Source organism: Massilia alkalitolerans DSM 17462 (genome assembly GCF_000427785.1).
Lineage (GTDB): Bacteria > Pseudomonadota > Gammaproteobacteria > Burkholderiales > Burkholderiaceae_D > Telluria > Telluria alkalitolerans.
Map to the genome: position 1 here is coordinate 341,444 of NZ_ATYR01000001.1, position 57,671 is coordinate 399,114.

General features: G+C 65.9%; 46 protein-coding genes and 1 riboswitch (2 of these 47 running past the window's edge). Of the genes, 15 read left to right on the forward strand and 31 right to left on the reverse strand.

Annotated features, from left to right (window positions below):
* Both YWC_RS0101580 and YWC_RS27840 read right to left on the reverse strand, forming a co-directional pair.
* Positions 1-371, reverse strand: partial view of a flagellar assembly protein A gene (locus tag YWC_RS0101580; protein WP_027863808.1) — the start only. The gene continues 1,480 nt to the left of window position 1, outside the view; the window shows 371 of its 1,851 coding nt (coding positions 1-371); its start codon is at positions 369-371; its stop codon lies off the left edge, out of view.
* Between the two features lie 166 nt (positions 372-537).
* Positions 538-921 (reverse strand): hypothetical protein, encoded by a 384-nt coding sequence (locus tag YWC_RS27840; RefSeq protein WP_051306123.1) that lies wholly within the window; start codon positions 919-921, stop codon positions 538-540.
* A gap of 283 nt (positions 922-1,204) precedes the next feature.
* Here YWC_RS27840 and ompR point away from each other — a divergent pair, with 283 nt between their 5' ends.
* Genes ompR through YWC_RS0101600 form a run of 3 tightly spaced genes read left to right on the forward strand, consistent with a single transcriptional unit; the run spans position 1,205 to position 4,993 of the window.
* Entirely contained in the window at positions 1,205-1,906 is a 702-nt protein-coding gene (gene ompR / locus YWC_RS0101590) for an osmolarity response regulator transcription factor OmpR (protein WP_051306146.1), read from the forward strand.
* Positions 1,906-3,279, forward strand: coding sequence for a sensor histidine kinase family protein (locus tag YWC_RS0101595; RefSeq protein WP_027863810.1), 1,374 nt, complete (start codon positions 1,906-1,908; stop codon positions 3,277-3,279). Before ompR ends, YWC_RS0101595 begins: the two co-directional genes overlap by 1 nt.
* A gap of 7 nt (positions 3,280-3,286) precedes the next feature.
* On the forward strand, positions 3,287-4,993 hold the full coding sequence (locus tag YWC_RS0101600) for a hypothetical protein (protein WP_027863811.1): 1,707 nt from the start codon (positions 3,287-3,289) through the stop codon (positions 4,991-4,993).
* A gap of 166 nt (positions 4,994-5,159) precedes the next feature.
* Here YWC_RS0101600 and YWC_RS27845 read toward each other — a convergent pair whose 3' ends face one another.
* On the reverse strand, positions 5,160-6,188 hold the full coding sequence (locus YWC_RS27845; protein ID WP_084416246.1) for a TIGR01777 family oxidoreductase: 1,029 nt from the start codon (positions 6,186-6,188) through the stop codon (positions 5,160-5,162).
* A complete protein-coding gene (locus YWC_RS0101610; RefSeq protein ID WP_027863812.1) occupies positions 6,185-6,727 on the reverse strand; it encodes a GbsR/MarR family transcriptional regulator in 543 nt (180 codons plus the stop codon). The genes YWC_RS27845 and YWC_RS0101610 overlap by 4 nt, the downstream gene beginning before the upstream one ends.
* Before the next feature lie 148 nt (positions 6,728-6,875).
* Here YWC_RS0101610 and YWC_RS0101615 point away from each other — a divergent pair, with 148 nt between their 5' ends.
* The 3 genes from YWC_RS0101615 (at position 6,876) to YWC_RS0101625 (ending at position 8,712) form a co-directional block, all read left to right on the forward strand.
* Positions 6,876-7,862, forward strand: a complete 987-nt coding sequence (locus YWC_RS0101615; protein ID WP_027863813.1) for a threo-3-hydroxy-L-aspartate ammonia-lyase — start codon at positions 6,876-6,878, stop codon at positions 7,860-7,862.
* Entirely contained in the window at positions 7,862-8,236 is a 375-nt protein-coding gene (locus YWC_RS0101620; RefSeq protein WP_027863814.1) for a RidA family protein, read from the forward strand. The genes YWC_RS0101615 and YWC_RS0101620 overlap by 1 nt, the downstream gene beginning before the upstream one ends.
* A gap of 95 nt (positions 8,237-8,331) precedes the next feature.
* On the forward strand, positions 8,332-8,712 hold the full coding sequence (locus tag YWC_RS0101625; protein ID WP_027863815.1) for a DUF4124 domain-containing protein: 381 nt from the start codon (positions 8,332-8,334) through the stop codon (positions 8,710-8,712).
* A 167-nt stretch (positions 8,713-8,879) separates the two neighbouring features.
* Here YWC_RS0101625 and YWC_RS0101630 read toward each other — a convergent pair whose 3' ends face one another.
* The 4 genes from YWC_RS0101630 to YWC_RS0101645 all read right to left on the reverse strand — a co-directional run bounded on the left by YWC_RS0101630 (position 8,880) and on the right by YWC_RS0101645 (position 14,311).
* Entirely contained in the window at positions 8,880-11,828 is a 2,949-nt protein-coding gene (locus YWC_RS0101630; RefSeq protein WP_036212522.1) for a putative bifunctional diguanylate cyclase/phosphodiesterase, read from the reverse strand.
* 96 nt (positions 11,829-11,924) lie between these two features.
* Positions 11,925-12,698 (reverse strand): N-acyl amino acid synthase FeeM domain-containing protein, encoded by a 774-nt coding sequence (locus tag YWC_RS27850; RefSeq protein ID WP_051306124.1) that lies wholly within the window; start codon positions 12,696-12,698, stop codon positions 11,925-11,927.
* Between the two features lie 247 nt (positions 12,699-12,945).
* Positions 12,946-13,794 (reverse strand): PhzF family phenazine biosynthesis protein, encoded by an 849-nt coding sequence (locus tag YWC_RS0101640; RefSeq protein ID WP_027863817.1) that lies wholly within the window; start codon positions 13,792-13,794, stop codon positions 12,946-12,948.
* 43 nt (positions 13,795-13,837) lie between these two features.
* Positions 13,838-14,311, reverse strand: coding sequence for a VOC family protein (locus YWC_RS0101645; RefSeq protein ID WP_027863818.1), 474 nt, complete (start codon positions 14,309-14,311; stop codon positions 13,838-13,840).
* A gap of 135 nt (positions 14,312-14,446) precedes the next feature.
* Between YWC_RS0101645 and YWC_RS0101650 the strand changes: the two genes are divergently transcribed.
* Together YWC_RS0101650 and YWC_RS0101655 are read left to right on the forward strand one after the other, a co-directional pair.
* Positions 14,447-14,731 carry an autorepressor SdpR family transcription factor gene (locus YWC_RS0101650; RefSeq protein WP_229412980.1) on the forward strand — a complete coding sequence of 95 codons (285 nt, stop codon included), beginning with the start codon at positions 14,447-14,449 and terminating at the stop codon, positions 14,729-14,731.
* The gene (locus tag YWC_RS0101655; protein WP_027863820.1) at positions 14,731-15,381 is read left to right on the forward strand and encodes an SdpI family protein; all 651 of its coding nucleotides are present in this window, start codon (positions 14,731-14,733) and stop codon (positions 15,379-15,381) included. The genes YWC_RS0101650 and YWC_RS0101655 overlap by 1 nt, the downstream gene beginning before the upstream one ends.
* Before the next feature lie 4 nt (positions 15,382-15,385).
* Here the strand turns inward: YWC_RS0101655 and YWC_RS0101660 are convergent, their stop codons facing one another.
* A complete protein-coding gene (locus tag YWC_RS0101660; protein WP_027863821.1) occupies positions 15,386-16,282 on the reverse strand; it encodes a LysR family transcriptional regulator in 897 nt (298 codons plus the stop codon).
* 105 nt (positions 16,283-16,387) lie between these two features.
* On the opposite strand from YWC_RS0101660, the gene YWC_RS0101665 reads away from it, so the two are divergent.
* A complete protein-coding gene (locus tag YWC_RS0101665; RefSeq protein ID WP_027863822.1) occupies positions 16,388-17,593 on the forward strand; it encodes an MFS transporter in 1,206 nt (401 codons plus the stop codon).
* A 20-nt stretch (positions 17,594-17,613) separates the two neighbouring features.
* Positions 17,614-18,414: a 2,5-didehydrogluconate reductase DkgB gene (gene dkgB, locus YWC_RS0101670; RefSeq protein ID WP_027863823.1), complete on the forward strand. Its 801-nt coding sequence runs from the start codon at positions 17,614-17,616 to the stop codon at positions 18,412-18,414.
* On the opposite strand, the gene YWC_RS0101675 is transcribed toward dkgB, so the two are convergent.
* Positions 18,415-19,122 carry a glutathione S-transferase gene (locus tag YWC_RS0101675; RefSeq protein ID WP_027863824.1) on the reverse strand — a complete coding sequence of 236 codons (708 nt, stop codon included), beginning with the start codon at positions 19,120-19,122 and terminating at the stop codon, positions 18,415-18,417. It lies immediately after the preceding gene.
* A 417-nt stretch (positions 19,123-19,539) separates the two neighbouring features.
* On the opposite strand from YWC_RS0101675, the gene YWC_RS0101680 reads away from it, so the two are divergent.
* Complete coding sequence (locus tag YWC_RS0101680; RefSeq protein ID WP_027863825.1) at positions 19,540-20,499, forward strand: DUF535 family protein; 960 nt, start codon at positions 19,540-19,542, stop codon at positions 20,497-20,499.
* 15 nt (positions 20,500-20,514) lie between these two features.
* Here YWC_RS0101680 and YWC_RS31360 read toward each other — a convergent pair whose 3' ends face one another.
* Entirely contained in the window at positions 20,515-21,327 is an 813-nt protein-coding gene (locus YWC_RS31360) for a lysozyme inhibitor LprI family protein (protein WP_051306126.1), read from the reverse strand.
* 152 nt (positions 21,328-21,479) lie between these two features.
* A riboswitch (TPP riboswitch) is annotated at positions 21,480-21,588 on the forward strand.
* A gap of 91 nt (positions 21,589-21,679) precedes the next feature.
* On the opposite strand from YWC_RS31360, the gene YWC_RS0101690 reads away from it, so the two are divergent.
* Positions 21,680-23,809 carry a TonB-dependent siderophore receptor gene (locus YWC_RS0101690; RefSeq protein ID WP_027863826.1) on the forward strand — a complete coding sequence of 710 codons (2,130 nt, stop codon included), beginning with the start codon at positions 21,680-21,682 and terminating at the stop codon, positions 23,807-23,809.
* Between the two features lie 50 nt (positions 23,810-23,859).
* Here the strand turns inward: YWC_RS0101690 and YWC_RS0101695 are convergent, their stop codons facing one another.
* The 18 genes from YWC_RS0101695 to YWC_RS0101790 form a co-directional block, all read right to left on the reverse strand.
* Positions 23,860-24,825 (reverse strand): HDOD domain-containing protein, encoded by a 966-nt coding sequence (locus YWC_RS0101695; protein WP_027863827.1) that lies wholly within the window; start codon positions 24,823-24,825, stop codon positions 23,860-23,862.
* A gap of 113 nt (positions 24,826-24,938) precedes the next feature.
* A complete protein-coding gene (locus YWC_RS0101700; protein ID WP_036212651.1) occupies positions 24,939-25,448 on the reverse strand; it encodes an AAA family ATPase in 510 nt (169 codons plus the stop codon).
* 11 nt (positions 25,449-25,459) lie between these two features.
* Positions 25,460-26,053 carry a nicotinamide riboside transporter PnuC gene (gene pnuC / locus YWC_RS0101705; RefSeq protein WP_027863829.1) on the reverse strand — a complete coding sequence of 198 codons (594 nt, stop codon included), beginning with the start codon at positions 26,051-26,053 and terminating at the stop codon, positions 25,460-25,462.
* Positions 26,054-26,259: 206 nt separating this feature from the next.
* A complete protein-coding gene (locus YWC_RS0101715; RefSeq protein WP_169728073.1) occupies positions 26,260-26,832 on the reverse strand; it encodes a proprotein convertase P-domain-containing protein in 573 nt (190 codons plus the stop codon).
* A gap of 23 nt (positions 26,833-26,855) precedes the next feature.
* Positions 26,856-28,808 carry a rhamnogalacturonan lyase B N-terminal domain-containing protein gene (locus YWC_RS0101720; RefSeq protein ID WP_027863831.1) on the reverse strand — a complete coding sequence of 651 codons (1,953 nt, stop codon included), beginning with the start codon at positions 28,806-28,808 and terminating at the stop codon, positions 26,856-26,858.
* 163 nt (positions 28,809-28,971) lie between these two features.
* Positions 28,972-31,110 (reverse strand): S46 family peptidase, encoded by a 2,139-nt coding sequence (locus YWC_RS0101725; protein ID WP_027863832.1) that lies wholly within the window; start codon positions 31,108-31,110, stop codon positions 28,972-28,974.
* Between the two features lie 87 nt (positions 31,111-31,197).
* Entirely contained in the window at positions 31,198-32,604 is a 1,407-nt protein-coding gene (locus YWC_RS0101730) for an efflux transporter outer membrane subunit (protein WP_027863833.1), read from the reverse strand.
* Positions 32,605-32,614: 10 nt separating this feature from the next.
* On the reverse strand, positions 32,615-35,872 hold the full coding sequence (locus YWC_RS0101735; protein ID WP_027863834.1) for an efflux RND transporter permease subunit: 3,258 nt from the start codon (positions 35,870-35,872) through the stop codon (positions 32,615-32,617).
* A complete protein-coding gene (locus YWC_RS0101740) occupies positions 35,869-38,967 on the reverse strand; it encodes an efflux RND transporter permease subunit (RefSeq protein ID WP_027863835.1) in 3,099 nt (1,032 codons plus the stop codon). The genes YWC_RS0101735 and YWC_RS0101740 overlap by 4 nt, the downstream gene beginning before the upstream one ends.
* A gap of 64 nt (positions 38,968-39,031) precedes the next feature.
* On the reverse strand, positions 39,032-40,384 hold the full coding sequence (locus tag YWC_RS0101745) for an efflux RND transporter periplasmic adaptor subunit (protein WP_027863836.1): 1,353 nt from the start codon (positions 40,382-40,384) through the stop codon (positions 39,032-39,034).
* Between the two features lie 257 nt (positions 40,385-40,641).
* Positions 40,642-42,498, reverse strand: a complete 1,857-nt coding sequence (sppA, locus tag YWC_RS0101750; RefSeq protein WP_027863837.1) for a signal peptide peptidase SppA — start codon at positions 42,496-42,498, stop codon at positions 40,642-40,644.
* A 44-nt stretch (positions 42,499-42,542) separates the two neighbouring features.
* Positions 42,543-44,012 carry a sodium:solute symporter gene (locus YWC_RS0101755; protein ID WP_036212525.1) on the reverse strand — a complete coding sequence of 490 codons (1,470 nt, stop codon included), beginning with the start codon at positions 44,010-44,012 and terminating at the stop codon, positions 42,543-42,545.
* 123 nt (positions 44,013-44,135) lie between these two features.
* Positions 44,136-44,402, reverse strand: coding sequence for a PAAR domain-containing protein (locus YWC_RS0101760; RefSeq protein ID WP_027863839.1), 267 nt, complete (start codon positions 44,400-44,402; stop codon positions 44,136-44,138).
* Between the two features lie 3 nt (positions 44,403-44,405).
* Positions 44,406-45,887 (reverse strand): T6SS immunity protein Tli4 family protein, encoded by a 1,482-nt coding sequence (locus tag YWC_RS32580; protein WP_156923427.1) that lies wholly within the window; start codon positions 45,885-45,887, stop codon positions 44,406-44,408.
* The gene (locus tag YWC_RS0101775; RefSeq protein ID WP_051306148.1) at positions 45,878-47,647 is read right to left on the reverse strand and encodes an esterase/lipase family protein; all 1,770 of its coding nucleotides are present in this window, start codon (positions 47,645-47,647) and stop codon (positions 45,878-45,880) included. The genes YWC_RS32580 and YWC_RS0101775 overlap by 10 nt, the downstream gene beginning before the upstream one ends.
* A gap of 22 nt (positions 47,648-47,669) precedes the next feature.
* Complete coding sequence (locus tag YWC_RS0101780; RefSeq protein WP_027863843.1) at positions 47,670-50,420, reverse strand: type VI secretion system Vgr family protein; 2,751 nt, start codon at positions 50,418-50,420, stop codon at positions 47,670-47,672.
* A gap of 163 nt (positions 50,421-50,583) precedes the next feature.
* Entirely contained in the window at positions 50,584-51,024 is a 441-nt protein-coding gene (locus YWC_RS0101785) for a hypothetical protein (RefSeq protein ID WP_051306149.1), read from the reverse strand.
* Positions 51,025-51,141: 117 nt separating this feature from the next.
* Complete coding sequence (locus YWC_RS0101790) at positions 51,142-52,635, reverse strand: NYN domain-containing protein (protein ID WP_027863845.1); 1,494 nt, start codon at positions 52,633-52,635, stop codon at positions 51,142-51,144.
* A 155-nt stretch (positions 52,636-52,790) separates the two neighbouring features.
* Here YWC_RS0101790 and YWC_RS31375 point away from each other — a divergent pair, with 155 nt between their 5' ends.
* The gene (locus YWC_RS31375; protein ID WP_051306128.1) at positions 52,791-54,710 is read left to right on the forward strand and encodes a PAS domain-containing hybrid sensor histidine kinase/response regulator; all 1,920 of its coding nucleotides are present in this window, start codon (positions 52,791-52,793) and stop codon (positions 54,708-54,710) included.
* Positions 54,711-54,737: 27 nt separating this feature from the next.
* Here the strand turns inward: YWC_RS31375 and YWC_RS0101800 are convergent, their stop codons facing one another.
* On the reverse strand, positions 54,738-56,399 hold the full coding sequence (locus YWC_RS0101800) for a PKD domain-containing protein (protein WP_156923428.1): 1,662 nt from the start codon (positions 56,397-56,399) through the stop codon (positions 54,738-54,740).
* A gap of 125 nt (positions 56,400-56,524) precedes the next feature.
* On the reverse strand, positions 56,525-56,944 hold the full coding sequence (locus YWC_RS0101805) for a DUF1810 domain-containing protein (RefSeq protein WP_027863847.1): 420 nt from the start codon (positions 56,942-56,944) through the stop codon (positions 56,525-56,527).
* A gap of 73 nt (positions 56,945-57,017) precedes the next feature.
* On the opposite strand from YWC_RS0101805, the gene YWC_RS0101810 reads away from it, so the two are divergent.
* Complete coding sequence (locus YWC_RS0101810; RefSeq protein ID WP_027863848.1) at positions 57,018-57,230, forward strand: DUF3820 family protein; 213 nt, start codon at positions 57,018-57,020, stop codon at positions 57,228-57,230.
* 70 nt (positions 57,231-57,300) lie between these two features.
* Positions 57,301-57,671: the 5' portion of a response regulator transcription factor gene (locus tag YWC_RS0101815; protein ID WP_027863849.1), read on the forward strand. Its footprint extends 28 nt past the window's final position; only the first 371 of its 399 coding nucleotides appear in the window; its start codon is at positions 57,301-57,303; its stop codon lies off the right edge, out of view.

The following is a 57,671-nucleotide window of genomic DNA, read 5'->3' on the forward strand; positions in this document are numbered from 1 at the left end:
TCGTCGATGTCGAGCCGGGCCGGCTGCTCGACGCCCTCAGGGTCCGGCAGGAACACGGGTTCGAAGTAGTATTCGGCCTGGCCGTCGGCGATCCGGACGGCGCGGTAGAGCTGGCGGCGCGCCGGGTCGAAGGGCAGGATGTCGTCCGCCAGGCGCACCACGGTCTCGCCGCGGGCATTGCGCGGCAGCTCGGGACCGTGACCGAACAAGGCCTTGATCAGGACCGGATAGTCGAGGCCCGAAAAGTACTCGTCCCCTCGCAGGAAGCCGTCGACCGCCGCCAGCAGGCCCGGGCCCAGGGCGGCCACGTCGCAATAGATGCCGTCGGCCTGGCGGGCGATGCAGGCTTCTGCGGCTGCTGGGTTGGACACGGCGCGTTCTCCCGATCTGCTAAGGTCTCTTCAAGATAGCACGTTGCAATACGAAAATAAACATATAGCAACTAGATTTCCATGAAGAAACCCCACCGACAGGGGAAGCGCGCCGTCAACGAGAACGGCGCCCGCAGGCGCCGTCAGGGATAGAGTGCAAGCCGGCTCAGCGGCGCCGCGCGTTCGGATACAGGTCGCGGTTGGCTTCGTTGATCTGGCGCTTCAGTTCGCTGCGCTCGTCCGGCGTCATGCGGCCGCGGCGGCCGCCCTCTTCACGCATGGAGTCGCGCATCGCCTGCTCCTGGCGCATGCGGGCCTCGTCGCGCATTTCCTGGGCGCGCGGGTCGTAGCGCGGATCCTGGGTGCGCATCTCGTAACGGTCGCGCATGGCCTGCTGCTGCATCTCTTCGCGGCGCGGGCCACGGTCCTGGCCTTGCGCCATGGCGCCGGCGGCGGTGCAAGCCAGGGCGACAGCGATCACACCGTGCCTGACGAAACGCGCCAGCGGCCCTTCGTTTGCTGCCTGGATTTTGGTGTGCACGTTGTTCATGGTGTTCCTCTTCCGCGATGCCATATAAACAGATAAGCTGTGATTTCCACTTGCAGCCAGTGTATGTGCATAGCGTCCGAGGTGTAAGACCGATTGGGTAAAGTTTGTAACACAATGTAATGGCTGAGCCATCCGAACAAGATGTTCAAGCGATAACACGTTACCATAGCGACATGCTTCTGACAATTCTGGATTCCATATGAACGCATCGACGAACAATACGGGCAGCAACCCGACCAGCAACAACGCCACGGGCAACCAGGGCGGCCACTCCGCCAAGATCATGGTGGTGGACGACGACGTGCGCCTGCGCGACCTGCTGCGCCGCTACCTCACCGAGCAGGGCTTCCAGGTGGTGACCGCGGAGAGCGCGCCGGCCATGAACAAGCTGTGGCTGCGCGAGCGCTACGACCTCCTGGTGCTGGACCTCATGCTGCCGGGCGAAGACGGCCTGTCGATCTGCCGCCGCCTGCGCGGCGCCGGCGACCAGACCCCGATCATCATGCTGACCGCCAAGGGCGAGGACGTCGACCGCATCGTCGGCCTCGAGATGGGCGCCGACGACTACCTGCCCAAGCCCTTCAACCCGCGCGAGCTGGTGGCCCGCATCGGCGCGGTCCTGCGCCGCAAGGGCCCGGACGAAATCCCGGGCGCGCCGAGCGAAACCCCGCAGACCTTCGAGTTCGGCGACTTCGTGCTCGACCTGGGCACGCGCACGCTCAAGAAGAACGGCGAGACCGTGCCCCTGACCACCGGCGAATTCTCGGTGCTCAAGGTGTTCGCACGCCATGCGCGCCAGCCGCTCTCGCGCGAGAAGCTGATGGAACTGGCCAGGGGCCGCGAATACGAAGTCTTCGACCGCTCGCTGGACGTGCAGATCTCGCGCCTGCGCAAGCTGATCGAGCCGGATCCTTCCAGCCCGCTGTACATCCAGACCGTCTGGGGCCTGGGCTACGTGTTCATCCCTGAAGGACAGCCGCGCTAGTGTTCGCCCCACTCTCGGCGGCGCGCCGCGCCGCCCGCTTTGCCTGGTACCGGAGCGGCCTGTTCTGGCGGACCTTCCTCTTGATGTCGGCGCTCACCGCCGCCTCGATGGGCTCGTGGATCGGCATGATCAGCGTATTCCAGCGCGGCCCGCAGATCCAGCAGACCGCCGAGCTGGTGGTGTCGGCGGTGACCATCACCAGGGCTGCCCTCATCCACTCGGCGCCCGCGCAGCGGCTCGAGCTGCTGCTCGAACTGGTGTCGAACGAAGGCATCCGCGTCCTGACGCTCAACGAAGACGACATCGTCGAACCGCCGCCCAACAATCCCCTGATGCCCGAGATCGCCGCCATCGTGCGCGAGCGGCTGGGCAAGCAGACGCGCTTTTCCGCCGGCGTGAACGGGGTACCGGGCTTCTACATCAGTTTCAACATCGACGGCGACGAATACTGGCTGATGCTCGAGCGCGAGCGCCTGGCCGGGCTGACCCGCGTGCAGTGGCTCGGCTGGGCCACGCTGGTGGGCCTGCTGTCGCTGATCGGTGCCGCCTTCATCTCCTCGCTGGTGAACCGGCCACTGGCGCGCCTGACGGCGGCCGCGCGCGCCATTGCCAAGGGCGAAAAGCCGGCGCCGCTGCCCGAGAAAGGCTCGCAGGAGATCATCGAGGCCAACCGCAGCTTCAACCAGATGGTCGACGACCTGGCGCAAGTGGAGAAGGACCGCGCCGTGATCCTGGCCGGCATCTCGCACGACCTGCGCACGCCGCTGGCGCGCATGCAGCTCGAGGTCGAGATGGCCAACCTGCCGCAGGAGGCGCGCGAAGGCATGCAGTCGGACATCGACCAGATGGATGCGATCATCGGCCAGTTCCTCGACTACGCCAAGCCGACCGATGCCGCCACCTTCATCGCGGTGAACCTGTCCGAGATGCTGGCCGAGGTCGGCCGCGAGGCGGGCCGCATCCGCGACTTGCGGGTGCAGGTCGACCTGATGCCGGGCGTGCACGTGATGGGCAATGCGACCGACCTGCGGCGCGTGGTCAACAACATCATCGAGAACGCGCGCAAGTACGGCAAGACTCCGGGCCAGGATTACACCGAGATTGCGATCGTCCTGCGGGTCAAGGCCACCGGCCACGGTCGCCGCGCAGTCATCGAGATCTGCGACCACGGAGTGGGCGTGCCGGAAGACCAGATCAACCAGCTGCTCAAGCCCTTCACGCGCCTGGACAGTGCACGCGGCCAGGCCAACGGCGCCGGCCTGGGCCTGGCCATCGTGGAACGCGTCCTGAGCCGCCACAATGCCGAGCTCACGGTGAGCAACCGCGAAGGCGGCGGGCTGCTGCTGCAGCTGGCCTTGCCCCTGGCCGGGTAAGCGGCGCGTGGGTCAGCTGCTGGCCGCCCTCCTCCGTGGCCTCGGCCGCAACCTGCTGGTGTTCGCGGCCATCGTGCTGGTCCTCGCCTCCGGCCACTGGCTGCGGGGCGAATGGGCGAACATCCAGCACATCGTCGCCGAGCTGCCGGCGCTGCGCCAGGCGCAGGCCGGCTTCGACGCGCGCCGCGCCGCGCTGGCGCGCGATACCGAAGAAGAACTGCGGCAGCTTGCCGGCGCCGGCATCGCCCAGCTCGACGGCCGCATCGCCGCCATCGACGCCGAGATCGCGCGGCTGCGCAGCGAGGGCGAAGCGGCGCCGGTGCTGGGCGCCGCCCTCGCCGGCCGCGAGGCCCTGGCGCAGCAGCTCGCCCGTTCGGCCATGCGCGACATGGAAATCGAACTGCGGCGCCAGGAAAAGACCCACCTGCAGGCGCTGCGCGCGCGCGCCGACGCGCTCGCCAACCGGCAGGCCGCGCTGGCCACCCTGGAGCGGCTGCGGCGCGAACACGTGGCGGTCTACACGGCGCTGCAGGACACATCGAGGCGACGCGCCCAGGCGGAGAAGGCCGCGGGAACCTGGGGCAAACTGTTCTTCACCGACGACTACCGGCAGCTGCGGGCACTGGACGCACAGCTGGCCCAGCTGCGCGTCAGGAACAGCGCCGCGCATCGCGCCTTCGTGGCGCAGCGGGCGCTGGTGAACACGCTGCCGGCGGTCGGCGCACCGGCCGTGTTCCGGCTCAATGAAGAAGCCCTGGCGGCAGCGTCCGCTCCGCTGCGCGAACGGCTGCGCGAGGTCGAGGAGCTGGCCGGCACCAGCGGCGCCTGGCGCGCCTACGGGCTGGTGCAGCCGCTGTTGCTGCCGGCGTTGCTGGTGCTGGCCGCGTGGTGGCTGGTGCCGGCCGCCATCCGCGCCCTGTTCTATTTCGTGCTGGCGCCGCTGGCGGCGAGGAGGCCGGCGATCGTCGTCAAGGACGCGCCGGCGTCCTCCAGCACGCCCACGCGCACTTCCGCACGCATCTCCGCCGTCTCGCACCGACTGGCGCTGGCGCCGGGCGAAGAACTGCTGATCCGCCCCGACTACTGCCAGAGCCAGCCCGCGGGCGTGCTTGTTGCGACCCGGCTGCTGTTCGACTGGCGGCGCCCGCTGAGCAGCCTGGCCGCGCGCCTGTGGATGCTCAAGCGCCTGCGCGCCAGCGCGGCGGCCGAGGTGGTCGTGTCGGCCACCAGCGACCCGCTCGACGAAGTCGCGCTCCTGGTGCTCGGGCCCGGGGAATCCTTCGTGCTGCAGCCGCGCGGCCTGGCCGGAATGGTCTACCGGACCGGCCAGCGGCCCACCGTCCGCAGCCACTGGCGCGTGGGAACCCTGCACGCCTGGCTCACCCTGCAACTGCGCTACCTGGCCTTCGAGGGACCGGCGACCCTGGTACTGAAAGGCTGCCGCGGCGTGCGCCTGGAATGCGCCGGGGGCGGCCGCACGATCAGCCAGGATGCGACCCTGGGCTTCAGCGCGCATGCGCGCTACAGCACCGTGCGCGCCGAACCCTTCCTGCCCTACCTGGCGGGCAGGCAGCCCCTGTTCCACGACAGCTTCGCCGGGCAGGATGCCTGCTTCCTGTACGAGGAAGTGCCGCGCTCGGCCCAGGCGGGCGGGCGCCGCAGCAACCCTTTCGAGGTGCTGATCGACGCCGGCTTGAAGGCCTTCGGAATCTAGCCCTTTTCCGCGAAGGCCAGGCCGATCCTGAACTCCTGTAGGGTGTACGGCTCTGCCGTACGCGCGTTCAAGCACAGGATGAACAGCCCACGTCAGTGCGGACGGATGCTGAACGCGCGGTCGGCGGAGCTGACCACCCTACTGTGGCAGCATGAAACGCGCTCTGTCAGGCGCTTTTCAGGCTCGCCAAGGCCTGCGCAATGCCGGGATAGCGGAACGCGAAACCCTCCCGTTGCAGCCGGCGCGGCGCGACGCGTTGCCCCTCCAGCAACAGGTCGGACTGCTCGCCGAGCACCAGGCGCAGCGGCCAGCCCGGCGTCGGCATGAAGCACGGGCGGCGCCAGATGCGCGCCGCCGCCTCGCTGAATTGCGCCTGCGTGACGCATTCGGGAGCCGTGAAGTTGCTGGCCCCGATCGCACCTGGTCCTGGGTGCGCGAGCGCATGGCGCCAGCGGTGCGCCATGCCGCCCACGACATCGTCCACATGGATCCACGACAGCCACTGCCGACCGCTTCCCAGCCTGCCGCCGAGGCCGAGCAGGATCGGCAGCAGCATCATGGGCAGCGCCCCGCCCACGCCCACGACCAGGCCGAAGCGCATGCACTCCACCTGCACGCCGTACTGCGCGGCCCTGCCGGCCGCCTCTTCCCATTCACGGCACAGGTCCGACATGAAGACCGGCTGCGGCGGCGACGATTCGTCCAGCTCGGATTCGTCGCCGATGCGCTGGATGCCGTAGTAGCCGATGGCCGACGCATTCAGCAGCAGGAAAGGCTTGTGGTCGGCCCGCGCGATCCAGTCCACCACCTGCCGCGTCAGGCCGACACGGCTGCGGCGTAGCGCTTCCTTGCGCGCTTCCGACCAGCGCGGACCCAGGATGCGCGCGCCGGCCAGGTTGACCACGACGTCGATCCGGGTTTGCGGCGGCAGCGCCTCCATCGATCCGACGCAATCTACCGTGCCCTCGAACAGGCGCGCCGCCGCTTCCGGCTGCCGGCTCAGGGCGACCACCGTGTGGCCGTCCTGCAGCAAGGCCCGCACCAGGTGCTGGCCGACGAAGCCGGTGGCGCCGGTGACGAGGACGCTGCGTTTATGGGCGTCGAAGGATATGGCGGGCGTAGCACCGCCGCCCTGTCCGCGCGCCGCCGCGATCACCTCGCGCAGTCCTGCCAGGTTCCGTACGGTGGATGTCATGGCTGCTCCTTGCTGTTGGGTCCGAGGAAGCGGGCGACCTTGCCGCCCATCTTGAGGAAGCGCTGCAGCGTCTGCGGCGGCAGGTGCCGGTAATCCTCGAAGCTGGCGCTGAGCATCTCGAGGAACTCGAGCACGACCTGCATGCGCGCCAGCGTGGCCGCGTCCAGGCCGGCGTCTTCTTCGCCTTCGATGGCGCATTCGCGCAGCACGGTCAGGGTCGGGTCGATCTCGCGGCGCTTGCGCTCTTCCAGGATGACCCGGAAGATTTCCCACACGTCCTGCAAGGCCTGGAAGTGATCGCGCCGGTCGCCCAGCACGTGCGACACGCGCACCAGCTTCCAGCTCTGCAGCTCCTTGAGGCTGTTGCTGACGTTGGAGCGGGCCACGCCCAGGGTCTCGACGATGTCGTCGGCGGTCAGCGGGCGCCCGGACAGGTAGAGCAGCGCGTGGATCTGGGCAACGGTCCGGTTGACGCCCCAGCGGGTGCCCATCTCTCCCCAGTGCAGGACAAATTTCTGTGCGGTCGGGCTGAGGCTCATGATTTTCCCTTATTTCTGTCGTTACAGAAATTAAAGAACAAATTGAAGGAAAGCGCAAGCGTTTTGTACAAGTAGCATGGCTAGTTCCTTTCAGCCGGAGCGTGGCGCCTTCGCTATACTGTCCGCTTTCGACTTTCGCGAGCCCGCCATGACCGCTACCTCCGCCGCTGCCACTCTTACCTACCGTGACGTCGAACTGGCCGCCGAGCGCCTGGCTGGCGCCGCGCACCGCACGCCGGTCCTGACGTCGAGCACGGCCAACAAGCTCACCGGCGGCACCCTGTTCTTCAAGTGCGAGAACTACCAGCGCATGGGCGCGTTCAAGTTCCGCGGCGCCTACAACGCGATCGCGAAGTTCGACGATGCCCAGCGCGCCGCCGGCGTGTTGACCTTCTCGTCGGGCAACCACGCGCAGGCAATTGCTCTGTCGGCGAAGCTGGCGGGCATCAAATCGACCATCATCATGCCGCAGGACGCGCCGGCGCTGAAAGTGAAAGCCACCAAGGAATACGGTGGCGAAGTCATTACCTACGACCGCTACACCGAGAATCGCGAAGAGATCGGCCGGCGCCTGTCGGAAGAACGCGGCATGACCCTGATTCCCCCCTACGACCACCCGGACGTGATTGCCGGCCAGGGTACGGCGGCCAAGGAATTGTTCGAGGAAGTCGGCGAACTCGACATCCTGCTGGTGTGCCTGGGCGGCGGTGGCCTGCTGGCCGGCTGCGCGCTGGCGGCGCGGGCGCTGTCACCGAATTGCAAGGTGATCGGGGTCGAGCCGGAAGCCGGCAACGATGGCCAGCAGTCGCTGCGCAAGGGAGAAATCGTGCACATCGCGGTGCCGAAGACCATCGCCGACGGCGCCATGGTGACCCATATCGGCGAGCATAACTTCGAGGTGATCCGCCGCAGCGTGGACGACATCGTCACCGTGAGCGACGCCCAGCTGGTGCAGACCATGGCCTTCTTTGCCGAGCGCATGAAGATGGTGGTCGAGCCGACCGGCTGCCTGGCGGCGGCGGCAGCGCTGCACGGCGTGGTCGACGTCAAGGACAAGCGCGTGGGCATCCTGATCAGCGGCGGCAACGTCGACCTGTCGCGCTTCGCCGAACTGATGCAGACATTGGAAGCCTGATGGAATTCATCCAGTCGCCCGGGCTGCCCGCGCCCGCCGGGCATTATTCGCAGGCCGTCGTCACGCGCGGTGGCCTGGTGTTCGTGTCGGGGGTGCTGCCGGCACGCGACCTGGCCGACCTTTCCTTCGAAGCACAATGCGCATCGGTGTTCGCGCAATGCGAGAAGATCCTGCGCGCGGCCAGCTGCGGGCTGGATGACGTGGTGCAATGCACGGCCTACCTGGCCGGCGTCGAGCACTGGCCCGCATTCAACACCGCGTATGCCGGGGTGTTCGGCGACCACCGGCCGGCGCGCGCCGTGGTGCCGGTACCGGCGCTGCACTATGGTTTCCTGGTGGAAGTGCAATTGGTCGCGGAACGCCCTAACGGCTGAGAGATTCTTGTGCGCAGGCCGCGCACACGTGAGGCAGCGAACAGAGCATTGCAAGATCGACATCGACAATGGAGGCTCGAACAAAGGAGCCGACCATGAAGCGTCATCTCTGCCTCAGTATCGTTGTCGCGGCCCTGGCCGCGCCCGGCGCCCACGCTGGCGCGAACATCGTCAAGTGCGTGGACGGCGCCGGCCGCGTCACCCTGACCGACCAGCCCTGCGAGCACGGCGCCACCATGGTGCGCCTGGCGAATATGCCTGCCGACGAAGGCGTCACGCGCGCCGAACCCTATCCCTTGATCACCGAGCGCGGCGTGCTGCCGCCAACGCCGGTCGTGCAGCGCCGCCAGGCGGCCCAGCGCGTGAAGGCCAAGCCGATGCTGCGCGACGTGGTCACGCTCAAGGCGGCGCGGGCGCAGTTCCTGCTGATGGATGCGGCCGGAGCGTCCAAGCACACTTTGGCGACGCTGGATTGAGCGTTGCGTCTGTTCGGCGAAGGTCACATTGGGTTCCCGCCTACGCGGGCACGACGTGCTAATGCCACGGGCTGACGTACAACGATTCAGTCCACCAGTCTACAGACCGTCATTCCCGCGAAGGCGGGAATCCAAGTCTGCGTGAAGGCCGCTAGCGCCCAACGATATCAGTGCAAGTCGTGCAGCCGCGTCACGCTCGCCAGGTGCGGCGCTGCCGGCGACTCCAGCACGCGCAACACGTCCAGCACCTCTGGATTGGTGATGAAATCCGCGGCCGACCTGGCCTGAAGCAGGCGCTCCGGCGGCTGCGAGCGCGCTACCGCCCAGCCCTGCACGTAATCCACGCCGATCTCCGCCAGCGTCTGCACGGTGGCCGCGTCTTCCGCCCATTCCGCGATCGTCTTCATGCCCAGGTTGCCGGCCAGGCTGACGATCGCTTCGACGATTGCCACGTTGGCCGGGTGGGCGTTGATGTTGACGATGAAGTTGCCGTCGATTTTCAGCACGTCGGCCGGCAGTTCCTTCAGGTAGGAGAAAGAGGTGTAGCCGGCGCCGAAATCGTCCAGCGCCACCTTGACGCCGAAGCTGCGCACCTGGTCGATGAAGCGGCGCGTATTGTCGAGGTCATGCAGGGCGACGCTCTCGGTGATCTCGAGGCACAGGCGGTTGGCGACGTGCACGTAGCGTCCCAGGATGTCGAAGGTGTCCTGCACGAAGCGCTCATCGTTGAGCGAGGCGCCCGACAGGTTCATGCACACGAAACGGGTATTGCCCAGCCCATCGGCGTGCTCGGCGATCCAGGCCAGGGTCGTGTTCAGCACCCAGCGGTCGATCACGCTGGCGCGGCCGCTCTTCTCGGCCGCCGAGATCACGGCGCCGGCCGGCACCACGCGGCCGTCCGGCTCGCGCATGCGCAGCAAGACCTCGAAGTTCAGCGATTCGCGCGGGCTGCGCAGGGACATGATCGGCTGCATCTCGAGCAGCAGGCCTTCGGTGGCCTGCGGGCCGGACAGGCGCGCCACCATGTCCAGCTCAACCGCGCGCTGGCGGAAGGCTTCGGCGCCGCGTTCGTACACCACCAGGCCCTCGCCCTGCCCCGTCTTGGCTTCGCGGCAGGCGCGATCGGCGGTCGACACGGCGTCCTTCATGGCGATGCCCGGCGTGACTTCGATCAGGCCGACCGAGCCGCGCACGTGGAAGGCCTTGTCGCCCACCCGGTACGGGGTGTTGCCGAGGCGGTCGACGATGCCGCGGCAGATGATCGAGGCCAGCGGGATGGCGGTCTCCGGCATCAGGACCACGAATTCGTCGCCGCCCACGCGGCCGATCTGCTGGCCGCCGGCCAGCATGGTGGCCATGCGTTCGCACACCTGCTTGAGCACTTCGTCGCCGGCGGCGTGGCCGAACAGGTCGTTGATGAGCTTGAAGCGGTCGAGGTCGACGTAGGCCAGGGCCATCGGCTTGCCGGCGGCCAGGCCATTCGCCGCCAGCGCGAATTCGCGCTCGATGCCGCGGCGGTTGAAGACCTTGGTCAGCGGATCGTTGTTGGCCATGAAGTGCAGCTGCTCGGTGGCCTTGTGCTTTTCGGTGGTGTCCTGCAGCACGCCCTCGATGCGCGAGCGCGCCAGCGTGGCGCTCACCAGAAAGCGCTGGGTGCCGTCGCGGCTGGTCAGTTCCATCTCGGCCTCGGCCTTGGCGTGCACTCCCTCGTGCAATTCGGTCCAGGTGCTTTCGGTGAAGAACTGGCGCCAAGCGGTCCGGCCCGGCACGAAGCTGGCGATGCCCAACATCTTCTGCAGCGCCGGGTTGACGCTCAGGAAGTGGCCATACATGTCGAGCGTGAACAGGCCCACCGGCATGGCCTGGTAGGCGTGTTCCAGTTCCTGCTGGGCCGCTTCGCGCTGCTCGGTCTCGACCCGCATCTGCTCGGCCACGGCCAGCGCGGCCAGCAGGCTCGACGCCAGCGCGGCGGTGACGCTGTTGATAATGCCCAGCAATTCGCGCATGCCGAGCGCGGCCGAGGCGACTTCGGCGATGGTGGCCAGGAAGCTGACGGCGAACGAGGCGGCGAACCAGGAGGCGACCCGGTTGCGCGATTCCGCGATGATCTTGAACAGCCCCACCGTCATCACCGAGAAGCAGCAGACCGTGATGCCCCACAGCAGCGGCAGGTACATGCCGTAAGGCAGGAACATGGCGGCGGCCAGCATCGGCATGCACAGCCACTGCATGATGCGGAACGGCAGCACGTAGCGCAGCGCGGCGATGTTCTCGCGCAGCAGCGACTGGTACAGGGTGAGCGTGGCGATGCCATACAGGGTGATGGTCACCGAACGGCTGCGCAGCAGCCAGTCCGAGGGGATGGTCTGGCCGAGCCACTGGATGTCCCAGCCGGCCGACAGCGCGGCCACCCGCAGGTTCAGCACCAGCCAGCCGGCGAACAGCACGTACAGCGGCTGGCGGTTGATCAGGGCGGTGATCAGGATGAACAGGGCCAGCACGATCATGCCGCCGTCGAGCAGGCCCGATTTGCGGTGGTACTGCTCGACCGAGAGCTGGTGCTGCTCGGCCGGCCACTGCAGGACCGACAGGCGCGCCGGGCCGGAGAAATCGGCGCGGCACAGCAGCTCCGGCGGCAGCGGGTTCAGCGTCAGGGCGAAGCCGGCTTTCGACGCTTCGATGGCCCCTTGCCCGGCGCCGCGGGTGGCGCTGCCGAGCGGCGCCAGGCTGGCGGCGTCCCAGCAGGCCACGTCGAGTGCGTGACGCGAGGGAAATTCGACCACCTGGGCGCCGGCGCGCGGCATCGGCTCGAAGACGAACCAGACCGGGGCTTCGGACAAATGGGTGTCATGCCCGGTCACCAGGCTGGAGGCGCGCGCGCGCGCCAGCGCGGCGCCCGGCGACAGGCTGGCTTCCTGCTGGACCGTCACGTGCATCGACAGCGGCACGTCGCCGGAGGTGCGGTACTGGTCGTGCCAGAAGATCAGGGCGATGAGGGAAACGAGGCCGATCCCGAGCGGGATCAGGTAATACGAGAACAACTTCAACACCCGCTCCACCACCGCATGCGCGGCGGCCAGGAGCGAAGAACGACGTTGGGGTGTTGGGATGGGCATAAGCTGGATCAGTGCGAATCAATGCTGCGCCGGAGCCGGCGCAGCGTCAAGTCGCAAGGATACAGCTTTAGGTAAATGCCGTCATGCAATATATGCTTAGCAAATAGCGAATTGGCGTGTCCGCAACGTCAAATCCGTCAATTTTGTCACCTTGATCTTGGCCAGCACTGGCGGCGTGGCGGGGCCGATGTCGATGTCCGGATGCTGCGTATCGAAGAAGAATTTGGCCAGCGGATGACGCGCATCGCGGTAGCGCTGTTCGAAGCTGGCGATCTCGAAGGCCATGACGCGGTGCGGGATATTGCCGACGTGGCGCAGCGGCACGGCGCCCTGCTCCGGGAACACGTCGGAAAACAACAGCTGCTCGTACTGGCGGTCCACCGGCGGACGGCCGGTAGCGACCGAATAGTCGATGGCGTTGTCTTCGCAATACATGAAACAGGCCTTGATCAGTGCCATCTTGACCACACGGCCGATGCGGCCCTCGTCGATGCCGAGGCGGGTCGCTTCGACCAGGCGGCGGCCCTGCAGCCAGGACGGCAGCTCGACCGATTCCTCGACGCCGAGCGGGCGGTACAGGTTGGTGCGGATGCGGGTACTGCCGATCGGCGAACCGTCCAGCCGGGACTCGGCCAGCAGCACGATGGTGTCGTCCTCGTAGTCGGCGGCTTCGGGCTGGGCCAGCGAGCGTGCGAAGTCGGGCACGTGGCGGGCGTAGGCCGCATGGCGGATCATCACGGCCTTGAGCAGGTCGGCCTCGGTTTCGACCCGGCGAATGGTGAACGGCAGGCGCTCGATGGGGCGACCGGCGGCGCGAGCGGCACGGGCCACATCGGCGGGGTTGGAAACGACTGGGTCGAACAGCGACATGACGACTACTCCGGATTGAAATTATGAAACGAAACTTGCCTGAATCAAATTATCAATCCGCTCAGCAATATTCTAATTGCTGAGCTGAAGCACTTTTTGCCCTCTGTTTGTCCTACACGATTGCAAGATTACTCCGACAAATTTGCAAGATTTATCCTACATAAAAGTACGCTCGTACTTAACAATGTCGTCACACTTACCAATGGTTATTTGACAATCTGCGCCGCCCGGTTAGCACCGCAGCGGCTTACATCATGCGTGCCGTGCCGGACACCCGGATCGATCCGCCCGCGTCAAGGCCGATGTCGGCGGACAGGCGCGAGCGCATGCCCATGTCTTCGCCCTGCACCACCTCGATGCGTCCGTCGTGCGGCCAGCCGATGTCGCGCAGGTAGCCGGCAAAGGCCGCGGTGCCGGCCCCGGTCGCCGGGTCTTCGAGCACGCCGCCGGAGGCGAAGGGATTACGCGTATGGAACAGCTGCGGCGTTTCCGCCCAGGCGAAGACCACCGTCACCAGGCCGTGTTCGTTCATCAGGCGGCGGCCGGCATCGAGCTCGTAGGCCATACGGGCCAGCGCGGCGCGGCTGTTCAGCGCCAGCACCAGGTGGTCGGCGCCGCCGTGGGCCAGGGCCGGCGGGATGCGTTCGTCGAGGTCGGCGCGGGTGTAGCCGAACAGGGCCAGCGCGGCGTCGACCAGCGCGGCGGGCGCCGGGCTGCTCCTGGTCGGCGGCGACTGCAGGCTGGCCGCCACCCGCCTACCCTCCACCCGTCCCTCGACCGAGATGGTGGCCGCGTTCAGCACCAGCTCGTAGCGGCCGTCGCCGAAGCGGCGCGCCAGCGCGGCGCCCAGCGCAATGGTGGCGTGGCCGCAGAACGGCACTTCGGACTCGGGCGAGAAATAGCGCACGCGCCAGGCCCCGGTCGAGCCGGCGATCTGCGGCGCGGCGAAGACGGTTTCGGAAAAGCCGATGGCGTGCGCCAGCGCCCCCATTTCGGAAGGGGGCGGCAGCGCCTCGCCGATCCAGACGCCGGCCGGGTTGCCGCCCTGGTCGCCGTCGGAAAAGGCGGCAATGCGGAGGATGTCGGTTTCGTTCATGGCAGTCTCTTTCTTGTGCTTGGGCGAGCGCCATGATAATCCTTCAAGGGCAGCCCTGCTGCATGGCCGCGGCCATCTCCTCGGGCGAGACGTCGCGGATATGGGTGGCCATCGACCAGCGGTGCCCGAACGGGTCTTCGACCACGCCGTAGCGGTCGCCCCAGAACATATCGGCCGGCGACATGCGCGCGGTCGCGCCCGCCTCCACCGCGCGCTCGAAGGCGTGGTCGACGTCCGGCACCGACAGGTGGATGGCGACCGGCGTGCCGCCCAGCGCCGTGGGACCGCTGGCGTCCCAGTCGGGGAATTCGTCCATCAGCATGAGCATCGAATCGCCGATGCGCACGCTGGCGTGGGCCAGCTTGCCGCCGGGCCCGGGCAGGCGCATGACTTCCTCGGCGCCGAAGGCGCGCGTGTAGAAGGCGATGGCGTCGGCGGCGCCGGCGCAGACCAGGTGGGGCGTGATGGTGTGCATGCCGTCTTCGACGGGCTTGACGGTGTTGACTGGCGTGCTCATGGCGGTCTCCTCGGTTGGGAACAAGCGTACAGACACTAGCGCCGGACGAAGGTTCTGGCCATCCCTAAAAAGCTTGACCCGGGACCGTGCCGGCCCTAGTATTTAGACAGTCATCTAATTAGAAAGCGATCGAACATGGCAGGACCGCTGAACGAGGTGTTCAAGGCGATCGCCGATCCGACGCGGCGCGAGATCCTGCGCCTGCTGCGTCACGAAGAGATGAGCGCGGGCGAGGTGGCGGCACGCTTCGACATGAGCAAGCCGACCATGTCGCATCATTTCGCAGTGCTCAAGGCGGCCGGCCTGATCACCAGCCGGCGCGAGGGGCAGACCATCTGGTATGCGCTCGACACCACGGTGCTCGAGGACGTGCTGGCATGGTCGATGGACATGGCGCGCGGCGCCAGGGGAGAAAAATGATGAAGAAGCGTTTTATCCTGGTGTGCCTGGCGGCGCTGCTGATCGTGCTGGGCATGGCCGCGGCGATCTATCCGGAGCTGCCGGCGCGGGTGCCGGTGCACTGGAATGCCAGCGGCGAGATCGACGGCTGGGACGAGCGCCACACCCTGCTGATCCACTCCGCCTTCATGCTTGGCCTGGCCGCGCTCTGGCTGGTGCTGCCGAAGATTTCGCCGCAGCGCTTCGCGGTGGACGGTTTCGACAGCACCTGGTGGTTCAGCGGCATGCTCATGGTCTGCCTGATCGCCTACCTCCAGTGCGTCCACCTGTGGGCCGCATACCAGCCCGGCTTTCCGATGGACCGCGCGGTGCTGGGCGGGCTGGGGCTGCTGTTCGTCCTGCTCGGCAACGTGATGGGCAAGGTGCGCCGCAACTTCTGGCTCGGCATCCGCACGCCGTGGACGCTGGCGAACGAGCGCGTGTGGTACGCCACGCACCGGCTGGCGGCCAAGTGCATGGTGGCGGGCGGCCTGCTGCCCCTGCTGGCGGCCTTCGGCGTGCTGCCGGGGGCGGTGGCGATCGTGGCGATGGTGGTGTCGGCGCTGGTGCCGGTGGCGTTTTCGCTGATCTACTACAAGCGGCTGGAGCGCGCCGGGACGCTCGAAGCCTGATTCTTCAGCGCTCCAGCACCTCCTCGAGGCGCCGCGCCAGGAAGTCCACCAGCGCGGCCACGCGCGGCGCCAGCGATCCCTGTTTATAGAAGACCGCCCACACCGGCTGGCTCCACGGCAGGGTCGCCCCTTCCAGCACCGGCACCAGCCTCCCGGCAGCCACGTCGGCGCGCGTCAGGAAATCCGACAGCGAGGCCACGCCCGCCCCGGCCAGCGCCAGGTGGCGCACCGTCTCGCCGCTCGACGCCGCCACGCTCGGCGCCACCGTCCATCCTTCCCCGCCGGCGTGGCGCAGCGGCCAGGTGTTGAGCAGGGCCGGCGCCGTGAAGCCCAGCGTGCGGTGTTCCTTCAGCGCCTCGACGCTGGCCGGCATGCCATGCCTGTCGAGATACGCGGGCGCCGCCAGCACGCGCAGGCGCGAGCTGCCCAGGCGGCGCGCATTCAGGGTCGAATCGGGCAGCGCGCCGATGCGGATCGCCAGGTCGGCCCGTTCCTCGATCAGGTCGACGTAGGTCTCGCCGCTGACCAGCTCCAGCTGCACCAGCGGATACTGGTCCAGGAATTCCGGCAGCAGCGGCGCCAGCAGGTGGTCGAGCGCCGGCGTGGCCGCGTTCACCCGCACCAGGCCCGAAGGCTGCGAGCGCCGCGCTGCGGCCTCGAGTTCGGTATTGGCCAGGTCGGCCAGCAGGCTGCGCGCCCGCCCCAGCAGCCAGCTGCCCTCTTCCGTCAATTGCAGGCGCCGCGTGGTGCGGTGCATCAGCGTCATGCCCAGGTGATCCTCGAGCCGCGAGATGGTGCGCGACACCCCCGAAGGCGTCTGCCCGAGCCGCTCGGCAGCCTTCGAGAACGATCCCGTATCTATGACTGCAGCGAATGCAATCAAGGCTTCCACATCGATCATTTGTGACTCCACGTCAAAAGTAAATTGTACGCCAAGGCATTTTTCCGCGCAGCCCGAAGCGGCACACTGCGGGGCCTGGATCAACGGCATACAAAGGAGAACACCATGCCACTCGCCCTCTGGGCGCTCACGCTGAGCGCCTTCGCCATCGGCACGACCGAGTTCGTGATCGTCGGCCTCATTCCCACCATCGCCGCCAGCCTGCAGGTGTCGGTGCCGTCCGCCGGCCTGCTGGTGAGCCTGTACGCGCTCGGCGTCGCCGTCGGCGCGCCGGTGCTGACCGCCCTCACGGGCCGGGTGCCGCGCAAGCAGCTGCTGCTCGGCCTCATGCTGCTTTTCACCATCGGCAACCTGGTGGCCTGGATGGCGCCAGGCTACGCGGCCCTGATGGCCGCCCGCGTGTTGACCGGCCTCGCGCACGGCGTGTTCTTCTCGATCGGCTCCACCATCGCGACCAGCCTGGTGCCGAAGGAGAAGGCCGCCAGCGCGATCGCGCTAATGTTCACCGGCCTGACCGTGGCCTTGGTCACCGGCGTGCCGCTCGGGACCTTCATCGGCCAGCACTTCGGCTGGCAGGCGACTTTTCTCGCCGTGTCGCTGCTGGGCGTGATCGCGATCGTCGGCAGCTGGATCCTGGTGCCGGCCGACATCGCGGGCAGCAAGCCATCGAGTCTCCTGACCCAGCTTGCGGTGCTGAAGAAGCCGCGCCTGCTGCTGGTATATGCGATGACCACGCTCGGCTACGGCGGCTCCTTCATCGCCTTTACCTACCTGGCGCCGATCCTGCAGGAAGTCTCGGGCTTTGCCGCCTCGAGCGTGAGCCTGGTGATGCTGGTCTACGGCGTCTCGGTCGCGGCCGGGAACATCTGGGGCGGCAGGCTGGCCGACCGCAAGGGCCCGCTGCCGGCGCTGCAGATCGTGTTCGCGCTGCTGGCCCTGGTGCTGCTGGTGCTCAGCTTCACCGCGCCCAACAAGTGGCTGGTATTGGGAACCGTGCTGGCCTGGGGTGCGGTCGCCTTCGGCAACGTGCCCGGCCTGCAGGTCTATGTGGTGCAGCGCGCCGAACGCGATGCGCCGCATGCGGTGGATGTGGCATCTGGACTGAACATCGCCGCCTTCAACGTCGGCATCGCCTTCGGCGCCTGGGGCGGCGGCTTGATCGTTGCCAAATTCGGGCTGATGGCCACGCCCCCGATCGGCGCCCTGATCGTCGCCGGCGCCTTCCTTCTTACCACGCTGGCGCGCTGGCTCGACCGCCGCGACGGCCTGCCGGCCAAGGCGGCCCGGCAACACGCCGTCGCCACCCACTGATGTCAATGAAAGGATTCACCATGCACATGCCACAACTCGGCCTCGGCACTTTCCGCCTGCAGGGCCAGCAGGCCATCGATTCGGTCCGCAACGGACTCGAACTGGGCTACCGCCACATCGACACCGCCCAGATCTACGGCAACGAAGAAGCCGTCGGCAGCGCACTGGCCGCGTCGAAGGTCGCGCGCAGCGAGGTCTTCCTCACCACCAAGATCTGGACGGAGAACCTGGCTGGCGAGGTCCTGGTGCCCAGCCTGAAGGAGAGCCTGCGCAAGCTGCGCCTGGACCAGGTCGACCTCACCCTGATCCACTGGCCTTCGCCGGGCGCCGCGGTGCCGGTGGCCGAATCGATGGGGGCCCTCCTTGGCGCACGCGAACAGGGTCTCACGGGAGCCATCGGCATCTCGAACTTCCCGGTCGCCATGATGCGGGAAGCGATCAATGCGATCGGTGCCCACAACATCGCCACCAACCAGGTCGAGCTGCATCCCTACCTGCAGAACCGGACGGTCGCCGCCTTCGCACGCGAGATGGGCATCCATATCACCGCCTACATGCCGCTCGCCTACGGCAAGGTCATCGATGATCCGGTCATCAAGGGAATCGCCGCGCGCCATGGCGCCACGGCCGCGCAGGTGACGCTGGCCTGGCTGATGGCCAAGGATTATGCCGTCATCCCCTCGTCGACCAAGCGCGCCAACCTGGCCAGCAACCTGGCCGCCGGCAGCCTGGTGCTGACACGCGACGAGCTGCTCGCGATCGATGCGCTGGACCGCGGCGAGCGCCTGGTCAGCCCCGAGTTCGCGCCCGTATGGGAGTGATCACTCGTCGAGTTCGGGATAGTGGCGGAAGATCCCGTTCTGGTTGAACGGGATGCGGCGCGGCGAGGCCAGGTAGGCCGCGATATTGGGCCGCGCCGCCACGCGGTCGCGCAGTGCACCGAGGGCCGGATACTCGCCCTCGAGCCGCTTCATGGCGTTCGGGAAGGCATAGCGCAGGCCTTCGATCACCTGGAACAGCGACAGGTCGGCATAGCTCGGCTTGTCGCCTACCAGCCAGTCGCGCTGCTCGGGATTGGTGAGCAGGCGCGAAAAATAGCCGAAGAACTTGGGCAGGCGCGTCTCGATGAAGTCGGCGGCGCGGCGCTGCGCTTCCGGCTTCTGGTCTTCGTAATACAGCGAGGTGGCGATCGGATGATGGGTATCGTGGATCTCGGTGACCAGGTCGGCGATGGTCAGCTGCAGCTGGTGGGTCCACAGCCGGCCCGGATCGGACCGCGGCGCCAGCGCATGCTGCTCGCCCAGGTAAAGCAGGATGTTTGCCACCTGGCCGATGGTCAGCTCGCCGGCACGCAGGAAAGGCGGCGCGAACGAGGGACGGGATTCGGTCTCGAGCGCCGACAGCAGCAGGTCCATGCCGCCCTCGCGGCGCGCCACGTCCACGTACTCGGCCCCCGCCTCTTCCAGGGCAAGCCGGACGAACTCGCCACGCCCCTGTATACCCGGCCAGTAAAAAAGTTCATACGCCATCTCGCACCTCCGGTCTGGTTCGGTCTGGCGCAATTATCGATGATGAATCGGAAGCGTGTCGCCGCACAAACATGGTAATCTTGTAGTGCCTGTCAGGCGAAAACAAAAAGTCGCAAAAGCGGTAAAAAATAAGCAAGACGAACCACGAGAGAGAGACAACATGAACGCAACCCGTCCCAGCGGTTTCATTCACATCCCCCAGCGTTCTCCGTATTACCACAGCACGAGTTAGCATCCTGGCAAATTGCATGGCAGAATGTGATTTCTGCGATGCAAGCCCGTTCAGACTCGTGGGCCTCCTGAAACCCCACTGCAGCGCGCAGCAGGTTTTCCGAGCACCCACGTAGCGGGCATCGAAGATAAAGACAGTGGCGCCGCCGTGGCGCCCGCAAACTTTACGCCGACTGGAGCGCTCACATGATTTTCGCTCACCTGACCAAGCACTGGATTGCACGCCGCAGCCAGTACACGCCTGCCTCCTGGATGCTGAGCATCGTGCGCAGCCTGCGCGTGCTGCGCTACTGGCGCGAGCACCAGGCCCTGTGCCGCCTCGACCTGGTGCGCCGCTTCGTCGCGGCCGCCCCCAACGACGACCTGTTCCACCACCTGAGCCACCGCAGCTACCTGGCGCGCGACCTGAGTGCGCGCGAGCGCGTGCAGTGCGTGCTGTCGCACTACCGCTTCGAGGACGCTGCCTTCAGCAATGCCTACCACCAGGCGGTCTACGGCGGCGGCGGGCTCACGCTGTGGCAGCACGACACGGGTGAGCACAGCTTCCTGCTGCGCCTCGAGATGGCGCCGCGCCACGATGCCGAGGGCGACCTCACCATCTCGCTGGTCGCCGACGGCAAGTACCTTCACCGCCTGTCCTATACCTGGATCGACGGCCTGCTGGCAGGCAGCGAGCTGCCCACCGTGCCCTTCGTCACCCGCAACCAGGGCCGCTGGCTTGACTCCGGCGCCGCTTTCGACGCTTTCGAAGAAGCCTTCCCCAACAACTCGCCGAGCTTCTTCTGCTTCGCCGCGATGCAGGGCGTGGCGCAGGCCCTGGGCATCGACCAGGTGGTGGCCATCAAGTGCACCTCGCACATCGCCTACGATCCGGCCGACCTGAAGCACTTCGAGAATGCCTACGACGGTTTCTGGAAGATCCTCGGCGGGGTCGAGATGCCGGGCCGCAGCTACCTGATCCGCCTGCCCTTCTACCTCAAGCCGCTGGCCGACATGCCGTCCAAGCACCGCAAGCGCGCCGCCCAGCGTCGCGAATACTGGCGCGCCATCGGCGACTCCACCCGCAGCACCATGCTGCGCCACATGGTGCCGGCCGCCCATACCCAGGCGCGCGCGGTCGCGGCGCCGGCCACGGCCGAAGCCTGAGCGCCGGCCCGCTCCTCAGCGGAAGCGGGCGAGGAAGGCGATGCGCTCCTGCGTCATCCTCACGGTGCAGTCGCCGATCAGGATCGGCTGGAGCGTGCCGCCTTCGGCCTCTTTCCCTGCTTCCTCGCAGGCCCGTTCCTTCTCCTGGATCCAGGCCCGCTGGGTGGATTTCAGTTCAGCCTGGCGCTCCGGACTCAAGGAGGCCATGAGGCGCTTGTAGTCTTCGTTCAGCTGCTTGTCGGCGATCGCGAATTTGCGGCCGATGCATTCCGACTGATCGACCGTCACCGCCAGATCGAGGCCCTGGCAGATCCCTGCGGTTTCGACCGTCGAGGCGGTGTCGCCTGACGACGCCGGTTCGGAGGCAGCGGCCGCATCGGCTGCGCCGTCCTGCGGGGCTTCCGCCCCGGCAGCCGGCGCCGGCGCCGGTTTCGCATGCGCGAGAGCAGCGTTCAGGTGGGCCACGACCTGCTGCCGGTCGCCGGGCAGGAGCTTGGTCACGGCAACGATATGGTCGCCCTTGTCGTCCAGCTGCGACTCGAACTCGATCGGCACATTGTAGCTGCCGCTGCCTTCGCCGCCGGCGCGCACCGACATGCTGGCTTCACAGCTGAATTTCCTGATCTTCTCGTCGAACGCGGAAGGACGCGTGTTCTCGAAGCTGATGTAGCTGTCGACGAGTTTCTTCGTCTCGGCATCGGCGCTCATCTCGTCCAGCAAGATCTGCTTCACCAGCGCGAGTGTGGATGGTTCCGAACATTTGGGCGCCTCCTTGGTGCACGCTACCAGCAGCGCGGTGGACAGAATTACAAGCGACAACTTGACCATGGGTTTCCTTGATGGATGATCCGGACCATGCCGGGAAAAAGTAGATCGCCCAACTTTACGTTTTGGAAACATTAGTTGTCAAACGATATTGATATCGCATAGAAGCCCAACTTGCCACTTTCACCACGGCCTCCCGGGTCCGTGGTACACTGCCGCCTCGCTAGGGGTCCTGGCATGCGCGAGAAACGCGTTGCCGGGTGAGAGATACCCTTCGTACCTGATCTGGATAATGCCAGCGAAGGAAAGCGCAACGCAGTTCCCATTCTTGTTTGCCCTTCCCCCACGTTGGCTCCGGCTTTTTTAATGAAAGCAGCGCGCCATGTTCGACGTGGCGCGCGAAGACGAGCAAACCATGACATCCAAGCTGAAGTATTCCCTGATTGCCTGCGCCGTCCTGCAGGCCTTCTCCACTACCGCATCCGCACAAGAGACCGAAGGCGTCGCCTCGGTGGTCGTCACCGGCAGCCGCTGGGTCGCCAGCGAGCGCGCCAGCATCGGCGGTTTCAGCGATGCGCCGCTGCTCGACACCCCGGCGTCAATCACCGCCATCAACCGCACCCAGATGCTGGACCTGTCGATTCGCAACGTGACCGACGCCGCGCGCTACGACGCCTCGATCGGCGACGCCTACAACGCGATCGGCTATGCCGAACAGTTCTCGATCCGCGGCTTCGCCCTCGACAACGCCACCAGCTACCGCAAGGACGGCATCGCGATTTCCGCCGACACCCAGATCCCGCTGGAGAACAAGGAACGCATCGAAGTGCTGCGCGGCCTGGCTGGCCTGCAGGCGGGCGTCGCGGCGCCGGGCGGCATGGTCAACTTCGTCACCAAGCGCCCGACCAATGCGCCGCTGCGTTCGGCCCTGGTGGAAGTGAGCGAGCGCGGCACCCTGCACGGCTCGATCGACCTGGGCGGCCGCTTCGAAGACCGCCGCTTCGGCTATCGGCTCAATGCCGCAGCCGAGGACCTGAAGTCCTACGTGCGCGGCGCCGACGGCGAACGCCAGTTCGTCTCCGCCGCCTTCGATTGGCAAATCAGCCCGGACGCCCTGCTCCAGCTCGACGTCGACCACCAGCACAAGGCGCAGATCACGGCGCCGGGCTACCAGCTGCTGCGCAACGAAGTCCTGCCGACCGGTGTCTCGGCCAAGGCCCTGCTGAACGACCAACCCTGGACCAGGCCGGTCGAGACGGACAGCAGCAACCTGGGACTGCGCTTCGAATACCGCCTCAATCCGGACTGGACCGCGACGGTCAACGCCAACAAGCACTGGTTCAAGCGCGACGACTACACCGCCTTCCCCTACGGCTGCAGCAACGAGGGCGAGGGCTTCTATCCGGGCTACTGCTCGAACGGCGACTACGACGTGTATGACTACCAGAGCGTGGGCGAGCGCCGGACGCCGTGGGGCCTGCAGGCCAAGCTGCAGGGACGCTTCGCCACGGGCGCCGTGCGCCACCAGCTGACCGTGGGCGCCGCCCTGTCCGAGCGCCACGACAGCTTCGGCGAATACGTCTACGACTACGCCGGCTACAGCAACATCTGGAACAACCAGGCCGTCGATCCGGCCCCGGGCAATCCGCGTACCGGCCCGGTGATGGAGCGCCGCAGCGATCGCGAAAGCGCCCTGTTCGTGCAGGACGTAGCGGCGCTGTCCGACAAGCTCACGCTGCACACCGGCCTGCGCTGGGTAAAGCTCAAGCGTGACGAGCTGGCCGAAATCGAACAGGGCTGGGTGCATGCCGACGATTCCTTCGTGCTGCCGAGCGTCGCCCTGGTCTACAAGCCGGCGCGCGACTGGAGCGTCTACGGTTCGCTGAGCCACGGCCTGCAGCACGGCGGCATTGCCGAGATGGGCACCGCCAACGAAGACAGCGTGCTGCCGCCGAGCCGTTCGAAACAGGTGGAAGTGGGCGTCAAGGGCGTGGTGGGCAATGCGGTGATGCTGTCGGCCGCTGCCTTCGAGGTCAAGCAGGGCCTGGAGTACGTCAACGCCGCCAACCTCTTCGTGCGCGCCGGCCAGCAGCGCCACCGCGGCGTCGAACTGGCGGCCCAGGGCAAGCTCAATCCTGACCTGAACTACAGCCTGTCCCTGATGGCGCTCGACGCCGAACAGACCGGCACCGGCGACCCCGATGTCGAAGGCAAGCGCGTGACCAACGTGCCGGAATTCCGTTCGACCGCGTGGGTGGAATACGCGGTGCCGGCGCTGCGTGGCCTGAAAGTGGACGCCACCTGGCAGTACTCGGGAAGCAAGGCCTTCGACCCGGCCAACCGCGCCATCGTGCCGGGCTACCACGTGGCCGCGCTGGGCGCCTCGTATGCGCTGCGCTTGGGTGGGATGAACACCATCCTGCGCGCCCGCGTGGACAATGTGTTCGACAAGTTCTACTGGCGCGACGTGACGCAGTCGCTGGGCGGCTACCTGCTGCCGGGCGCGCCGCGCACGTTCAGGGTGTCGGCGCAGTTCGACTTCTAAGAAGTTGTAGCGTGGGCGGCTTCGCCGCCCACGCGACGGTCAACGCATACTCAATCCGCCAGCTCAGCAAGCTTGCCCAGGCAGCGCCGCTGGAAGCCATCCAGCCCCTTGGTCACGAAACTGTCGTCCGGCTCGATCACCTCCGCATCGAGCAGCAGGCGCAGCTTGGCGATGCGGTCGCCCTGGGTCAGCGCCTGGGCCAGGTGCGGCCCGTCGGGGTCGCCCGCCCAGGCGATCGCCTCGACCACCTCGGCCGGGAAGTCCCAGTGGCGGGCGATCACCGCCGATAGCTGGCGGCTGGCCTCGAACAGTTCGATCCCGAAGGTCCCCGAACCGGGCACCTTGCCCTGGCAGACCCGGTCCGCGATCTGGAACGCGACCTGCAGGCCCACGTTCTGCATCAGGCCGGCCAGGTAGGATTCGAACACGCCGGCCGACAGGCCCGGCGCCATCACGCTGGCGGCAAAGGCGCAGCGTTCGGAGTGGCGCCACACGTTCGGCGCCACCTGGCGCGCGACGCCCTGCGCTTTCACGCGGATGAGCGGCCGCATCGCGATGCGCGCCAGCAGCATGCGCAAGCCGTTCAGGCCGAGCATGGTCACCGCGCCGTCGAGGGTCTCGATCGGCTTGGCCGGCCGGTAATAGGCGCTGTTCGCCTCGCGGATCACTTCGGCGACCAGCACCAGGTCGCGCCCCACCTCGGCCGACAGCGCACTAGTGGAGATGTTCTCGTCCGACAGGGCACCCAGCAGCTGCGTCACGAGTTCCGGCACGCGCGGCACCAGGCCGGACGCGCTTTCGGGGTTGTCCGTGAGGGCGCGCACCTCGTCGAGGATCTGCTGTTCGATTGCCAAGCTGGCGTTGGTGCCGCTCGAGGCGGCCAGCCAACGGTAGTAGGCAGCATCCACATCGGCCGCCATATCGGTCTCATTCGCCACCGCGGCCGCGTCAATGGCGGCTGAGGCAGCGGTCTCCTTTTCGGCGCCGCCGAGCAGGCGGCCTATCCAGTTTTTCACAGCGCACCGCCGTATTTATCAAAGCTGAGAAAAACATTCTAATACCATACGGCAACAAAAAGGCAAATGTAACCACTTGTCTTTTCAATCCACATCAATCAGGTGACAAAGAGTCAGCAGGCCGGCCCCAGCAAACCCTCCACCTGGCGCAAGCGGTGTTCCAGGCCGCCTTCGAGCAGGACGTAGGGGATGGCGCGCGCCTGCAGCGTCTCGACCAGCATCCGGTGCACCTTCTGGCGCACTTCTTCCGATTCGCGCTGCAGGCCGTCCGGCTCCCAGGGGCTGTCGGGCGCCGTCACCAGGGTCCAGGCGTAGTCGTGGCTGCCGGCGAGGCGCGCCAGCTGCGGGTCGACCCGGCCCCAGTACTGGCGGCTGTACAGCGCCGTCATCAAGGGTGTCGTATCGCAGAACAGGAAACGTACGGCGCGCGCGGCCGCCTCGTCCTCGCGCGCGCGCTGGGTGCAGGCGATCGGGTACTGGTCTTCTTCGTCCGGCACGCGGCCGTGGGTATCGACGAATTCGCGCAGGTATTCCGGCACCCACACGGTGCCGTAGCGCCGCGCCAGGGCGTCGCACAGGGTCGATTTGCCGGACGATTCGGCGCCGAGCACGGCGATGCGCATCGGCTTCGCCTTCACGCATCCCTCCGCGCGATGTTCGACCAGGCGCGCCAGCCGGTCCAGGCCAGCACCACGAACACCCCATACAGGATGGCGGTCAGGTGCAGGTCCTTGTAGATGTACAGGCCGACGTAGAGCACGTCCACCACGATCCACACCAGCCAGTTCTCGACCTTCTTGCGGCCCAGCAGGAGCTGGCCCACCAGGCTGCCGGCGGTCAGGAAGCCGTCCGCATGCGGCACGTCGGTGTCGGTGAGGTGGTCGAGGAACTGGGACAGCAGCACGAAGCCGATGGCCCAGGCGGCGATGGACCAGCCCCAGCCCGCGGGCTTCAGGCGCGTGACCACCAGTTGCTGGTCGCCGGCGCCGTGCAGCCACTGGTACCAGCCCCATACCGAGGCGCCGATGAACACGAACTGCAGGCCCATGTCGCCATACAGCCTGGCCTCGAAGAAGACCACCGCGAAGGTCGCTGACGACGCGATCGAGAACAGCCAGGCCCAGTGCTTCTGGCGGATGTTCAGCAGCACGGTGGTCACCGCCAGCAGGAAGGAGATGAGTTCCAGCGGCGTGGTGCTGAAACCGAGAAAGGCGAGCGGTTCGTTCATTCGATGCGGCGGACGCAGGGTCAGGTCAGCAGGCGATTATGGCCACTCGCCGACCAATGCGCAAGGCTCACCGTCCGGATCCGGGCACCATTGCCCGCAACCGGGCAAGGCCGGCCTGATGTTCGTGCGCGAAGTCCTGATGCGCCACGGCCTGCCCTACTCGCTGGCCGCCACCGGCCAGGGCCAGACCCGCTTCGAGATCCGCTTTACCTGAGTCTGCGGCGGCGCGCACCGCCCAGGCCGAGCGCCGCCACCGCGAACAGGGCCAGCGAGCCGGGCTCCGGCACCTCGGCAGCGAGCGCCCAGCCGTCGATGCTGCCGGCGTCGCCGGCTTCGCTGTCCACCACGGTCAGGGTCCAGGCGCCGAACACGTTGTGGCCGATGAAGGCGGCCAATGCCTCCTCCGGCCGGAACGAACCGGTGTACGGGGCATAGGCATAGCCTTCGGCGATGCTGATGGCGGCGCCATCGTCGAACAGGGTATCCGTATAGTTGGCGCCGCCCGAGCCGCCCTGGCGGTTCGAGAGCAGCACGGTGACGCCCTCATGGGTCAGGCTCAGCACCAGGTCGGCATCCCAGCCGTGGGTGATGTTGACCAGTGCGTTGACGTCCAGAACTCGGCCATGGCGTTCCACGTTCAGCGTCGAACCCACCGTGCAGGTATCGCAGATCTCGACCGGCACGTTGGGGCTGGCGACGGTGAGGACGCCGGCGTTGGCGCTGGTGCTGCCGATGGCAAATGCGGCGGCAAGGGTCAGGCAAAGAGAGTTGAGTTTCATGTTGGGCTTCATCAGGAATATGTTCAGTTAATCTTCACCAGGTCCATCGCGTCGAAGGAGACGGCCGGGGTCAGCCAGCTCGACGCGCTGGTCGAACCGCTGACGACCCAGATCTTGAGCGTGTTCTGGCCGGCGATCAGCGCGCTGGCCGGAATCGTGTAGTCGTAGGTGATATTGCGTGCGCGGTAGGTGCCGACCGTCATGGTGCGGGTCGATGGCTGGCCCGGCGGGAACAGGTCGCCCGACTGCGAGCCGACAAAAGGCGAGGTCCAGCTGTTCACGTTGATCTGCGGCCGCCCGCCCGCCTGCGCAGCGGTGATGCCGATCCTGAAGCGGTAGGTCGACGTGGCCGAGATCTGGCTCGCCTTCAGGGCGAAGCTGATCGTGACCGGGCCGTTCGGCGCGGTGTTCAAGCCCTTCCACTGGAAGGCCGGCATGTGCAGGCCGGGCGCCGAGGTGCCGACACGGTAGGGATCGGCGCTGCTGGCCGTCGTGAACCACGGACTCATGCGCACGTCGGACGGATGCATGATGGTGATCTTGTCGCCATTCAGGAATTCCCTCGGCGTGCCGTCCCACTCGCCGATGCGAAACAGCGCCTGCGTCAGGCTCGGGTCCCCTTTCGCGATGTGCCATTTGCCGCGCGGGTCGTCGGTGTTCACCAGCGGATCGGCGGCGATCGTCAGCGCCGGCACGATATTGGTGGTGCCTGCGGTGACGTTGACCGTCGACGTGGCGACCGCCAGTTCGTTCTTGTAGACGGTCATGGCATAGGCGCCGGGGAGCATGCCGTTGGCCTGGGTATTGCCGTCGTGGCTGGCGGCATCGGCCCAGTATTGCGCGGTGGCGTTGGCGAAGCCGACGGTGTACGGGAAGGCCGGGTTGCGGCCGTAGATGGCCGGCACGAACACGTTGCCGCGCGCCGTCGGCGGCACGTAACCCAGCAGGTTCATCTTCGAAAACCACGCGGTATCGACGCTGCCCGGCGCCGCGCCGTTGTTGAAGACCATGGTGTAGGCATTCAGGCGGTTGAAGCGGAAGGCTTCGGTCTGGCCCTCGCCATAGTTAACGATGTAGGTGATCTCGTTGTTGGTGCTGGTGATCTGGTTGAGCAGGCTGCGGTAGAACGGTCCGCCGGAGCCGCCTTCGTTGTTGTCGCGGACGATCCACACGCCGACGTTCGGACCGGTGCCGCCGATGTGGGACCAGTCCTTCAGGCGCATGTTGGAGTAGTGCTTGGAGCGCGTCTCGCCCGCATTCGCGCCGCTGTTGATGCCGAAGATGTCGCCCGACTCGATGGCGCCGGTGGTGCCGCGCAGGTCGTCCGGCCAGGATGGCGGGCGGTTCGGATCGGCATTCGTCACCAGGCCGCCGGGCGTGCCGGCCGGCGTGCCGCTGGGCAGCGCGGCGATGCGCAGGCGCGCGATGAAACGCACCAGCGCCTGGCCGGTCGGCTCGGCGGTGAAGTGGGTGCCCATGTAGATCCTGGGGTCGCCCTTCCTCACCAGGTAGTAATGGGTCAGGACCCCGGTCGCGCCGCCGAGGGTCTTGACCGTCACCTTGATGTAGTCGCTGGCCGCGGTGGTCGCGCTCTGGCCGGCAGTCGGCACCGTCACCGGCACGGCATTGCCGTTGGCGTCGACCACCTCGGCCTTGACCTCGACCCCGGTCTGGTCCGTATAGATCCAGTCGTAGCCGCTGTTGACCTGGGTGCCGCGGCCCGCATCCTGGAATTCGACGCCGTTATAGACGATGCTGGACAGGTCGCCCGGTGAGGTGGTGCTGGTATCGTTCGGGTGGCCGCGCACCTTGAATACCAGGCCGGCGCCGGTGTCGATGGTGTAGCTGACGATCCTGTCGCTGGCGTCCTTGGTCGTGGTGACGCCGAATGCCGCCTGGGCGTGCATCGATGCGCCGGCCAGCATCGTGAATAGTGCGCAGCCTTGCAGCAAGGCTTTCAAGCTTGGTGTTCTCATGCTGTCTCCAATGATGTTGTTGTAATTGCATTTTTAGTATTGGATGTAAAGACGTTGCAGGTCAATCGTCTGGTCGAGACAAGCGGAAATACTCACGTCCGTGAGCAAAAGAAAAACCGCCGCGGGATCGCTCCGGCGGCGGTTCTGGATCAAGCTTTCCCGATTACTTCTTCGGATACTTGATCGTCATTTCCTTCAGCAGGTTGTCGGCGTGGTCGACTTCCTTCATCACCCACAGCATGTAGCGGATGTCGACGTGGATCGCACGCGTGATCGCGGTGTCGAAGTACCAGTCCTTGGTGATCGATTCATAGGTCGAATCGAAGTTCAGCCCGACCAGTTCGCCGCGCTTGTTCATCACGGCCGAACCCGAGTTGCCGCCCGTGGTATCGGCGCTCGACAGGAAGTTCACCGGCACGGTGCCCAGCACCGGGTCCTTGAACACGCCGTAGCGCTTGGCCTTGATGGCCTCGAGCAGTGCGTTCGGTGCGATGAACGGATCCTTGTTGGTGGCCTTCTCGACGATGCCTTCCACCGTCGTGAACGGGCCCTTGATCAGGCCGTCGCGCGGGGCGTAGGGCGCCACGGTGCCGTAGGTGACGCGCAAGGTCGAGTTGGCGTCCGGGTAGACCGGCTTGCCCTGCGACTTCTTCCAGGCGATGACGGCCGCCATGTACTGCGGGATCACGCGTTCGAGGTTGCCGTCGATCTCGTTGCGGCGGTTCTCCAGCGCCATGCCGGTCTCGTGCAGGCGCACGGCGAGCTGGATGAAGGGGTCGTTCGACTTGCGGAAAGCGTCCGCATCCTTGCCGATCCAGGCCAGGCGCTTGGCAGTGTCGGCCAGCTCGGTCGCCTTGTACATCGCATTCAACGCGTTCGGCGCCGGCAGCAGTCCGTCCAGGCCCTGCGGGTGCACCTTCGCATCGATGCGGGCATAGCGCGCCAGCGCGGCGCCCCAGCGGGCTTCGTCGACCTGGGGCACGAAGGACTGCTCGAGGCGGGTCAGGCGCGCCTTGATGAAGGACAGGTCACGCTCCTGGTAGCCCGATTCACGCTGCGCATCCGGCTTCTGGCGCTCCAGCGCCAGGCGGTACAGGGTGCGCGCGCTCTTGAGCAGGTCGCTGTGGGTCGCTTCAAGCCAGGCGGCTTCCTGGCGCGAGGCCGCCATGTCCTGGGCGATCACGCCATCGAGCTCGCCCAGCAGGCCCTTGGCGCCCTTGCCGTTCTGCTTGTGCCAGGCGCGGAACTCGGCGTCCTGCACGTCCTTGATCGCGGCGATGTCCTTGCGCGCGAAGCCGTCCAGCAGGCCTTGTGTTTTCTTGAGCACGTTGTTCAGGCTCTTGGCCACGCTCGCATAGCGCACGTCCCAGGCCGGGTTGCCCATGGTGGCGGCCGAGATCACCGACAGGTCGGCGGTGATGCTGCCTACCTTGGCAGGAAAGTCGACGTCGCGCGCGAAGCGGATCTCGCTCGGCAGCTTGTAGCGGCTGGTGCGGCCCGGGTAGCCCGCCAGCAGGATCGGATCGCCGTTCTTCAGGCCTTCTGCGGAGACCACCAGGAAGTCCTTCGACTTGTAGGGCACGTTGTCGGGCGACGGGTCGGCCGGCCGGCCGTCCTTGCCGACGTAGGCGCGCAGGAAGGCGTAGTCGCCGGTCTGGCGCGGCCATTCGTAGTTGTCGATGTCGCCGCCGAAGTTGCCGATGCGGTCGGACGGCGCGTACACCAGGCGCACGTCGCGGATCATCAGCTGCTTGATGCGGTAGTACTCGAGGCCGCGGTGGAAGGCCGGCACCGAGCAGCGGGTCGACTTGTCGGTCTCGCACTCGGCCACCAGCGCCTTGATGCGCGACTCCACCAGCTCGTGGCGCTCGCGGCCCGACATGGCCGGACTCAAGCCCTTCAGCACGCGGTCGGTGACGTTCTCGACCTTCTCGGTCACGTACACCAGCGTGTTCGGGCCGCCCGGCAGTTCCTCGGCGCGGTTCTTGGCCAGGAAGCCGTTGATGATGTAGTTCTTCTCCGGCGTCGAGTTGCGCTGGACCGCGCCGTAGGCGCAGTGGTGGTTGGTGACCACCAGGCCATCCGGCGACACGAAGGACGCCGAGCAGCCGCCCAGCGAGACGATGGCGCTCATCGGATGCCTGGTCAGGTCGGCCAGTTTCTCGGCCGGGATGGTGATGCCGATGCGCTTGAGCTCGGATTTGAGTTGCGGCAGCTGGTGCGGTTGCCACTGGCCTTCGTCGGCGATCGCGAGGTTTGCGACGCCGAGCAAGGCCACCGGCAGGACGAACGATTTGAACAAAATGGACCTCTGGTGAGTAAAAAGCACCCGGCAGTATAACTTTGTTATATATGCATGAGGTCGTTTTTTGGCGTAATGACGGGCAGTTCAGCCCTGCTCCTGCCCCGCGCGCCAGCCGCCGCCCAGGGACTGGATCAGCGCCACCGCCGCCGCCTGGCGGTCGGCCTGCACCTGCACCAGCTGGCGGCGCGCATTCAGGGCGGTGGCCTGCGCCTGCACCACTTCCGAATAGCTCACCTGCCCCGCGCGGTAGCGGTTCAGGATCTGCTGCTCGACCTTGTCGGCGGCTTCGGAAGCCACCCGGGTCAGCTCCTGTTGCTGCTCCAGGATGCGGGTCGCGCTGAGCTGGTTCTCGACGTCGGCGAAGGCCGTGAGCACCGTCTGGCGATAACGCGCGACCGTCGCCTGGTGGCGCGCCTCGGCCCCTGCCACGCTGGCGCGGGTGGCGCCGGCGTTGAAGATCGCCTGCGCCGCCGACAGTCCAAAGGACCAGGCGGCATGCGATGCCGAGAACAGGTCCGACACGCTGCTGCCGCCGGTGCCGAGCGAAGCCGACAGGCCGATGTTCGGGAAGTAGGCCGAGCGCGCGATGCCGATCTCCGCATTCGCGGCCGCCACGTCGCGCTCGGCGGCGGCGATGTCCGGGCGGCGCTGCAGCAGCAGCGAAGGCACCCCGACCGGCACTGCCGGCACCGTCACGCGCCATTCGGGCAGCGGGGCGAGCGTGAACTCGCTCGGCGCCTTGCCGACCAGGACCGCGATCGCGTGCTCGAACTGGGCGCGCTGGCGCACCAGGGAGAGTTCGTCGTTGCGCGCGTTGGCCAGCTGGGTCTGGGCCTGCAGCACGTCGGTGCGGGCGACGATGCCGACATTGAAGCGGTTGGTCGTGATCTGCAGCTCGCGCTCGTAGCCGGCGATGGTGCGGGCCAGCAGGCTGCGCTGGGCGTCGATGGAACGCACGGCAAAATAATTCGCCGCCAGCTCGCCCTGGGCCGACAGGCGCGCGCTGGCCAGGTCGGCGGCCGTGGCCTCGGCGCTGGCCTGGGCGCTGGTGACGCTGGCCCGCAGGCGGCCCCATACGTCCGGCTCCCAGCTGCCGCCGAGGTTCAGCCGATAGGCATTGTCCGCGCCCTGCCCGCGTACGCCGGCGCGCTCGCCACCCAGGTTCAGGTTCACGGTCGGGAACAGGGACGCGCGCTGCTGCGCCACCAGCGCACGCGCCTGCGCATAGTTGGCGACCGCCACCGCCACGTTCTGGTTCGAGACCTCGATTGCATCCGCCAGCCCATTCAGTACCGGATCGTCGAACAGCTGCCACCAGGGTCCGCGTTCGAGCGCATCGGCGGGCGCCGCCGGCACCCATCCCTGGGCTTCCTTGAAGGCCACCGGTTCCGGCGTCGTGGGGCGCTGGTAGGCGGGGCCGACGGCACAGCCGCCGGCGATGCCGGCGACCAGGGCGACGAGGGAAAGGCGGTACATGGCGTGGGTTCTCATCATGGATTCGTTATTTTGCAGGGATCGGCTGATCGAGGTCGGCATGGCGGGTCAGCTCATGCTCGTTCGGCTTCCTGGTGCGCAGCTTGTCGAGCAGGACGTAGACGACCGGCGTGGTGAGCAGGGTCAGGAGCTGGCTGGCCACCAGGCCGCCGATGATGGCGATGCCGAGCGGGCGGCGCAGCTCGGAGCCTTCGCCGAAGCCGATCGCCAGCGGCAGCGCGCCCAAAGCGGCGGCAAGGGTGGTCATCAGGATCGGGCGGAAGCGCAGGATGCAGGCTTCGCGCACCGCCTCCACCGCGCTCAGGCCGCGCGCGCGCTCGGCCTCGAGGGCGAAGTCGATGATCAGGATGGCGTTCTTCTTGACGATGCCGATCAGGAGGAAGACCCCGATCAGGGCAATGATCGAGAACTCCATCCGGAACAGCAGCAGGGCCAATACGGCGCCCACGCCGGCCGAAGGCAGCGTGGACAGCACCGTCACCGGGTGCACCAGGCTTTCGTACAGGATGCCGAGCACGATGTAGATCACGACGATCGCCGCGAGGATCAGCATCGGCTGCTCCTTGCTGGATTCCTGGGCGGCGCGCGCCGTGCCCTGGAAGCTGCCCCGCACGTTGGACGGCATGGCAATGTCGGCTTCGGCCTGCTTCACCGCGGCCTGGCCGTCCTCGAGGTTGAAGCCTTCTGCCAGGTTGAACGAGACGGTGGTCGACAGTTCGCCGTCCTGGTGGTTGACCGAGGTCGGGGTCGAGCTTTCCGCGTAGCTGGCGATCGCGCTCAGGGGCACCATGGTGGTGACGCCGGTGGACAGTGCCGCACCGCTGGACGGGTCGCGCGCAGCCGTCAGGTTGGTGGACGAAGCGGCCGTGCCGGACGCCGATTGCGTGCCCGCGGTGGTCCCGCCGCCGCCGCGCGCCGGCACGTACACGTCGCGCAGGGCTTCCGGCGACTGGGCATAGCGCTGGGCCACGCCCATGATCACGCGGTACTGGTTCAGCTCGTCGTAGATGTTGGCCACCTGGCGCTGGCCGAAGTTGTTGTACAGCGCATTGTTGACGTCGCGCGTGCCGATGCCCAGGCGCGCCGCCGTGTCCTTGTCGATGGTGACGAAGGTCTCGACGCCGTTCTCGGCCTGGTCGGTGTCGACGTCGACCAGCGCCGGCTGGCGCTTCATCGATTCGGCCAGGCGCGTGGCCCATTGCTTCAGGTCGGCCGCGTTGTCGCTCTTGAGCGTGTACTGGTAGGTCGAGTTGCTGGAACGCCCGCCCATGCGCAGGTCCTGCACCGGGTTCAGGAAGATCGACACGCCGGTGACGCGCGCCAACTGCGGACGCAGGCGCGCGATGACGGCCTGTCCGGTATCGCCTTTCGCGCGCTCGTCGATGGGTTTCAGGTTGATGAACATGAAACCGCCGCCCGCGCGCCCGCCGCCGGTGAAGGCGACCACGGTGTCGACCGCCGGATCGCGCCGGATGATGTCCACCAATTGGCGCAGCTTGCCCTGCATGGCCTGGAAGGAGATGCTCTGGTCGGCGCGGATGCCGCCGTTGAGCTGGCCGGTGTCCTGCTGCGGGAAGAAACCCTTCGGGGCTAGCGCGAACAGGTAGACGTTCAAGCCGACCACGAAAGCGAGGATGATCATCACCAGGAGCTTGCTGTCGAGCGCCCAGTCGAGCGCGTGCCGGTAGACCCGCAGCGTGCGGTCGAAGCCGCGCTCGGACCAGCGTGCGAGAAGCCCAGGCTTCTTGTCCTTGTCCTCCTTGCGCAGCAGCCAGGCGCACATCATCGGCGTCGTGGTCAGCGAGATCACCAGCGAGATCATCACCGCCGCCGACAGCGTCACGGCGAACTCGCGGAACAGCCGGCCCACCTGCCCGCCCATGAACAGCAGCGGAATGAACACCGCCACCAGCGACAGCGAGATCGACAGCACGGTAAAGCCCACTTCGCGCGCGCCCAGCAGCGCGGCCTTCATGCGGTCCATGCCGGACTCGATGTGGCGCGCAGTGTTCTCCAGCACCACGATGGCGTCGTCGACCACGAAACCGGTGGCCACCGTCAGCGCCATCAGGGACAGGTTGTTCAGGCTGAAGCCCAGCATGTACATGACGCCGAAGGTGCCCAGCAGCGACACGACGGTGGCCACCGCCGGGATGATGGTGGCGCGCAGGCTGCGCAGGAACACGCTCACCACCAGCACCACCAGCAGGATCGACAACACCAGGGTGAACTCGATCTCGTGCAGCGAGGAGCGGATCGAATTGGTGCGGTCCGAGGCCACCTGCAGGCTCACGTCGCCCGGCAGCTGGGCCTGCAGGGTCGGCAGCAGCGCGCGCACGCCGTCGACGGTCTCGATGACGTTGGCGTCCGGCTGGCGCGTCACCAGCACGATGACCGCCGGCTGGCCGTTGAACAGGCCGAGCGTGTTGACGTTCTCGACGCCGTCGATCACCTCGGCCACGTCGCGCAGGCGGATCGCCGCGCCGTCGCGCCAGGCCACCACCAGGTCGCGGTAGTCCGCCGCCTGCGGCCGGCCCTGGCCCGGTGTGCGGCCCTCCTTGCCGGCCGGCTGCGAATAGATCTGGAAGCGGTTGCCGGCGCCTTCGATCGCACCCTTCGGGCGGTTGGCATTGGTGGCCTGGATCGCGGCGCGCACGTCCTCGCTCGACAGGCCGTACTTGTTCAGCGCATAGGGCAGCAGCTCGACGCGCACCGCCGGCAGCGAGCCGCCGCCGATCTCGACCTCGCCCACGCCCTTCACCTGCGCCAGGCGCTGCTGCACCAGGTTCGATACCGATTCGTAGATCTGGCCCGGCGAGCGGGTCTTCGAGGTGAGCGCCAGGATGATCACCGGCGCGTCCGAGGGGTTGGCCTTGCGGTAGGTCGGGTTGCTGCGCAGCGTGGCCGGCAGGTCGGCGCGCGAGGCGTTGATCGCGGCCTGCACTTCGCGCGCGGCCGAGTCGATCTTGCGGTTCAGGTCGAACTGCAGGCTGACCCGGGTCGAGCCGTTGCTGCTGCTCGAGGTCATCTCGTTGACCCCGGCGATCACGCCCAGCCTGCGCTCCAGCGGCGTGGCCACGCTCGAGGCCATGGTCTCCGGGCTGGCGCCGGGCAGCGAGGCCGACACCGAGATGGTCGGGTAGTCGACCTGCGGCAGCGGCGAGACCGGCAGCACGAAGAAGGCCGCGATGCCGGCCAGCGCCAGGCCGATCGTCAGCAGGACGGTCGCGATCGGGCGTTCGACGAAGGGCCGCGACAGGTTCATGCGCCCACCCTCTCCGGCTTGTTCGGCGCTTTTCCGGTCCGGCGTTGCGCCAGGCGGTCGAAGGCCAGGTAGATCACCGGCGTGGTGAACAGCGTCAGCAGCTGGCTGACGATCAGGCCGCCGAAGATGGCCAGGCCCAGCGGGCGGCGCAGCTCGGCGCCCTCGCCCGTGCCCAGCATCAGCGGGACGGCGGCGAACAGCGCGGCGAGCGTGGTCATGATGATCGGGCGGAAGCGCAGCAGCGCGGCCTGGCGGATCGCGTCCAGCGGCGCCTTGCCTTCGTCGCGCTCGGCCTCGATGGCGAAGTCGATCATCATGATCGCGTTCTTCTTGACGATCCCGATCAGGAGGATGATGCCGATGATGCCGATCACCCCGAGCCCCTGCCCGGTCACCCACAGGGCCAGCAGCGCGCCCACGCCGGCCGAAGGCAGGGTCGACAGGATGGTCAGCGGATGCACGTAGCTCTCGTACAGCACGCCCAGCACGATGTAGACGCAGACCACGGCCGCCAGGATCAGCCACAGCTGGTTCGACAGCGAGGCCTGGTAGGCGCCGGACGCGCCGAGGAAGGTCATGCTGACCGCGTTCGGCATCTTGATTTCCTCGGCCGCTTCGTGGATCGCATTTACTGCGGTTCCCAGCTTGACGCCCTCGGCGGTATCGAAGCCCACGGTGGCGGCCGGGTACTGGGCCACGTGGGTGATCTGCAGCGGCGCCTCGGCCTCGCGGATGGTGGCTACCGCCGACAGCGGGGTCGGCTGGCCCGAGCTGGTGCGCAGCTGCAGGCGGTTCAAGCTTGCCAGCGACATCGCCTCGTCCTGCTGGGCCTCGAGGATCACCCGGTACTGGTTGGTTTCGGTGAAGATGGTCGAGACGATGCGCTGCCCGAAGGCGCTGTAGAGCGCGTCGTCGATCGAGGCCGCCGTGATGCCCAGGCGCGAGGCGGTGTCGCGGTCGATGTCGATGTAGGCGGCGCTGCCGACCGCGCCGGCGTCGGTGGTGGCGTTGCGCACTTCCTTCTTGGTGGCCATCTGGGCGACCAGCTTCCTGGCCCATTCGTTCACGGTGGCGCTGTCGGCGCCTTCGATCGACAGGCGGTACTGGGTCGGGCCGCTTTCGGCGTCGATGGTCAGGTCCTGGGTCGGCTGCAGGTACAGGGTGACGCCCGCCACGTTGGCTACCCGGCTGCGCAGCCGGTTCATGATCGCTTCCTGGTCGCCGCGTTCCTCGGCCTTCAGGTTGATCAGCATGGTGCCGGTGTTGAGCATCGTGTTGTTGGCCGCGTCCACGCCCACGTAGGAGCTGAGCGAGGCGACCGCCGGGTCCTTCAGCACTTCGGCGGCGGCAAGCTGCTGCAGCCTGGCCATCTCGGCATACGAGATCGACTGGCGCGCCTGCAGGCGTGCCTGCAGCTGGCCGGTGTCCTGGGTCGGGAACAGGCCTTTCGGAATGACCACCCACAGCAGCGCGGTGAGCACCAGGGTGGCCAGGGCCACCAGCAGGGTCAGTCCCTGGCGCGCCAGCACCCAGCCCAGCGCCACGTCGTAGCGCCCAATCACGCGGTCGAAGAAGGCCTGGGACTTTTGCGCGAAGCGCCCCGGGCGCTCTTCTTCATGGCTCTTGAGCCAGCGCGCCGACATCATCGGCACCAGGGTGAGCGAGACCACCATCGAGATCAGGATGGTCACGGCGAGGGTCACCGCGAACTCGCGGAACAGGCGTCCGACCACGTCGCCCATGAACAGCAGCGGAATCAGGACCGCGATCAGGGACACGGTCAGCGAAATGATGGTGAAGCCGATCTGGGTCGCCCCCTTGACCGCCGCCGCCATCGGCTTCTCGCCTTCTTCGATGTAGCGCGCGATGTTCTCGATCATGACGATCGCATCGTCGACCACGAAGCCGGTGGCGATCGTCAGCGCCATCAGGGACAGGTTGTTCAGGCTGTAGCCCATCAGGTACATGATGCCGAAGCTGCCGATCAGCGAGATCGGCACCGCCAGGCTGGCGATCACGGTGGCGCGCAGGCTGTGCAGGAATGCGAAGATCACCAGCACCACCAGCACCACGGCCAGCAGCAGTTCCATCTGCACGTGCTCGACCGAGGAGCGGATGCCGGCGGTGCGGTCGCTCAGCACGTCCATGCGCACCGCGGCCGGCAGCCCGGCCTGCAGCTCGGGCAGACGCTCCTTGATGCCGTCCACGGTGGCGATCACGTTGGCGCCGGGCTGGCGCTGCACGTTCAGGATGATGGCCGGCTTCATGTTGGCCCAGGCGCCGATGCGCACGTTCTCGGCGCTGTCGACCACGCGCGCCACTTCTTTCAGGCGCACCGGGGCGCCATTGCGGTACGCGACGATCAGGTTCTGGTAGTCCTCGACCGCCAGCAGCTGGTCGTTGGCGTTGATCGCGTAGGAACGCGTGGGTCCGTCGAAATTGCCCTTGGCGCTATTCGCGTTGGCCGCCGTGATGGCGGAGCGCAGGGTGTCCAGGCCCAGGCCGTAGGAAGCCAGCGCCTCGGTATCGGCCTGGATCCGGACGGCCGGACGCTGGCCGCCCGACAGGGTCACCAGGCCGACACCCGAAACCTGGCTGATCTTCAGCGCCAGGCGCGTGTTGACCAGGTTCTGGACCTCGGTGAGCGGCAGCGTGTCGGAGGTAATCGCCAGGGTCAGCACCGGCGCGTCGGCCGGGTTGACCTTGGCGTAGACCGGCGGCGCCGGCAGGTCGGTCGGCAGCAGCGAGCCGCCGGCGTTGATGGCAGCCTGCACCTCCTGCTCGGCCACGTCGAGGGTCTGGCCGAGGCCGAACTGCAGGGTGATCACCGACACCCCGGCCGCGCTGGTGGAACTCATGCGCGTCAGGCCCGACATCTGGCCGAACTGGCGCTCCAGCGGCGCGGTGACCGTACGCGCCATCACTTCGGGACTCGCGCCCGGATACAGGGTCTGCACCTGGATGGTCGGGAAGTCCACCTGCGGCAGCGCCGACAGCGGCAGGAAGCGGTAGCCGACCAGGCCGGCCAGCACGATGGCCAGCATCAGCAAGGCCGTCGCGACCGGCCTACGAATAAATGGCGCCGATGGACTCATTAGTTAGCCCCAAGACCGTCGTACCCGCGAAGGCGGGTACCCAATTTTGCGTGCGCAGCCACATTCATTGCTGCGCCCCCTGACGCTGGCGACGCCCTTCTCCCTGCCCTTGCTGTCCGCCGGCGCCACCACGCGCTCCCTGCGCCCGATCGCCTGGCAAGGTCACCTTGGCCCCATCGCGCAAGCGATCCGCCCCTTCGGTAATCACCTGCTCGCCCACCTTCAGGCCGGTCTTGATCTGCACCTTGTCCACCGTCGCCTGTCCGCGCGTCACCGCGCGCTGCGACACCGTCTTCTCCTGGGCATTGAGCACGAACACGAAGTCGCCGTTGGCCCCATGGCGCAGCGCCGTCACCGGCACCACCACGGCATCGTCGATCATGTCCAGCTGCAGGCGCAGGTTGACGAACTGGCTGGGGAACAGCTTGTTGTCGCTGTTCGCGAAGCGCGCCTTGGCGCGCACGGTGCCGGTCTGCACGTCGACCTGGTTGTCGAGCGCAATGAAGCTGCCCGTGGCCAGGGTATCGGTGCGGGTGCGGTCCAGCGCGGTGGCGGGCAGCTTGGCGCCTTGCGCAATGCGTCCCTGCAGCGCCGGCACCTGGTCCTGCGGCACGGTGAATTCGACATCGATCGGCGACAGCTGGGTGATCACCGCCACGCCGTTCGCATCGCCGGTGTTGACCAGGTTGCCGATATCGACCGTGCGCAGGCCCACGCGGCCGGAGATCGGCGCCTTGACCTGGGTGTAACCGACATTGAGCTGGGCGATGCCTTCGGCCGCGCGGTCGGTCATGACCGTGCCCTCGAGCTGCTTGACCAGCGCCGCCTGGGTGTCGACCTCCTGGCGGGCGATCGATTCCTGCTCCAGCAGGGTGCGGTAGCGGCCGAGCAGCAGGCGTGCGTTCTCGAGCTGGGCCTCGTCGCGCTGGCGCTGGCCGCGCGCCTGCAGCAGCGCCATCTCGAAGGGGCGCGGATCGATCGTGGCCAGCACCTGGCCGGCCTTGACCGCTTGGCCTTCGGTGAACAGGATCTTCTGCACCACGCCCGAGACCTGCGGCCGCACGGTAGCGGTTGCTGCCGGCACCACGGTGCCGAGGGCGTCGATGATGATCGGGATGTCGGCCTGTTCGGCGGTCGCGACGCCCACCGTCGTCGCCGGCCCGCCGCGCCCGCCCCTTCCGCCGCCACCGGCGCCAGGACCGCCGCCACCGCCGGGACCGCGTGCCCCGGCCGCCCCCGGCGGACCGCCCGCGCCCGCGCCCGCCGGACGGTGGGTCAGGTACCACGCCAGCGCCGCCAGGCCGGCCATCGCCAGCACCGCGATGACGGTCCCGATCAGGCGCTTGCGGCGCCTGGCCTCGGGAGATGGGGGTGGTGGGCTCGTGAGGGCGGACTTGGGGGACTGGTTCGAATCCATGCTCAACCTTGTTCTTATGGGCAGAATGTTATTCAGATAACGTTGTGCCCAAAAGATTAGCATGGCCTCCTGCCCCGATATGTTTCGTAACGTACATTGCGCGCACGATGCTGTTACATGTCCGGGACGGCCTTTACACCGATTTACACCGATACCCGCGAAATCGGTGGAGTAAACGGAAAACGGGTGCGGAATCGCTTCCGCACCCGTCTTTTTACCGTATCAATCAGTTACAAACTGGCTACAAATTTATCCGCTCATGGCGTGCCGCACAGGCAGTGCGTCACCGCGGCGAAGGGCTTGCGGCCGTCGGCCACGTCCTTCAGGAATGCCATGTCCTGCGCCACCTGGGCCATCGGGCCGGCTGGCAGCGCCGCTTCCATCAGGCCGAGCTTGACCTGGATGTTGACGGCCTGCGCGGTCGAGGCGCCCATCATGTTCAGGAAGCGCTCGATGCGGCTGACCGGCCGCTCGATGTAGGCCACCCGGTAGTCCTCGCCCAGCTTGGCGCGCTTGGCGGCCGAGGCCAGCGCATCGCGGTAGCCGCCCAGGCGGTCGACCAAGCCGCGTTCCTTGGCCTGGGCGCCGGTCCAGACCCGGCCCTGCCCCACTTCGTCGATCTTCGCCGGGGTGGTCTTGCGCGCTTGCGCCGCCTTGGTGGTGAACTCGCTGTACACGTGGTTGATGCTGCTCTGGACCAGCGAGCTGAAACGCGGGTCGATCGGGCGCAGCGGGTTGTAGGCATCGGCCAGCCAGGTGGTGGTGACGCCGGCCGTATGGATGCCGAGCTTGTCGCTGATCTTCTCGGCGGTCGGCAGGATGGTGAACACGCCGATCGAGCCGGTGATGGTGGCCGGGTCGGCGATCACCTCGTCGGCCGCCATCGAGATCCAGTAGCCGCCCGATGCGGCCACGCTGCCCATCGACACCACCACCGGCTTGCCGGCGGCGCGCGTCAGTTCCAGCTCGCGCCGGATCAGCTCCGAACCATAGGCGCTGCCCCCGGGCGAATCGACGCGCAGCACCACGGCCTTGACCTGTTCGTCCTCGCGCGCCTGGCGGATCAGGTTGGCAGTAGTGACGCCGCCCACCACGCCCGGTCCGCTGGTGCCCTCGGTGATGTTGCCGGAGGCGGTGATCACGCCCACCGCATCGCCGAATGGCCGGGTCTCGTGGCGCGCCAGGTAATCGTGGTAGCCGACCTGGCGGAAGGATTTGATGCTCTCGTCCCAGGCGCCGCGCTTGGCCAGCATGGCGCGGATCTCGTCGCGGGTCTTGAGGCCGTCCACCAGCTTGGCGCCCAGCGCCACCTGCGCCGCGCTGCCGCCTGCCGCTTCCATCTGCTGCGGCAGCGTCTCGATCCACCTGGCCACGCTGCCCGTGGGGAGCTTGCGGTTCTTCTCGACCTGGGCCGTGTAGTCCTGCCACAGGGCGTTGTACAGGAAGCTGTCGGCCTCTTGCGCCGCTTCCGACGGGCCGTTGGCGATATAGGGTTCGGCGAAGCTCTTGTAGGTGCCGACCTTGATCAGGTTGACGGTCACGCCCAGCTTGTCGAGCGCGTCGCGGTAGTAGTTGCGGCGCCCGCCGAAGCCTTCGATCAGCACCATGCCCATCGGGTGCACGTAGACTTCGTCCGCGTGCGAGGCGATCAGGTAGCGCTTCTGGTCATAGGTGCCGCCCCAGGCCACCACCTTCTTGCCGGCAGCCTTGACGCGGTCGATCGCGGCGCCGACCTCGCGCAGCTGGGCCAGGCCGCCGCCATTCATCTGGTCCAGCAGCAGCACCACGGTGCCGATGTGCTTGTCCTTTGCCGCGGCATCGAGCACGCGCAACAGGTCGCGCAGGCGCACGCTGCGCTTGCTGTCGCCGCCGATGGAATCGAGCACCGTGTCCTCCAGGCTCGACTGGTACTGCTCGACCAGGTCGCCCTTCAGTTCCAGCACCAGGGCGGTTTTCTCGCCGATCGGCTTGACGCCGCCCGAGCTCATGATCGAGATGACGATGATCACGAACAGCAGGAACAGCAGGTTCATGAAGGTGCGGCGCGATACGTCGACCGCGTGCCACAGCATGCCGAAGGCACGGCGCAACGCACTCAGGGGTTTGAAAGCCATCGAAACTCCATCTTCAGTCTATATGAAAGGCGCAGACCGCGTTGTTACACAGTGACTGCGGCCGTCCCGGTCTTTTCCTTCTGGGAGATGGCAAACAGGCCGGCAAACACGAGTATGCCATTTACCATGAGCAATTCCAGCCCAAGGCGGTAAGAACCGAGCAAGTGTTCCTGATTGTACTCAAGGAGCGCGCAGAGAATCGGCGCGCCAATCGTAATGTACGGCACCAAGCGGTCGGTGAGCGTGCGGCGCGTGAGCATGCCGAAGGCGAACAGGCCCAGCAGCGGACCGTAGGTATACGCCGCCAGCTTCAGGATCAGCCCGATCATGCTCGGGTTGTCGGCCGCCTTGAAGCCCAGTACCAGGAACAGGAACAGCGCGGCGAAGCCCAGGTGCACGCGGCGGCGCAGGCTTTCCTTGGCCGCTTCCGTCAGGTCGGTGCGGCGCTTGATGCCCAGCAGGTCGATGCAGGTCGACGAGGTCAGCGCCGTGATCGCGCCGTCGGCGCTGGGGAACAGGGCCGAGATCAGCGCGATCAGGAACACAACCTGCAGCGCCGCCGGCAGGTGGCCCATCACCACGGCCGGGAAGATCTTGTCGCCGCTTGCCGTGACGCCCGCGATCGGCGCGTACAGGTACAGCAGGCCGCCCAGGAACAAGAAGGAGAGCAGCACCACGACCAGCACCGCGGTCAGGGTCAGCATGTTCTTCTGCGAGTCCTTCAGGGTCTTGACCGAGATCGTCTTCTGCATCATTTCCTGGTCCATGCCGGTCATCGTGATCGTGATCAGGGCGCCGGCGATGATCTGCTTGAGCCAGAAGTTGGGACTGTCCAGATCGTGCGTGAAGATCCTGGCCAGGCCTTGCGACTGCATCTGGTTCAGGCTTTCCGGCACCGACATGTTCAGTTCGCCCAGCAGGATCCAGACGCATGCGAACAGGCCGAACAGCATGGCGCTGGTCTGCAGGGTGTCGGTCCAGACAATGGTCTTGACGCCGCCCTTGTAGGTATACAGCAGGATCATGCCCAGCACGACGAGGGTGCTGAGCCAGAACGGCACGCCGAGGCTGTCGAGGATGATCGCCTGCAGGATGTTCACCACCAGGTACAGCCGCGCGGTGGCGCCGAGCAGGCGCGACACGATGAAGAAGCCCGCCCCGCTCTGGTAAGCGCGCCGGCCGAGGCGGACGTCGAGGTAGTGGTAGATCGAGGTCAGCTGCAGGCGGTAGTACAGCGGCAGCAGCACGTAGGCCACGGCGATGTAGCCGATCACGTAGCCGATCACGATCTGGGCATAGCCGAAGCCGTCGACGCCGACCGCGCCCGGCACGCTCACGAAGGTCACGCCGGACAGCGTGGTGCCGACCATGCCGAAGGCGACCAGCATCCAGTTGCTGCTCTTGTTACCGATGAAGAAGCTGTCGTTGTTGGCGTTGCGGGAGGTGGCCCAGGCTACCGCGAGCAGGAGCGCGAAGTAGCCGATCAGGATTGCGAAAAGGAGTGCCGGGGACATGGATTTCCAGTGGGGTTATCGTTTCGCCCAGCAATATACACCTAAGCGATGCCCCCGGGAATGCAGCAAGCTTGCCCTGCCATGCCTGCGGGTTATGCCCCGACAAAAACCTCTGACGACCCGCTACTCTTCGCAAAAATTTCCGACAGTCGCAATCAAGGTCGCGCCACAGGTCGTTTTATACCCCTCGTAGGCGACTGCGATGTCGTCGATGACGTGGCGCCCCTCGCCTTCGGCGATCTTGCAGTTGTCATGTCCCTTGATGGGACAACTGCAGACGTCGCCCACGCGGGCCACCGGTTTGCCATCCACCGTGAAATGCTCTGCGCTTACGCTCACGACCTTGCCGCCATGGGATGTCGGGTCACCGAGACGAATGACGTTGCGCATCGCTCAGCCATGTTCTTTGGGCGGGGCCGCATCGGCCTGGATACCACCAGGATCGTCCGTCATCGTCGTCTCACTCCTGGGAGCGAGCTGTGCGATGGACGGAGGCTGCGGCGTTGATTTGGCGAGAGCGGGCTTGTCATCATAATCGACTAGCTTCCACATCGTCGCCAACTGATAGGAAGGTATTGCTCCCGTGAGCCTTTGCCAGAGAGACGGCGCGCCGCTCACTGTCACACGCGGCATTGTTTCGCCGGCCTTGATATACCTGCGCCGGCTGTTTTCCGTGCCGGACGGTTCGCTGGACTCCCACATCCCCGTCTGTGGGCAGCTGCGGCCCGTGGCGGCGAGCTCGCCCAGCGGAAGGCGCGGCTGCGTGTCGGTGTCAGCAGTTTTCACCGCCGCAGCACCGGTCGGACGCACGCGGATGGTGCTCGTAATCTTGTCCCATACCGCGATGGCTTCTTCGTCGGTCAGGCTGGGTTTCGTGGCGCCGGCGGCGTTGTTGGCGACACCGGTTTGCATACGGATGTCCACGTAAGGTTTCAATGGATCATACGGTACGCCCTGGAAATCCATACCAAAATCATGAATTCCGTGAACGCCTGCTTGGTCTGGCGAGCGCGACAGGGCTTCGAAGCCGTCGACCCAGTCGTAAATCTCGCGGGCTCCCCTACGAAAGTATTTAGTTTTCAGGCGTGGATGACTGGGATTTTCGACTTTCAAATTTTTCTCGAGCCGCTCAAGTTGCCATTTTAGCGAATTGCTTTCGTTTTTGTGCGGGTTGGCGGGGCGAACAAAAATAGAGACATGCGTATCAGGGAATTCGTTTAGGCGGAAACCAATGCGGACAAGTTCAGCAAGGTGCTCTCTTTCGGCACCTAGTTCATCGGGGAGAAAGGCATATTCAATACAATTGCCGGGCTCGTTGGGTATTTCGTTCTCGGCACGTAGTCGTAGTCGACGAGCAATACTCTTGATCAGTGCTATATCTTTGTCTTTACTACTCTTAAATGAATAAGTATCGAAGATAACGCCGTCATTGTTCAGCTTAAAGTACCCATTGATCTTGAGCCTATTAATCGCTTCAAAACCGTCATAGCCCGTAACGATCTTTCCCTCAGGCTGGGCTATATCGTCAACTGATAGCAATAATGGCACGTCGTCATGGTTGATTGCCTTTTCACTTTTTAGTTTTTCAATAAAATCTTGCTCTAGCACCTTTACTTTGCTAACGCCGTTGGGGTAGATGGTGGCAGATATCGGCACACTTGCCTTCCCCCAGGCCACCGTAGCTGATTGCGGCACATCGACCATGAACCGTCCAAAGCAAATAGTCTTGGACTTTTCGAACACGGATTGTAGGCGGGGCGTGAGTGGTGTCATAGTCGGTGTCTTCCTTTCCTTTGCATTCTGGTCGCATGCGGCCAAAATCAGGACCGCTGCGGCGAGTGGCGCGAAAAACCGAGGTTTGTTTGTTAGACGCATGATCGTTCCTCTACAGATCTCCAAGTCGCCTTCTGAGCGATTCGTACAATGCTGTACAGTGTCGCAGCGATCGCTCGGGGATCTTTGTAACTCGACTGATGTTCGTAACCGGTTTGACGGAAAATAGCTTTAAACGCACCACTGAGTAACTGGTAATCGGCAGACCTCGCTGGCACGGTTTGGTCCCCAGGCGTCGAAGGTGGGAGAATGGTCGCGTGTACTGGCTTAGGTATTCGGTCGACAAAGGGGTGAAGTGCTTTGTTAGGGATGATCGGATCCCAACGAACAAGCTGCACTGTACCCTGCTTAGTGTCGGTAATAATGGGCCAATCCTTCCAGCCCGCTGGGTCAGCGCAGTTCTTGTCGATAGCCCATATGACTTCTCCGAAACTATGCCTTGCACGGTCGGCGCCATAATGAGCATAGCTGTTGGAATGAAACGTCTTCGAAATTCGCCTGTGAAAAATCATGGCTTCGTCAAGAAACTCGCAGGCCCGCTCAAATGTCCCGCCGCCATCTTGCGGAGGAAGTCCAGAAGGATTAATCCACTCTTCCAGGAAAAGCGAATACCACTTTCCGCGAATCTTGTAGATCTCATTGTACGGATCACCCTGCTTCGGCCAGACCTCCAGATCGCGTCCATTGTGTGTTACGCGTAGCCAGCCATTCCCGTATGAATCGCTAGGCAACAATTGCAGTGCGCCGGGTGAGTTCGCTAGAACCGCCGTCACCTCGTCGCCAAAGTTGCCGGCCACTTTAGCCCCAATGCTTTCAACCGGATTTTCCATCATGCCAGGGTCCTCGAATCCCGCTCGCATACGCTTATAAGCCGCTGGAGCGCCGACGGCTGGCATCACGCCGTGGACAATGCCGAGTATTTTGTCTTGCAGGTTGCCAAACTGCGGGTGAATCAATGCCCGCCCAACGAGGCCTCCCATAGAATGGGTAACAATGATTACCTGATTGCATTCGTAGCCCGATTTGTTAAGATCATCGATCGTTTGATTGATGCGCTTGGCAATGATTTTGGCGCTATCTCCATTAGACTGCAGCCAGTTATAACCAAACGCATAAACAGCGAACCAGCAGCCAGTGGCAACCTTCTTGAGTTCGTCCTCAGTTAGCGCCTTCTGAGGCAGACTCGGATCAGCACTCCACACCTGAGGGTCGACGCCAACGACATCACGCCACTCGGGACGAATCTTCCCCTCGAAGAAGGTACTGTTGAGGCGTGATTCAAGATGCTGCAATAGTTCGCCATAGCTCTTGAAAAAAACCTCACCCCACCCGCGCGCACGCGCCTTTTGTGCAGCGCTGCGTCGGTTCTTGACGATGATGGGATCATCTGCCAGCAATGGCGAACGAAATCCCTTATCAATCTCGACGTTGCTGTGCCGTCCGTCGCCACTAACCTCAGGCGGGCCAGATGGATCGTAAATGTCGACTGTGGTTTGCAGCGGGTCAAGGCGCAGCTGCCGTTCCGCGGGCGACTCGGTCGCGGCGTCGGTGATGTTCGTCGGGCCAAGGACGTCTGGCCGCCAAGCGATGTTGTCACTCCTGCGCATTTCCTGTTGCCGAGCCGCGCTCATGCGCAGATTCGACCCCATGATCCCGGGCAGGAAAATGATCGGCAAGACCCGCCGGGGTAGCATGCGCGCGCACTGCGGCGCCTTGTCCTGCTTCGGTGTCGCAAAGCCCTCGGCCTTGCGCGCTGCGCCAACATGTTGTTGCGCCGGCAAGGGACGTTCTGCGGTAGTCATCGTTTGCTCCTCCTTGAGGCGATCAGTCGTCAAGCGCTTCGATGCTGTAATGGCCAAACGGGATGGCGCTGGCAAAACGCTCGGTCATGCCGGCCGCGTCTGTCCGTCCCTCGAAGATGCGGCCGTCTTCCGTCGTGATGCGGTAACGCTGGTTCTGCATGGGTTCGTCGGTCCCTATCCACCGCAAGACGGTTCGCTGGTCGTGCATCATTTCACTCGTGGGTAGGTCGACGGCCGCGAGGCTGCTGCCGCCAGGTTTGACATGGGAGAATTTCGATGACTTGATCGTGTGCTCGCCACTGCTTTGCTGCGTGATCGCGCCACCGCCAATGTCCACTTGCGCGCCCTGCGCAACCAAACGCAGCTTGGGCGCCTGCAGAACAATTTCGTCCGTTGCTGTCAGGACGATACGTTTCGCAGACGTAAGTTCGATGTCGTCGGCATGGGTTTGCATTTCGAGCTTGCCGCTGGCGGCGATCAGCTTGATACCAAGGCGATGCGCAAACAAGCTGATGCTTTCGGAGGCGCGCGCGAGCAATTTTCTGCCAACCGAAAACTGCGTATTGCCGACGCTGACCATGTCAATGTGCGTTTGCACGCCGATCGCCAGATTGTCCTGGCTAGCCATTGCAATGCCAGCTGGCGCTGAAAGTGCCACGACAGGCTGGCCGCCGGCGCCAATATCACCCGCTCTGGCATTGCTGCCAACGTCCCATTCCTTCAGGTAGCCGATAAGTTGCGAGAGCTCTTTGTTGTCAGTGTCCCCGGCATGGTGCGTCGTCGACAGCTCCGACAACTGTTGCTGCACACCCTGTATCACATCAATCAATCCGATCAGTTCATTCCGATCCAGCTGTTTGCCACCTGCTTTGAGGCCCGCAGCGGCGCTGATGAGGACGCCTTGGGCGCCACGCACGGAAACCGCATGATCACTGCGCAGCTCCGCACCTTCGCCGCGCGCTTCGCCCTTGCCGTCACTGCGGGGATGCGTGAGCCATCCAAGGTTCAGTTCGCTATGGCCATGCTGCGAAGAGACCTGTGCATTGATTTGTCCCGGGGTATCGTCCAGCCGGAGCTGGTTGTAGCGGATGCCCTGCACTTCTTTACTCTTGATGCCGGCCACATACCGGTTCCCCGGCAACGCACCGACATGGCTGAAAGATGGCGGCGGAGCTTTGCCTCCATAGACCTGCGCCACGATGATGGGCTTGTCCGGATCTCCTCCGAGGAAATCGACGATGACTTCATCGCCAACGCGAGGCAGCGTAATCGTTCCCCACTGATTGCTGGCCCAGGTACTGGCGACGCGCACCCAGGCCGAGTCCCGATCGCTGTCGCTGGCGCCGGCACCTTGCGCATGCAAATGGTCTTCCGCATTAGTTCCGGGAAAGCGGACTTTGACGCGGCCGTACTCATCGCAGTGCACTTCTTCACCTGCCGGGCCGACCACGACAGCACTTTGCAGCTGTGGATGCGGTAAATCGCTGCGTGGATCGAAAGCGGGAACAATCGGAACGCCGCGCCGCACGCAAGCGAAGCGATTGGTGTAGCGCATGCCGCGTTCGTCGCTGGCTTCTTGCAACGCGTTATTGGACTGCGCCTCGTCCCATCGGCTCAGCGCAAACAGGCGCTGCACCTGGTCGTCGATTGCCTTGGGAAGATTGTTCTCTGCATGGACCTCAAGGCGCGTGACGACGAATTCACGTTCGTTCTCGGCGTGCGTGTCGATTTCATGATGTCCAGCCAGTCCTATCCATTGTCCGACACAAAGGGTCCGCACACTGCCTTCACCGTAAAAGCACTTGGCTTCATATTCGTGCCTCTTGATGCGCAGCTCGCCGAGACGACGGTAATCTTCTCCATTGTCTCCGGCATGAGGCATATCGATCAGGTAGTCGTCGAGTGTTGCCGCGAACTGGCTACCCGTTGCCCCTTGATCGATGCGCGAAGGCGTAGCGCTGGACATCATGCGGCCTTGCATGTAGTCCCAGCTCTGGCGTGCCACATTGCCCGGTTTTAGTGTGCGGACAGGACTCCATCGGATGATGGTGTCGCTTTGTTCCGTGCCGTCGTCCTGGTGGTAGCGCACGATGCCGGCTACGTTTTGCGGCAACCTGGACACGTCATCGAACAGGACAAGCGTATGGCCCGGCGTGTTCTGGCTTTCGGAGTCGCTTGGTCGCCCAGCTCGAACAAACCAGGCGATGCCACGTCGTTTCCATAATCGACGCAGGAACCCGGCATCGGATTCGTTATGCTGCATCGTGAATTCCCGCGCGGGATAGGTGCCGGTAATGTGAGACCAGTCCACGTCAAAGGCCTTGGCCAATACCGGATTGTTCCGGCGCCATTCGTCGAGAATGATTTCGCTGATGTCCAGTTCGTTCTGGTTACGGAAAACCCGCGTATTGATACGCTGCTCCATCAGCGCTAACGCGTCGCGCATCACCAGTTGATAGGTCGCCAAACCGCCGTCGCCGTGCCCGGCAGCCGCTTGTGACACGATGCCGCATACGGCGTGCAATTCACCGCGGTCAGTGACGAACTGGAGTTCGACCGGTAATGCGATGAATTCTTTCAGTGGAAAGTCCGCACGGGTCGCTACGCATGCAAGGCGGTATTCCAGCCCGCCGCATATCGTCTCGCATCCTGAAACACGCTTGACCAACAATACGTCGTCAAGCACCTTCTGCCCTTGCGCCAGCCTTGCACGTATGGGCCGATTCCCTTCCGACATGCCTGCGAATACGCCAGCCAATTCCTTGAGATTCATGCGAGTTGCATCCCAGGTTGCATTACTGAGTGTTTTGCTCCAACAAACAGTATTGCAACTATGTACTCGCAGTAATTGATCTAGGATAAACCTGTAGCGAAGGTAAATTCTTCAGGACAATGACCTCAAGTAGCACGCTGTTTCAAACGTGCCGCATTCAGCTCTACGCTTCCTCGCCCTGCACCCGCTCAAAGGGTCCGATGCAGGTGTTCATGGTCTCGTCCGCGCACATCAGGAACAGCGCCCCGGAGGGGTGGAAGCGGATGTAGTTGGTGGCGGTGGTGCCGGGTTTCATGATGGCGCCGGCGCAGTCCTTCTTGCCGTTGTCCTTCACGATGCGGTCTTCCAGCCGGTAGAAACCCCTGGCGCTGGGCTTGGCGGGGATGCGGTATTCGCTCTCGGAGACTTCTTCGGCGCTGGTGACGAGGGTGGTGCCGTCGCCGCGGAAGCGGTAGGTTTCCGAGCAGCCGAGGTCGGGCAGGCTCAGTTTCCAGATGCCCAGGATGGGATGATCGGCCGGCGGCGCGGCCTGGGCCGCGGGCAGCGCGGCGATCAAGGCGATCGATAACAAGGCCCCATTCAACACCGCGGCAGGCACACGCATGGCAGGCTCCTTCGCACGTCGCGACAGCCGGGCGGACGCCGCGGCAGGCCCGCGCATGCGGACGGCGCCATTATTGCAGGGGCGGCGCGCGCACGTCGCACGCGCCGCCGTGTGCCATCAGCCGTTTTCGGCAGGGGTCTTCGGCTTGGCCGGACGACGTCCGCGCGGGGCGGCCTTACGGGCCGGGGCCTTGTGGGCCGGGCGGGCGGTCTTCTTGCGTGCCGCCTTGTCGTCGGCATCGCCGTCGGCATCCGCGGCGCCACCGGCCTCGGGCGCGGTATCCGTTGCGGTATCGGCTGCCGCTTCCGTCGCGACTGCCGGCATGTCCGCAGCGCTGTCCAGCGCCACGGTCGGAGCGGGCAGATCGGCCGCCGCTTCGACGGCCGGCGCTTCGGCTGCCACTTTCTTCGCGGCCGGCTTGCGCGGTGCGCGGCGGCGTTCCTTGGCCGGCGCCGGCGCCGGCTCCACGGGAACCTCCTCCACCGGGGTGTCAGCGGCCGCGTCGACCGCTTCTTCAGCCGGCGGCGCTTCCGCTGCCGTCTCTTCCGTGGTGGCCGGGCCCGGCGGCAGTTCCGCGGCCAGGGCCGCGTCCACCGCGCTCAGCTCGGCCGCGGCGGGCGCCGCCTCGCGGCCCCTGCCCCCGCGTCCGCCGCGGCCGCGGCGGCCACGTTCCGGCTTGGCCTCGGCCTGCGGTGCTTCCTCGCCGCCCTCGACGGCGGCGGCTTCCTCGCCGGCCGGGGTGTCCCGCACCACCACCAGTTCCGGCGCCGGCATCGCCACCGGCGCCGCGGCGCTGCGGAAGACATAGGTGCCGGATTTTTCGTCGCGGCCGAAATCGAACAGGCCGCGCGCCTGGGCTTCTTCCAGCAGGTTGCCGAAGGTGCGGAAACCGTAGAAGGTCTCGGAGAAGTCAGGGCGGCGGCGCTTCAGGGTGTCCTTCAGCAGCGAGGCCCAGATCTTGCCAGTGTCCCCGCGCTCGGAAACCAGCGCGTCGAAGGTCTCGACCACCATCTCGAGCGCCTGCGCCTTGCGCGCTTCCAGCTCTTCGCGGCGCTTGTCGTCGCTCGGACGGCGCGCCCCCGGCTGGCCGCGGCGCGCGTCGAGCTCTTCCTTGCGCTTGGCGGCGGCACGGTTCTTTTCACGCACCAGGTCGTCGTAGAAGATGAATTCGTCGCAGTTCGCCACCAGCAGGTCCGAGGTGGACTGCTTGACGCCCACGCCGATCACCCGCTTGGCGTTCTCGCGCAGCTTCGACACCAGCGGCGAAAAGTCCGAGTCGCCCGAGACGATCACAAAGGTGTCGACATGCGACTTGGTGTAGCACAGGTCGAGCGCATCGACCACCAGGCGGATGTCAGCCGAATTCTTGCCCGACTGGCGCACGTGCGGGATTTCGATCAGTTCGAAGTTCGCTTCGTGCATCGGCGCCTTGAAGGTCTTGTAGCGGTCCCAGTCGCAATAAGCTTTCTTGACCACGATGCTGCCCTTGAGCAGCAGGCGCTCCAGCACCGGCTTGATGTCGAATTTTTCGTAATTGGCGTCACGCACGCCGAGCGCGACGTTTTCGAAGTCGCAGAACACCGCCATGCTGATGTTGTCGGAGGAAGCCATGAATTATTGCTTTCAGATAATAAAGGGACGAACTGACCGCGATTATACGCAACCCGCTTCTTCCTGGCGGCGCGCGTGTCACAGTAGTAAATGTGTCATCGCAAGTAATCGCTTTTATAATTGCGTTTTCTTCAAGGCTTGCCCCTGTATTGACTATGCTCTCGCCATCCGTTTTCGAGTCAGCGTTCAATAGTTCGCCGATCGGCAAGTATCTGCTGTCGCCGACGCCCGAGGCCGTGATCCTCGCCGTGAACGATGCCTTCCTGAAAGCGTCGTCGCGCCGGCGCGAAGAGCTGGTGGGCACGAGCCTGTTCGTGGCCTTCCCTTCCAATCCCGACGACCCAGCCAGCAGCACCAACGAGGCCGAGCTGCGCGCATCGTTCGCCAAGGTGCTGGCGACCCGCGAGCCGGATATGCTTCCGGTGCAGCGCTACCCCATCCCCCTGGAGGGACCCGGCGGCACGGTCACCTTCGACGAGCGGTTCTGGAGTGCCTACAGCGCACCGGTATTCGGCGAGGACGGCGCCATCGCCTGCATTTCGCACACGACCAAGGACGTCACCGAGCAGATCCGTTCCGAACGGGCCCTGCGCGAAAGCGAGAGCCGCTTCCGGGCGCTGACCACGGCCGGCCAGGTGGTGTACCGGATGAACGCCGACTGGACCGAGCTGCGCGAGCTCGACGGGCGTGGCTTCCTGAAGGATACCGCGCGCCCGCGCTCGTTCTGGCTCGAGGACTACATTCCGGCCGACGAGCAGGCGCGTGTGCACACAGCCGTGCTCGAAGCGATCCGCACCGGCTCCGTGTATGAGCTGGAACACCGGGTGCGCCGCATCGACGGCAGCGACGGCTGGGCATTGTCACGCGCCGTGCCGATCCAGGATGCGCGGGGCCGGGTGGTGGAATGGATCGGCGCGGCCAGCGACATCAGCGAGCGCAAGGCAGCCGAGGAGAAGCTGCGCGAATCGGACCGGCGCAAGGACGAATTCCTCGCCATGCTGGCCCACGAGCTGCGCAATCCGATCGCGCCGATCAGCGCCGCCGCCGCCCTGCTGCGAAGCATGAAGCCGGACGAGGCGCTGGTGCGACGCACCAGCGAGATCATCGCGCGCCAGGTCGGCCATATGACGGCGCTGATCGACGACCTGCTCGACGTATCGCGCGTCACCCGCGGGCTGGTCGAACTGGATCAGGCGCCGGTCGACCTGCGCGACGTGCTGCAGGATGCGGTCGAGCAGGTCACGCCCCTGGTGCGCGCACGCCGCCACGACCTGTCGCTGGCGCTGCCGCAAGGCGCGGTCATGGTCGCGGGCGACAAGAAGCGGCTGGTGCAGGTGGTCGCCAACCTCCTCAACAACGCGGCCAAGTACACACCGGAAGGCGGACGCCTGGTGCTGCATGCCCATGCCGCCGACGGCAATGCCCGCATCGACGTCAGCGACAACGGCATCGGCATGGCGCCCGAGTTGACCGGGCGGGTGTTCGAGCTGTTCGCGCAGGCCGAGCGCAGCGTCGACCGATCACTGGGCGGTCTCGGGCTGGGACTGGCCCTGGTGAAAAGCCTGGTTGAACTGCACGGCGGTTCGGTCGCCTGCGCCAGCCCGGGAATGGGCCAGGGCAGCACCTTCTCGGTCTGCCTGCCCTGCTGCGCCGCGGATGCCGCCCCGGCCGAGGATGCCGCCGCCCCCGTTGTCGCGGATGCGACCGGGAAGGCGGCTGCGCTGCGGGTCCTGGTCGTGGACGACAACGTCGACGCGGCGGTGACCCTGGCCATGGTGCTGGAAGCGGCCGGCCACCAGACACTGGTGGAACACGGCGCGCTGGCCGCCCTCGAACGTGCACGGGCAGCGGCGCCGCAGGTCTGTCTGCTCGACATCGGCCTGCCTGAGATGGACGGCAAGGAGCTCGCGCGGCGCCTGCGCGCCGACCCGGCCACGGCGGGCGCCCTGCTGGTCGCCGTCACCGGCTATGGCCAGGACAGCGAACGCCAGCAGATCATGGCCGCCGGCTTCGACCACCACCTGGTCAAGCCGGTGGACATGGAGCGGCTCGGGGCGATCCTGGCCACGGTCTAGGACCGGACCGGCGCCCGCTGCCCCGCCCTAGCGGAGCAGCTGCGTCGGCCCGTGGCCCAGCCGGGCCGCCAGGGCGCGCGCCTGCAGCTGCCGGTGCGCGGCCGCGCCCGCGGCGTTCGCGAGCGTGCCCCGGCCTTGTGCGCCGGGTGTGCCGAGGTCGAGGATCGTGAGCTGCTCGAACAGCTGCGTGGCCTTGCCGGTCGAATCCCTGACGCGCACGACGATGTTGTAGTCGCCATTCGACGTGTAGGTATGACTGGCGCGCACCTCGCCCTTGCCCCGGTATTCGCGCAGGCCCACCACCTGGGGGCCGCTGCCGTCGCCCCAGTCCACCGTCGCGCTGTGGGTGTCGCCCACGTTGCGGTCGCGGAAGGACAGCGTGATCTCGAGCGGCTGGTTCAGGCGCGGCTGGGCGTGCCGGATCGGCCCGAGCACCGGCGCATCGGTACCGCCGCCGTTGGCGCGCAGGAGCACCACCCCGGCGTTGGAACTGGCCACGATATCGCCGTTGTTCGAGACGGCAAGCGCCGAGCTCAGCACCAGGCCCGCGGGCGGGTTGAGCAGGCGCGTATTCAGGTCGACCGCGCCACCCCGGGTCCAGCGATACGCGATATTGTCGCCAGCAGCGCGCTGCCCGAGGCCGACCACTACACCGCGCTCGTTGGCGGCATTGGCTTCGGAGACCTGGAGCCCGCGCGGGTGCAGGTCGACCAGGCCGCGCGCCCGGGAAAACAGGAAGGCACGGGGTGCGGGGTCGGAGTTCCCGCTGACCCTGCGGCCGACCACTTCGCCGATGCCGTTCAGCCCATGCGTGATGGTGCGCGCACCAATACGCACCGCGCCCTTGCCCGGACTCCACAGGAAGGCGCTGAGGTTCGGGCTCAGCGTGTCGAGCATTCCGGCGATCTCCCCGCGGTTGTTGCCCGTCGAAGCGAATGCGAAGCGCTTGCCGAAGGGACCGAGGTCCATGGTCCGGCCGGCAGCGTCCCAGGCCAGCACGTTCGGCGCTCCGCCCGCCGCGTCGCCGGAGCCGACGGTGACATTGTCGTCGTTGATGTGGCTGGCATAGGTCGCGCCGATGGCCGCCGGCGCAGGCAGCTGGATCAGGCGGTTTGCCGCAGTCCAGCGCACGGCCCGGTCGGCGCCGTTCTCGGCCGAGAGCGCGGATCGTCCGACGATCTCAGAGTGAATGTTGATGGCCGTGACGAACGTGGGACCATCGCTGCTCAGGCTCGGCAAGGGAAGCAGGCCGCGTGACGCCGACCAGCGGAACGGCCGGAACTGGGTGCCTTCAGGCATCGCCGGCTCGACGATGCTGGCCGAAAAGGCGACTTCGCCCTTGTCGTTGAGGTCGCCGAGAAAGGCGGTCCGGTTGTTCGGCGGCGAGATGTCGATCACGCGCGCACCGTCGAAATAGCCCACGTGCAGCAGGCCATCGAGGCCGAAGTATTCGAACGCGGCCTGGCCGCGCGCATTGATGTCGGCAACGAAGCCGAAGGCCCCGCCTGCAAGATTGACGATGCCATAGACGTCCCTGCCCTGGCTCCCGGCCTTGTGCTGTTCCTGGTCCCCTGGCGCGGCAAGAACCTTGCCGCTGTTATCGCCGGCACGGCTGCCGGCGGCCACCGCGCTCGCCAGCACCACCATGCCTGTTATCGTGGCAAAACGCCCTATCGAGAAATGTCGCATTGTCTGTCTCCGGTAGTGGTCTCATGCGCCTGCATGAGGCAGGACGAATGTAGAACGCCCACCGGGCGGGCAGGACGAACTATCGCAAACGCGTTCGATGGCGCGACAGGAATGGACTCCGGCGTTTACAGCCGCGCCAGGGTGGCATCGTCCGGCTCGCCATCGAAATACTTGTCGATGCAGTCCTGGAAGACCGCTTCGTCCGGCGCGACGTCGGCGAACAGGGTCATCGACGAGCGGAACTTGAGGTCGTCGGGGTGGCCGAATATCTCTTCGGCCGACAGGCCGTCGCGCTTGGCCACGATGCGCGCGCACTCGCGCAGACGCGCGCCCAGCACCGGATGCGCCAGGTAGGCGGCCGCCTCGTCGCTGGACGCGATCGCGTAGCGCTGCGCCATCTCGCTGCGGCCGAGCCCGGCGATCTGGGGGAAGATGAACCACATCCAGTGGCTGCGCTTGCGGCCGGCGCACAGTTCGGCGAGCGCAGTGGCGTACACCGGTTCCTGGGCCTGGACGAAACGTTCCAGGTCGAATTCATTGTCCATTGCATCACCTCCAGCTCCGACCATGCTACAACTTTGAGATTGTTTGCTAAAGTGCGTTCCATAGGACGCGCCAATGGACACCCATCATCTCTCTCTACTGCTCGTGCGCGACATGCCGTACGGGAAATACAAAGGCCACAAGATTGCCGACCTGCCAGGCCACTACCTGGGCTGGTTTGCCCGCGAAGGCTTTCCTCGCGGCGAGCTGGGCCAGTTGCTGGCCCTGATGTACGAGCTCGACCATAATAATCTGCGCAGCCTGCTCGACCCGCTTCGTAGCCGCTAAGCAACAGTAACAGGCACCGCAGCAGTGCTTGTCGGCTATACTGGCGGCGCCACCGTCTTATCGGAATTCGATGGAAAACGAACACGCTTCCCCTCCCCTCGTGCTGGTCGTCGAGGACGACGAACACATCGCCCAGGTCCTTCGCTTCATGCTTGAGCGCCAGGCTTACCGCGTCGTGCACTTGGCCGACGGCCGCGCCGCGAGCGAACATTTCCGCAACGCCAAGGAGCGGCCCGACCTGGTGCTGCTCGACGTCATGCTGCCCTACGTCGACGGCTTCGAGCTGGTACAGCTGGCGCGCGAACGCAGCGACTGGGCCGGCTTGCCGATCCTGATGCTCACTGCCAAGAATACCGAACGCGACACCGTGCGCGCGCTCGACGCCGGCGCCAACGATTTCGTCATCAAGCCTTTCCAGCCGAATGAACTGCTGGCGCGGGT

Coding starts and splice junctions, on each gene's coding strand:
- YWC_RS27840 (WP_051306123.1), bottom strand. CDS start 921: ATGAACAACGTGCACACCAAAATCCAGGCAGCAAACGAAGGGCCGCTG.
- ompR (WP_051306146.1), top strand. CDS start 1,205: ATGGTGGTGGACGACGACGTGCGCCTGCGCGACCTGCTGCGCCGCTAC.
- YWC_RS27845 (WP_084416246.1), bottom strand. CDS start 6,188: ATGACATCCACCGTACGGAACCTGGCAGGACTGCGCGAGGTGATCGCG.
- YWC_RS0101610 (WP_027863812.1), bottom strand. CDS start 6,727: ATGAGCCTCAGCCCGACCGCACAGAAATTTGTCCTGCACTGGGGAGAG.
- YWC_RS0101615 (WP_027863813.1), top strand. CDS start 6,876: ATGACCGCTACCTCCGCCGCTGCCACTCTTACCTACCGTGACGTCGAA.
- YWC_RS0101620 (WP_027863814.1), top strand. CDS start 7,862: ATGGAATTCATCCAGTCGCCCGGGCTGCCCGCGCCCGCCGGGCATTAT.
- YWC_RS0101625 (WP_027863815.1), top strand. CDS start 8,332: ATGAAGCGTCATCTCTGCCTCAGTATCGTTGTCGCGGCCCTGGCCGCG.
- YWC_RS0101630 (WP_036212522.1), bottom strand. CDS start 11,828: ATGCCCATCCCAACACCCCAACGTCGTTCTTCGCTCCTGGCCGCCGCG.
- YWC_RS27850 (WP_051306124.1), bottom strand. CDS start 12,698: ATGTCGCTGTTCGACCCAGTCGTTTCCAACCCCGCCGATGTGGCCCGT.
- YWC_RS0101640 (WP_027863817.1), bottom strand. CDS start 13,794: ATGAACGAAACCGACATCCTCCGCATTGCCGCCTTTTCCGACGGCGAC.
- YWC_RS0101645 (WP_027863818.1), bottom strand. CDS start 14,311: ATGAGCACGCCAGTCAACACCGTCAAGCCCGTCGAAGACGGCATGCAC.
- YWC_RS0101650 (WP_229412980.1), top strand. CDS start 14,447: ATGGCAGGACCGCTGAACGAGGTGTTCAAGGCGATCGCCGATCCGACG.
- YWC_RS0101655 (WP_027863820.1), top strand. CDS start 14,731: ATGAAGAAGCGTTTTATCCTGGTGTGCCTGGCGGCGCTGCTGATCGTG.
- YWC_RS0101660 (WP_027863821.1), bottom strand. CDS start 16,282: ATGATCGATGTGGAAGCCTTGATTGCATTCGCTGCAGTCATAGATACG.
- YWC_RS0101665 (WP_027863822.1), top strand. CDS start 16,388: ATGCCACTCGCCCTCTGGGCGCTCACGCTGAGCGCCTTCGCCATCGGC.
- dkgB (WP_027863823.1), top strand. CDS start 17,614: ATGCACATGCCACAACTCGGCCTCGGCACTTTCCGCCTGCAGGGCCAG.
- YWC_RS0101675 (WP_027863824.1), bottom strand. CDS start 19,122: ATGGCGTATGAACTTTTTTACTGGCCGGGTATACAGGGGCGTGGCGAG.
- YWC_RS0101680 (WP_027863825.1), top strand. CDS start 19,540: ATGATTTTCGCTCACCTGACCAAGCACTGGATTGCACGCCGCAGCCAG.
- YWC_RS31360 (WP_051306126.1), bottom strand. CDS start 21,327: ATGGTCAAGTTGTCGCTTGTAATTCTGTCCACCGCGCTGCTGGTAGCG.
- YWC_RS0101690 (WP_027863826.1), top strand. CDS start 21,680: ATGACATCCAAGCTGAAGTATTCCCTGATTGCCTGCGCCGTCCTGCAG.
- YWC_RS0101700 (WP_036212651.1), bottom strand. CDS start 25,448: ATGCGCATCGCCGTGCTCGGCGCCGAATCGTCCGGCAAATCGACCCTG.
- pnuC (WP_027863829.1), bottom strand. CDS start 26,053: ATGAACGAACCGCTCGCCTTTCTCGGTTTCAGCACCACGCCGCTGGAA.
- YWC_RS0101715 (WP_169728073.1), bottom strand. CDS start 26,832: ATGAAACTCAACTCTCTTTGCCTGACCCTTGCCGCCGCATTTGCCATC.
- YWC_RS0101720 (WP_027863831.1), bottom strand. CDS start 28,808: ATGAGAACACCAAGCTTGAAAGCCTTGCTGCAAGGCTGCGCACTATTC.
- YWC_RS0101730 (WP_027863833.1), bottom strand. CDS start 32,604: ATGAGAACCCACGCCATGTACCGCCTTTCCCTCGTCGCCCTGGTCGCC.
- YWC_RS0101735 (WP_027863834.1), bottom strand. CDS start 35,872: ATGAACCTGTCGCGGCCCTTCGTCGAACGCCCGATCGCGACCGTCCTG.
- YWC_RS0101740 (WP_027863835.1), bottom strand. CDS start 38,967: ATGAGTCCATCGGCGCCATTTATTCGTAGGCCGGTCGCGACGGCCTTG.
- YWC_RS0101745 (WP_027863836.1), bottom strand. CDS start 40,384: ATGGATTCGAACCAGTCCCCCAAGTCCGCCCTCACGAGCCCACCACCC.
- sppA (WP_027863837.1), bottom strand. CDS start 42,498: ATGGCTTTCAAACCCCTGAGTGCGTTGCGCCGTGCCTTCGGCATGCTG.
- YWC_RS0101755 (WP_036212525.1), bottom strand. CDS start 44,012: ATGTCCCCGGCACTCCTTTTCGCAATCCTGATCGGCTACTTCGCGCTC.
- YWC_RS0101760 (WP_027863839.1), bottom strand. CDS start 44,402: ATGCGCAACGTCATTCGTCTCGGTGACCCGACATCCCATGGCGGCAAG.
- YWC_RS32580 (WP_156923427.1), bottom strand. CDS start 45,887: ATGCGTCTAACAAACAAACCTCGGTTTTTCGCGCCACTCGCCGCAGCG.
- YWC_RS0101775 (WP_051306148.1), bottom strand. CDS start 47,647: ATGACTACCGCAGAACGTCCCTTGCCGGCGCAACAACATGTTGGCGCA.
- YWC_RS0101780 (WP_027863843.1), bottom strand. CDS start 50,420: ATGAATCTCAAGGAATTGGCTGGCGTATTCGCAGGCATGTCGGAAGGG.
- YWC_RS0101785 (WP_051306149.1), bottom strand. CDS start 51,024: ATGCGTGTGCCTGCCGCGGTGTTGAATGGGGCCTTGTTATCGATCGCC.
- YWC_RS0101790 (WP_027863845.1), bottom strand. CDS start 52,635: ATGGCTTCCTCCGACAACATCAGCATGGCGGTGTTCTGCGACTTCGAA.
- YWC_RS31375 (WP_051306128.1), top strand. CDS start 52,791: ATGCTCTCGCCATCCGTTTTCGAGTCAGCGTTCAATAGTTCGCCGATC.
- YWC_RS0101800 (WP_156923428.1), bottom strand. CDS start 56,399: ATGCGACATTTCTCGATAGGGCGTTTTGCCACGATAACAGGCATGGTG.
- YWC_RS0101805 (WP_027863847.1), bottom strand. CDS start 56,944: ATGGACAATGAATTCGACCTGGAACGTTTCGTCCAGGCCCAGGAACCG.
- YWC_RS0101810 (WP_027863848.1), top strand. CDS start 57,018: ATGGACACCCATCATCTCTCTCTACTGCTCGTGCGCGACATGCCGTAC.